Raw genomic sequence first — 57,671 nt, forward strand, 5'->3', positions numbered from 1 at the left:
CGCGCAGACTCGCGCGTTGCAGCTGTTTACCGACAGCGGCGACCTGTTGGGGCAGGGCAACGCCCTCACCGATCTCGGCCGCGTGTATCGGTTGCGGGGTGATCTGGTGGCCGCGGAGGACACGCAGACCCGCGCGCTGCAGCTGTTTACCGACAGTGGCAGCCTGTTGGGGCAGGGCAACGCCCTCAACAATCTCGGCTACGTGTGTCTGCTGCGGGGTGATCTGGTGGCCGCGGAGGACGCGCACACCCGCGCGCTGCAACTGTCCATCGACAGCGGCGACCTGTTGGGGCAGGGCAACGCCCTCAACGACCTCGGCCGCGTGTATCGGGCACGGGGTGATCTCGTGGCCGCGGAGGACACGCACACCCGCGCGCTGCAACTGTCCATCGACAGTGGCAGCCTGTTGGGGCAGGGCAACGCCCTCAACGACCTCGGCTACGTGTATCGGGCACGGGGTGATCTCGTGGCCGCGGAGGACACGCACACCCGCGCGCTGCAACTGTCCATCGACAACGGCAGCCTGCTAGGGCAGGCCAACGCACATCTGCAGCTAGGCATCGCCTACCACCTGAAACGCGAGTACGACCTCGCCACCACACAACTCAACCACGCGATACGCTTGTTCACCCGAGTCGAAGACATTGATGGTCAAGCCGAAACCCACAACGCACTCGGCGACCTCACCTTCGACCATCCCGACGCGGGCGACCCGCACACCCACTTCACCACCGCACTCGCGCAAGCCCGCGACTGCGGTACCAAACTCCACGAAGCCAACGCCCTCGTCGGGCAAGCTCGATGCCTTCATCGTTCCGGAGACACCCCACACGCGATCACCCTGCTACGACAAGCCCTCGCCATCCACCACGCGATCCACGCTCACGAAGCAACCCACACCGCCGACCTGCTCCAAACCCTCGACCCAAACAAGCAGTTCTGACACCACGTCAATCCAGCGTCACCCCATCGACATCCAACCCCGAGGTCAGATGCGCGTCCTCAGCGAGCTATTCAACGGCCCTCGTGACCAGTCCGAGCGGTCGGCTGACCGCGACGATGGTGACCAGGAATTCGATGGTGTTGAGGTGTTCTGCGGCGAGGGTGACGACCCGATAGGGGACGGCTGTCTCCATGAGGGCATCCAGGATCACGCGGATGGTCACGTGGGGCTACTCGGCGTCTCGGATGAAGCGAAGCTTCCGGTGGAAGATCGACCGGCGAGAAGGTGATCACGTCGAGTGCTTCGGTCTCCAGCTCGCGCCACACGAATGTCGGAAATCCGGGCGGGGTCTAGCCACCTTCGTTCGCGGCAGGTCCATTCGTGTTGCCACCTCGCTGGTGTAGCCGGTGTCGAGCGCAACGAGATGTCGACCTCGCGGTACCAGTCGTGCCGGTCCGGCGCCGGGGTGGTCAAGACTGTTCGCCCTTTGCTCGCCCCGGCAGGCCCGCGGCGGGAATGACAATGAGTGCCGTGGCCGCGAGCAGCCAGCAGAACGCTCCCCGGTAGGCGTCATCGGCCGTCAGGAGCGCGGCCGCGCCCGCCGCGCCCACTGCGCCGCCGAACTGGAGGAGTACGCGGCTGATCGTGCTGGCGTCGGGGACCGACGAGCGCGGGATCCCGTGGTAGGCGGTGGCCATCACCGACACGGTCACCACGCCGATCCCCGCGCCGCGCAGGACCAGGCCCGCCACCTGCCACGGCAATGCGGTGGCGCCGACGAAGAACGGCACCGTGCCGAGGCAGGAGGCGAGCGCGCCGACGAGGACCACGGCGCGCGGACCCCACCGGTCGGTGAACCGGCCCACGGCCTGCCTGGCCACCAGCGCCCCGATGCCCTGGACCGCCAGGACCAGGCCCGCGAAGAGCACTGTGTGGTGCAGCACCCGCTGGTAGTACAGGGGGAACAGCACCAATCCGGCGTAGAAGACCGCGCTCGCCGTGAAGAGCGCACAGGCGGTGGCCACGAACGGCGGTGCGCGGAACAGCCCGAGGTCCAGCAGCGCGCCGCGACCGGCCTGCCTGCTGTGCGCGACGAACGCGGCCAGCAGCGACAGCCCGACGACCGCGGACAAGACGACGACCAGGTCCGCGCCATGGGTGCCGACCCGCGCCAGGGCGTGCACCAGCGCGACCGAGCCGAGACCGCTGAGCGCGAAGCCTCGCGGGTCGAACGGGCCGCCGGGCTCACGCGCGTCGTCGGCGATCCCGCGCCGGGCGAGCAGCAGGCCCGCGGCGCACAGCGGCACGTTGACCAGGAAGATCCACCGCCAGTCGGCCGCAGCCAGCACGAGGCCCCCGACGACGGGCCCGAGCACCGGGGCGATCACCGCGGGCACGCCGATCGCGGTGAGTGCCCGCCTGGCCTGCTCCGGCCCAGCGGAGCGCACCAGCAGGGTCTGCAGCACGGGCATGGACAATCCCGCGGACAGACCTTGGACGACCCGGAAGACCACCAGGCTGGGCAGGTCCCAGGCCGCGCCGCAGAGGGCGGAGCCGACCAGGAACCCCGACAGCGCGACGAGCCAGACCCGCTTGCCGCCAAGGCGTCGGATCGCCCAGGCGCTCACCGGGATGGCGACGGCCGTCGCCATGGCGTAGCCGGTCACCACCCACTGCACCGCGGGGATGGGCACGGCGAACGCCCCGGCGAGGCCGTCCAGCGCGACGTTGACGATGGTGCTGTCCAGCAGCGGCAGGACCGCGCCGAGCAGGAGCACGCCGACGAGTCTGCGGGTGTCCGGCCGCAGTCCGGTGTCGGCCGGTGAGTGTCCAGTGGTCACGATGCCTCCCCAAAACGCGTGCGAATCACACGCGTTCAGCATAACCCGACATGCGTGCGAAGCGCACGCGTTACGCTGAGTAGGCTCGGCGCATGGCCGATGAACTGGGCAGTCGCCTGGAATCCGCGCTCGGTGAGCTGCTGCAGCGCCGGACGCGGGTGGACCTGTACGCCGATCTTGTGGCGGGCATCGGCCGCGGCCTGGACATCACCTCCTACCCCATCCTCAGCGGCCTCGCCCGCACCGGACCGAGCACCGCCAACGCGCTGGGCGGCCGCATCGGCCTGGACCGTTCCGGGGTCAGCAGGCACGCGACCCGCCTGGAGGAAGGCGGTCTGCTCGCCCGCACCCCCGACCCGGACGACGCCCGCGGCACCCTGCTGACCCTCACCGAGGAGGGCGAGCGAGTCGTGGCCCTGCTCCGCACCCGACTGGCCCGCCTGTTCGACGACTGGCTCGCCGACTGGCCACCCGACGAGGCGGCAGCCTTCGTCACCGGCCTGGAGCGTTTCGTCGGCGAGGGCCTGAACCGCGTCGCGCGGAAGGACTGATCCCCTCAGGATGCCCGGTTGTCGGCACGGCATCATTTCGGTGATCGCCCGCGAGGTCGCGCCAGAGTGTCCAGTAGGCCCATTCCTCGGTGGTGACGCCGCAGACGTGGCCGCCGGTCAGGGACATGGCGACGGACTTGGGTTCGCCGAGGTGCATGACCAGGTTTCCGTGATTCGTAGTGGGCGGGGTCCCAGACGGATGTGAGCCCAGGGGAGTGGATCCCGTTGCCTGCGGGACCGCGTCGCGCGGGCCAGCTGCAACGCCGCTGCTTGGGCACCTCAAGCTGACACAACAGGCGCAGGCGGGACGGCCATCAGCCGGGCAGGGCGGCGGGCACGGTGCGGGCGGGAGTCGCGTCGGCGAAGGCGTTCCACAGCAGGTTGAGCGGGTGGTCGGCGGCGTAGCGGTCGCGTTCGCCCTTGCGGGCGAAGATGCCGGTGACGATCTCCAGGCGGGGCCGGTAGTCCTCGGCGAGGTCGATCTTGCGCAGGCCCTGGCCGGGCAGCCTGCCCTCGCGGGCGGCGTCGGCGACGCGTTCGGTGGTCAGCAGGCAGCCGTGCAGCAGGTCGCTGGTGAGCAGGTTGAGGCCGTAGGTAAGGGAGTCGATGTCGGCGATGACGTGCAGCACGCCGCGGTAGTCGGGGCCGTACCAGCGGCTGAGGAACTGGGCGAGCAGCCCGGCGGTCGGCGCGAGCAGCGGCAGGCCGGGCAGACGACCGGCGCCCACCAGGGTGTCGGGCAGCTCGCGGGCGCTCAGGTTGGTGAGCAGCGCGACGCGTTCGCGGTGCCACTCCAGGAAGTCGTAGTCCAGCGTGGGCGGGCGGCCGGGTTCGGCGGCGAAGCTGCCGCACACCAGGTCGACCTTCTTGCCGTCGAGCTTGCGCCACAGGTCGCGGGTGCGGACGTGCTCGATGTTGAGCTGTACGCCGCGCCGCTCGAAGTCCTCGCGCAGCGCGGGCCACACCGCGCCGAGGAACTGCACGGTGAACTCGGTGGTGCCGAAGGTGACAGTGGATCCGACCCGTCGCCTGCTGCGGTGCAGGCTGTCGGTCCACGACAGCAGCGTCTGCCGCGCCAGTGCGACGACCTCCTCCCCGGAGGGGGTGAACAGGAAGTCCTTGCCCCGGCCCTGTTTGACCACCAGCGCCTCGCCCACCAGCCGGGTCGCGGCTTTGTTGAGGTTGTCGAGCTGCTTCTGCACGCTGGACTGCTCCCGCCCCAGCGCACGAGCGGCCCGCTGCGCGGTGCCGGTGGCGTGCACGACGGCCAGGGTGCGCAGTTGGTCCAGGCTGACGTCGAGCATCTCCGGCGGGCAGCCCAGCAGCGCCGCCAAGACCTCCGCCGCCTCGCCGACCTCCGCCGTCTCGGCCTTGTCCGCGGTGTCCGGCACCACGCCTCCCTGGTTCCTGCCACATGGCTCGATGGGCACCCACCCTGACATGGGAGTTGTCCGATCGGACAGTTGGACTGTCGTTGATCGCACTTCCCGTCGAACTGTCCCACAGATGTTCGCGCGAACATCTCCAGTAACGATACTGTTTGACCGAACATCTTGTGTGGTGTGCCCGACCGGGCCCGCCCGCTGAGGAGCGCCTGGGGAGCGGAGGTTCCGCTGGTGATCGCTCGCAGTATCGCCACCGACGAGGTGGTCTCGTCCTGCTACTTCCGCACCACGGTCGAGCAGCCGTTCCGCAAGGCGCTGGTCCAGATCAACGAGGACTGCAATCTGCGGTGCGCTCACTGCTTCGTGTCCGCCACGCGGGTTGGCAATCAGATGCCGCTGGCCGAGGTGGTCGAGATGGTGATCCCGCGCCTGGCCGAGTGCTGCGTCCGTCGGGTGACCCTGACCGGCGGTGAGCCCACGATCCACCCGGACTTCCTGGACATCGTGCGCGCGTTCCGCGCGGCTGGGATGGATGTCGGGATCTGCACCAACGCCACCACCCTGAACTACGTGCAGATCGCGGCGCTGGTCGAGCTGGGCGTGCACTGCAACGTCTCCCTGGACGGGTTCGCCGCCGACTCGCACGGCAAGTTCCGGGGCGACCGGGACAGCTTCGCCGTCACCGTGGCCACCGTGGAGAAGCTCGGCCGGGCGGGCATCCTGCAGGGCCTGCTGTGCACGCCGAACACCCTGGCGCAGAACGAGGAGTACGCCAGGTTGTGCGCGTTCGCCCGCGCGAACGGGGCGCGCTACGTGCTGCTCAACCCGCTGGGCAGCATGGGCCGTGGCGTCAAGTCGAAGGCCAAGCTCGCGAAGACGACGCTGCACATGCGGGAGATCTTTGAGCTGACCGCGCCGTTCGACGGCCCGGACCTCGATATCGCGCACATCCGCTTCCCCAACACCGAGGGTCGGCCTCTGGCCGGGTGCGAGGCCGGGACGATCATCTACGTGTTCACCCCCGGCGAGGTCACGGTGTGCCCGTACCTGGTGTTCGCCGCCCGCACCCCGGCCTCGCGGCACGCCGACACCGAGTTCATCGTCGGCAACATATTCACCGACCCCGACATCGCCGCCCGGCTGGACGACTACCGCTTCCACGACCGCTACCAGGTCGGCGCGAACGCCACCTGCACGGCGTGCTCGATGAACACGCGGTGCGGCAAGGGCTGCCCGGCCGCAGTGGTCGCCGGTGGCGGCCGGATTGGCGGCGTCGACGCCGAACAATGCCCGGTCGTCGAGGACCACGGCGAGGGGCGTCGGCTGCTGCCGCTGATGCCCGCATGACCGGCCCGCTGCTCGATGAGCCGCGTCGCCTGCCGGGCACGCTGATCACCCTGGACGGCCCCGGCGGGGTCGGCAAGTCCACCACCGCCCGCCTGGTCGCCGCGACGCTGACCGCGGCCGGGTTGCCGGTGCACGCGACGACCCAGCCGTCCCGCGCTCCGCTGGGTGAGCTGGCCCGGCATGGCACCCACACCTACCACGGGATGGCCCTGGCCTGCCTGTGCGCGGCCGACCGGCACCACCAGCTCGCCACCGAGATTGTGCCCGCGCTGCGCGACGGCGCGGTGGTGGTGTGCGACCGTTACGTCGCGTCCTCGCTGGTGCTGCAAGGGCTCGACGGGCTGTCCGCGCAGGTGGTGTGGCAGCTCAACCACGGCGTCTATCAGCCGGACCTGTCGGTCATCCTCACCGGCGACGCGGGCGTGATCGACGCCCGGCTGCGGGCGCGCGGCGGGCACAGCCGGTTCGAGCGCGCCGAGGACAACAGCGAGGTGGAGACCGGCCTGTACGTCCATGCCGTGGTCGACCTGCGGCAGCGGGGCTGGCCGGTCGCCGCGCTGGACGCCACCACCGACCCGCCCGACACGATCGCCGCGGCGATCGTGTCCCTCATCCAGAACGTCCTGAGCGAGAAGAGCGCTGCCTGATGACTTTGAGCCTGATCACCGTCAACGTCGGCGCCCCGTCGCTGGACCGCGCCCACCGGCAGCTCCGCTGGCTGGCGGCCCGGCCGGAGGAGGTGCTGGTGCTGACCGAGACCAAGGCTACGCCCGGTAGCCAGTTCCTCGCCGAGGCGTTCACCACCGCCGGGTACGCGGTGACCTTCCCCGAGCACGCGCCCGGCGAGCTCGGCGTGATGATCGTCAGCAAGCTGCGTACCGCGCCGGACCCGCTTGGCGCGGCACTGGACTATCTGCCCGCCCGCGCGGCCGGGGTCGTGGTCGACACCACCGACGGACCGCTGCGCGTGGTCGGGGCCTATGTGCCGTCCCGCGACGCCACCGCCGAGAAGACCGACCGCAAGAAGACCTGGCTCCAGCGTTTCGGCCGCGCCCTGGACGCCACGGCCAGCGAGGTGCCGCTGCTGCTGCTTGGTGACCTCAACGTGCTCGAACCCAGCCACACCCCGGCGCACCGGGGCCAGTTCGCGCCGTTCGAGTACGCCTTCTACAGCAGCCTGCCCGACCGGCACGGCCTGCTCGACCTGTTCCGGCACCTGCACCCCGACCGGGTCGAGCACAGTTGGGCCCGTCGCGCGGACCTGGGCTACCGCTACGACCATGCCCACGCCTCCCGCACCCTGACCGAGCGGCTCACCGCGTGCGAGTACGTCCACGAGACCAGGGAACCCACGGCGGACGGCAACCGGCTCACCGACCATTCGGGACTCACCGTGCGCTTGGCGCTGACCGCCACCAGCACGCTGCTAACGTCGGACCCCACCACGGCGGCCACGCCTGCCGAGCCGGAGCCCACCCTGTTCTGATCCCCACCGGCCGGTTCGCTTCTCGGCTGCCGGAGCACACGCCCCGTCAGCCGAGACCGCGAGGACCAGCCGCCCGATGACCGCCTCGACCAGCACCGTCACACCCCGCATCGGCGCCCGCGTCCTTCTGCTGGACCCCGCTGACCGTGTGCTGCTGATCCACGCCCTCGACCCCAGCGACCCGGCCCACCACTGGTGGGAACTGCCCGGCGGCGGCGTGGACGTGGGCGAGGACCTTCACGACGCCGCGCGCCGTGAAGTCGCCGAGGAGACCGGGATCATGCTGCCTGGCTTGGGCCGGGAGCTGTGGGTGCGCGAATCCCGGTTCCGGTACAAGGGGCGCGACCACCACCGCGTCGAGCACGTGTTCCTCGGCCGTACCCCCAGCACCGCGCCGCAGGTCGCGCCGCGGCCCACCGAGAACGAGAAGGCCGGGCTGATCGAACGCCGCTGGTGGCAGGCCGACGAGCTGCGGCACTGCACGGACAAGCTCCTGCCCGCCGAACTGCCTAGCCTGCTCGACGACCTCCTCGCGGATCGTTTCAGCCCGACGCCCCTCACCCTCACCGGCTGACGGGTCGTGGTGCCCGATCTGGCGGTGCGGGCGCCTGGCCTACGGTGTGCACCGTGACCGACACTGCGCGGGCACCGAAGGCGCTGTCCGATGTGCAGGGCGCCTGCGCCCAGCCGCCAACGAATGCGCCGCGCCCCATCAGCCCCTCGCCGAGGGCGACCGGTGCTTCGGCATCAGGCCGCGCGTCCAGGGCCACGGCCGAGACTGCCCACCCGCGCTCGCGCGGGCGTCGATGATCTCGGCGGTGATCGTGCTCTTCCCGCTCCCGACGGACCCCGCGACCAACAGCTGACTGGCGCCACCGGCCAGCGCCTCGATCACGGTGGCCGCGTCGGCGCGGGGGATGCGTTCGCCGTCGATGTGGTGCACGGCGACGCGATCCGCGAACGCGGTGTGGGGCGGTTCGATGCTGGGTCGGGGTGCGGGCGCGGAACGTTGTTACGGTGGGAGTTCTCCTTCTTGGGCGCCGGGCCAGGTGGTGGCTGTCGCGGCCGCCCGCACCGCGGCCTGGAGGGCGTCGGGTGCGGGGGTGCCTGCCGCGAGGTGGGCGGCGAGGGTGCCCGCGAAGCTGTCGCCCGCGCCGGTGGTGTCGATCGCCTCCACTCGCGGCGGTCGGCTGATGTCCTCCCCCCATTGAGCCCCGCGTGCGCCGAGGGTGACGCATACCGAGCGCGCCGTTGTCGGGAGGAAGCGGGATTCGTGTTCGTTGACGATGAGGAGATCGGCGGCCTGGATCAGTTCGTCGGGAAGTGTCGTGGCGGGAGAGGCGTTGAGGATGATCCGTACGCCTGCCTCGGCTGCGAGGTGCGCTGCCTGGAGGACCGCTGGAAGGGGGGTTTCCAGCTGCAGGAGCAGCACCGCGGCGGTGCGGATCGCCGCTGCCGCCTGGGTCACGTCGTGCGGGGTGAGTGCGGCGTTGGCGCCGGGGACGACGGTGATCGTGTTCTCGCCGTGGTCGTCGACGGTGATGTGGGCGGTGCCGGTGGGGTGTCCGGGAGTGAGCAGGACCGCGCTGGTGTCGATGTCGTGGTGGCGCAGCGCGTCGCGGTAGCGGCGTCCGGCCGGGTCGTCGCCGACCCGGCCGATCATCCGCACCGGGGCGCCTGCGCGTGCGGCGGCGACGGCCTGGTTCGCGCCCTTGCCGCCGGGTCGCTCGGTGAGACCGCTGCCGAGCACGGTTTCGCCCGGTTTGGGGTGCGTGGCCACCCGGATCGTCCGGTCCAGATTGAGCGATCCCACGACGGTGACGATCCCGTTCATGCCGTGCCGTCCAGCAGGGTGGTCAGGAACAGGTCGCGGTACCGTCGCGCGTCCACCTGCCAGGCGACGTCGACGCGCGGGACCGCGACGGGCGTTCCGTGGATCTCCTGTTCGCCCGGCAGGGCTCGGCGATCGACCACGGTCTGGCCTCGGCTGATCCCCGGCGCGAGTTCGACCTGGACCGGCAGATGTTCGGTCACCAGGCCCCCGGGGTCGGCGACGGCACAGACCGCGCCCGCGTCGCCGAGCAGACCCGACCCGGCGGGGACACGGGGTTCGCCCGTGCCCACGCGGATCTGGTGGCACAGCAGCCGTCCGGCCAGGCACACCCCGGGGTCCTCGTGGGCGGCCAGTTTGCCGCAGGTGACCTGGTCCACACCGACCTGATAGAACACGTCCAGACCGTACATGGTGACCGGTACGCCCGCGCCGAACACGATGGCGGCGGCCTCGGGGTCGTGCCAGGTGTTGAACTCCGCGACCGGGCTGGCGTTGCCCGCCGACGCGCTGCCGCCCATCACCATGATCCGCTCGATGCGCCCCGCGACACCGGGGTAAGTGCGCAGCAGCAGCGCCAGATTGGTCAGCGGTGCCAGCGCGATCACGGTGACCGGGTTCGGTGCGGAGCCGAGCACGTCGCGGAGCAGTTCGACGGCGTGCCGGTCGTCCGCGGTGTGCGTGGGCGGGGGCAGTTCGAGATCGGCCAGGCCGTCGCCGCCGTGCACGTGCCCGGCGTGGCGTGGTGCGGCGATCAGCGGGCGATCGGCGCCCGCGGCGACCGGGATGTCGGTGCGGCCGGTGTGTTCGAGCACGGTCAGGGTGTTGCGCACGACCTGTTCGAGACCGGCGTTTCCGGCCACGCACGTCACCGCCCGGACCCGCAGGCCCGGATGGCGTACCGCGAACAACAGGGCCAGCGCGTCGTCGACGCCGGTGTCGACATCGAGGACCACGTCGACGGGTGCGGCACCGAACGGGCGTTGTGCCAAGGGGTTCATGAGTTGCCGACCAGTTTGCCGTAGCGCGCGACGATCCTGCCCGCCTTCATCACGAGCGAACGTTTCGGGGGCGAGACGACCACTTCGCCGAGTGCCTGGCCGGGCAGCGCGACCAGATCGGCCGGGTCACCGGGACGGAAGTCCGCCCGCGGCCAGCCGAGCGCGTCGCGGCCCAGGGTCGTCGCGATCCGGAGGGCGAACTCCAGGTCCTCGTCGCGACGGAAGTAGCACTTGTAGGCCATGAACATGGCGCGGGAGAGCATGTCGCCGTCGCCCCAGGGGGACCAGAGGCTGCGGGAGGAGTCCGATCCCAGGCACATCTTCACCCCCAGGCCGTGCAGGGTCCGCACGTCCGGCACGGGCAGCAGGCCGTGGACCCCGACGGCGACCGCGATGCCTGCCTCGGCGAGGGTGTCGCCCATCTCGCGCAGGCGTTGCGGCGTCGGATCGGCGAGGCTGAACACGTCGCAGAGGCAGACCTTGCCCTGCAGGCCGAGCGCCTTGGTGCGTTCGGCGATCCGGCGGATCAGCCACCAGCCGAGCTCGCCGTCCTCGTGCATGTGGAAGTCGACCGCGACCCCGTACTTCGCCGCGAGCCCGAAGACGATGTCGAGCTGGGCGATCGCGTCACCGTCGACCCCGGCCGGGTCCAGGCCGCCGATGGCGTGGGCACCGAGCTTCAGCGCTTCCTCCAGCAACACCTCGGTACCGGGCTTGCGGAGGATGCCCAGCTGCGGGAACGCGACGACAGTGAGATCGGTGAGGTGGCGCATGTCCTGGCGGAGCTGGAGCATGGCCTCCACGCCTTCGAGTCCGATCTCCGGGGCCACGTCGGCGAACGTGCGGATGCTGGTCGATCCGGCGGCGACGCACGCGCCGAGGAAGGCGCGTGCCCGGGTGGCGACCGGGGTGGTCGTCGCGGCCCATTGCGCGACGGTGTCCTCGAACATCTGGTCCATGGAGATGACCTCGGAGGTGCGCCGAGCCCAGGGCTCGCCCCAGAGCGACTTGTCGGCGTGGCAGTGTCCGTCGACGAACCCGGGCACCACGATCTGGCCCGCGAGGTCCTCCACGTGGTCACCCGGTTCCGGGGCGGGCGGCTGATCGGTGACCGCGTCGATGACGCCGTCTCGCACGGCGACGGTCCGCGGTTCGCCGCCGTCGAGGCGGGCGTTGGTGAGGAGGATGCGGGTCATCGGTCGAACCTTTCGTTGCTGCGGTCGGAAAGTGAAGGGGGTCAGCGGATGCGTGGCTTCAACAGCAGGGTGGCGATCATGCCCAGGACGACGAATCCGCCCGAGCACCACACGGCCGCCTGCAGCGCCGCGAAGGTCATCTCGCCGTCCGTGGTCATCCCGGTGACGACGTTGGCGGCCACGGCGATGCCCAGCGACGCGCCGAGTCCGAAGCAGGCGCCGTTGATTCCGGGCACGGAGCCGGGTTTGTCCGCGGGCGCGGCCTCCACCGACAGCCCGGTGAGCGCGGTCTGGGTGTATCCGGTGAAGGTGATTCCCAGTGCTGCCAGGCACAATCCGGCGATCCACGGCGTGTGGAGGAAGAACGCGAACGGTACGAAAGCGACGGTCGTGCCGATGACCCCGATCCGCACCGAGCGGAGCCACCCGATGTGCGGGCCGAAGTGACCGGCGATCGGTGCCGCCACGATGCCGAGTATGGAGGCCGGGGTGAGGAACAGGACGGCGGACGCGATGGCCGACAGCCCGTACCCGACGTGCGCCTGCGTCAGCAGCGGAATGGTGAAGTTCAGCATCCCGAACACGCCCGCCAGCGTGCACACGGTGGCCAGCAGGAGCGGCCAGACCTGGCGTGAGGCCAGTGACGCGGTGTCGATGACGGGATCGGCGACCCGCTTCTCCACCAGGGGGAAGGCGACGAGCGCCAGCACCCCGACGATCAGGAGACCGATGACGGCCGGTGATCCCCAGCCCCAGTCCGAGCCCTGGTTCACCGCGAGCAGCAGGCAGCTGAGCCCGACACCCAGCAGGGCCGCGCCCTTCCAGTCCATCTTCCCGCCCGCGGACGGGCGGGAGTCCGGCACCCAGCGGTACAGGGCGACCAGGGCGACCACGGTGACGGCCAGGGTGATGAGGAAGATCCCGCGGAACCCCACGGCGTCGGCGACCCAGCCCGCGATGATCACGTCGAGGCCCGCGATCCCGCCGCTGACCGCGGTGATGATCCCCAGTCCCCGCCCGAACTGCTTCGGCGGAAGCACGTCCCGCATGATCAGGTACGACAGGGTGTAGCTCGCCGCGGAGATGCCCTGCAGCGAGCGCCCGACGAGGAACACGGCGATGTTCGGGGCGAAGATGCAGGCGAGCTCACCGACGATCAGCACGATCATCGACAGCACCAGCAGCGGCCTGCGCCCTAAGTAGTCGCTCAGCCGGGCGAGGGTGACCTGCCCGACCGCGGCGAACAGGAAGAACAGTGTCTGGGAGAGCCCGACCAGACCGCTGCTGGTGTGCAGCTGGCTGATGACGTCGGGCAGGGCGGGCGCCAGCATGGTCGAGTTGATGTCGAACGCCGCGACGGCCAGTACCAGCGCCAGCACGAGTCTGCCGCGTGCCGGTGTCGAGGAACCCGACGGTCCTGATGCGACGGTTTCCTGGGGGGATGTCATCTTGAAGCCTCCGCTACAACGATGCGGCACTTGTCTGACAAGTGGAGTGGTCGGGCATTTATATCTGGACGATCCGGTGTCGTCAAGGTCACAGAAGTCGACATCTGGGCTGGTTCATGGGAGAGGAGGGCCGGTTGGCCGGTACCCTGCTCTAGCCCTAGCTTGTCTGACAGGAACCGTCGGCTGAAAGAGGGAACGTGACCGCTCATCGACCGCGGCCGGTTGTCGAGCTCTACGAACGGATCGTCGACAACATCCGTTCCGGCATCCATCCACCGGGTTCGACCCTGCCGTCCGAACCCCGCCTCGCCGCCGACCTCGGCGTCAGCCGTCCGGCGCTGCGCGAGGCCCTGATCCTGCTCCAGGAAGACGGCGTGATCACCGTACGCCGCGGGGTCGGGCGAACCGTGAGCAAGGAACCGCTCCGGCGCGGATTCGAACGGCTGCAACCATTCGAGCAGCTACTGGGCGGCCACGCGACCAAGGTCCGGCCGCTGCAGCGCGGTGTCGAGGAACCGACCGACTTCGTACTGCGGCACCTGCCCGTCCCGGCCAGCCGAGAGATCCGCTTCTGGGAAAGCGTCATCGTGGTCGACGGCGTCCCGGCCTGCCTCACCGAGGAATGGAGCCTGCACGACGAGGCGCTGGACGAGGTCGCCACCGGGCTCTCTCAAGCACTGGATGACGCCCAGACACTCCCGCACACCATGGTGCACGCGCTCACGACCGGGTTCCCCAGTCTTCCCCTGCGCGGCACCAGCAGCGTGTCCGCGACCATCCTCGGCCAACGACGCGGCGTGACGTTCGGACGACCGTCCGACACCCCGGCCGTCCTCATCACACAGGTCGTCTCCGTCGAGAACGCCCCGCTGATCACCGCCAAGTACCTGCTGCCCAGCGGAGCACCCACCATCGTCATCCGCCAGGCCTGGTGACCCGTGAAGTCGTCGGTGCGGTTCCGACTCGATGCCATCGGGCTCGGCGGTGGACGGGAAATGGGTGGGCGGGGTGGTGGTCGGCGCTGCTACTACGGGAAGATCCGACCCACAACCGCCCGCTTCCGCGTGGATGTCGCGCCCATTCGGGTCCAGCACAACCGGATCCGCCACCGAACTCCCATTCCGCTCCGACGCCACCCGTACTCGACCAGCGTGCCTGCCAAGCACCGGCCCGGCTATGCCCCAGCTGGGCGGGTGGGCCGCGGATCATCCGTTGTGTCCGCTTTCCTCTCTTTCCCGGGCAACCACGAGAACGTGGACACGAGAAGGGGAGTGCGCGTTTCCGGAGGCGCACAATCGGTCACCGAGCTCGCCCGGTAGCGATCATTCGCCGGCAACAGGACAATCGGCGACCCTGCGGCTAACATCTGCCGTCGACGTGGTCGAGCGGCACGTCCGGGTTTCGAGGGGAATGCAGTGGCGAGAACGGAACCGCACGCGGCGGGAATGGGTCACACCCATCATTCGGAGGTTCCACCCTGGCACGAGCAGAACCCGGCCGGGTTCACCACCCCTGCGAGGCAGGCCGACCGGGAGCACGTTGTGGACCGAGCGTTCGACGCGCCCACCAAGTCCTCCCTCAAGGATTTGGCCCGGCTCAACGAGCGGGACCGGAGGACCGATTCCGCCGCCTCCGGTGGTGGCTTCGCGATGGACATCGAGGCGATGCGTCGGCTGCTGCCCAAGTGGCGGGCGATCGCCGACAAACTCCGGTCGGCCAGGTCGAGTCACCATGTGCTCCAGCGGGTGGCGAAACCCGCCGAGGACCACGCTAGTGGCGTCCACCACGAAGGCGCCGAGAGCCACACCAAGGCCTATTTCGAGAGCCTCGACGAACAGGTGCGCTACGCCGACGCGTACGCCGACAGCCTGCAGAAGGCCATCCACGCCTACGAGGAGCAGGACAGCGCCGTGCGGAACTCCCTGCACCGGCACGGGGGCGGTGCCTGATGGCCTACACGCCGCAGCAGATCGTGCACCTGGTGCTCAGCGGCCGGGGTCCGGGCGGGCTCTACTCGGGCAGCGCGCGGTGCGAGCAACTGTCGAAGATGCACAAGCACATCCTCGACGACATGCTCCAGCTCAAGGGCGCCATGGAGGAGTACTGGCAGGGCGACGCGTCAGCGCAGGCCTACAACGGCGCCGGACCACTCGTCGAGGCGTCCTGGGTCAGCGGTACGCACCTCGCGAAGGCCAAGAATCTCTACAGCGAGCAGGGCAGGGCGTTCGCGGCGTTGCAGGACAAGATCACGGAGGTAGCACCGCTGGGGGACAAGCCACCCAACGACCTGGTCAGCAACACGATGGTCTCCTTCCTGTCGGGCCGGGCGGGCGAGATTGCCGACTGGAACCGGCGCGCCCAGCAAGCTGTCGACGGCTACAACGCCTATTACCGCGAATCCGTCGACAACAGTGCGCACTGGGAGGCCAATTCGCGTTACGGCCTCCTGGGTTTGCCGCCGGGCGGGGTCGATATCGAACTGGTCGGTCCGCGGCACGTGTCGAACCGCTCCATAACGGTGACCGATTCCCGATCGACGTCCTTGTCCACGCACACCACTCCCGACAACTCGCAACAGTCGTTGACGTTCCACGATCCCGACCCGATCGGGGACAGGGACCCCGGTGGCGGGCAGGTGTGGCACGGTGATCACCTGAGCCACACCGCCGACTCGCCGAGCCCGGTGAACTCGGATTCGTCGGACCTCGGTGCGCCCCACCAGCCGTGGGAGACCACGACGACCTCGACCTACCTCCCGTCCGCGTCGACGGGAGGGGTGAGCGACCACGGCTCCACCGGGTACGGCCCGACCGGGTACGACACCACCGGCCGCGGATCCGGAAGCACCGGTTTCGGCCCCGGCGGTACGGGATTCAACGCCCTCGGTGTCGATTCAGGCGCTGGGCGCGCTGGATCCGGTCCCCGATCCGGCTCCTTCGGGTCGGGCACCGGTCCGGCGGCGTTGGCAGGTGAGTCGGCGCTGGGCGGTCGCGGCGGCCGGGCAGGCGGCCAGGGCGGGATGCTCGGTGCCGGTATGGGCGGAAGGGGCGAGGGGGACGAGGACACGGAGCACACGACCGCCGCGTACCTCCGGGAGGAAGACCCCGACGAGGCGCTGGTCGGTGAGCTGCCGAACACGGCGCCACCGGTCATCGGCCTGTAGGACGGCGGCGGATGTTCGTCATCGACCGCGCTCTCGTGCTGCCCGTCGACTGCCTCCTCGTCGGCGCCGAGGCCGCCGGGGTGTCGCTGCCCACCCTGCTGACCCCGGAACCGCTCTGGCGGGACCCGACGGAGACCCGGGCCCACCGCGAGGAGGTTCGCGACCTGCTCGCGAACCACGGTGTCTGGCGCTCGGGGCAACCCACCGAGGCATTCCTGAACACGATGACCGTCCTGGGCCGCGCGACCCGGGAGTTCTCCGCCCTCGTGGACGCCGCGCCCGGCCACTACCGCCTGCACGTCGCCGCCCAGGGACACGAGGCCGTCCTGGCCCGCTTCGAGCCCGACACCGGGCTCATGGCGCTGTGCCCTATCCGGGCGGACGCGCTCGCCGAGGCCCTCCTGGCCGAGCTACCACAAGCGCGGCCCGCGGCGGGCCCGTCGCTGTCGGTACCGGAATCCGACCTGCGTCGAGCCGTCGACGGCGCCGCACCCCGCGGCGACGTGCGGCGGGTGCTGGAGATCGCCGGGTTGCCCAGGCTCGGAGCGGGTCAGATCTCCGCCGGTGGCCGGGACGGGGTTCGCGGCCACCGCACCACCGGCGACAGTTGTTGTACCTACTACGACACCAGTCATGGCCGCTACCTGTTCTCGTTCACCGAACACCCCGGACAGGAGCGGTACATCATCGTGTCGCCAGGCAGGCCCGACATCATGACGACCAAGATCCACGACCTGGCGAAGCGACTGAACTCCACGCACTAGCCGTCGCTATCGTCTGGTGTGGAAGAGGGTATCGAGCACGATGAAAACCGCGCCCAGCAGGAATACACCCAAACCCACGCCCGTCGAACGCAGTGTCGAAGCGGCCGTCGCGGCGGGCAACCGCCACCACTGGCGCCATGCAAGCACGTCGAGGTAACTCCAGGCGATCACGGCGCCCCAGGCGAATACGGCTCCTGTGACCACTGTGGACACAGCGAGGGCGAGCGTCGGCGCGGGAAGGAGGATCGCGATCCGCAGTTGCAGATTTCGATAGCGCCAGGAACTGTGGAATGCCACCGGCACGGCAGGCTGCGGTTCCTCGCCAATCTGCTGGCGCGTATGGCTGGTGGCGGGCGTGTCGATTCGCGCGCTATCGGTGTCGGTGACACGTGGCCGGGTCACCGCCGGTTCGGGATGATCTTGTTGATCTCGTCCACGAACTCCACCACCCGCCGGTGGTGTGTGCTGTCGGGCTTGGACACCGCGGATGTCAATCGCACCTCGGTGCCGTCGCGCAGCACCATGACCGGGACCAGCCACCGCGAGCCGGTCGACGGTCGGCCGAACGCGGTCGCGGGCGCCAACCGCAGTTCGGTGATGTCGGCGAACCGGTGGTTTCGTGTGGTCCAGGCCGTTCGTTGTTCGGAAAGACCGTTGCCGACGACCCTCAGAGACGGCAGTACGAAGATGAGTCGCACCACGCTCACGGTCGCGAACAGCGCCGCGAACGCCGCGAAGTAGCTGATGGGGTCCGAGGTCTCCACGGCCCGGTAGCCGGCGAGTGCCCCCGCGGCCAGCACCAGGACGAGAACGGCGCCGAACAACGTCTTCTGCCCAGAATCGCGATACACCCGAAGCGTCGGCATGCCCGGACAGTAGACCGCCGCCGCGCCGTCCGTACGCAGAACGGGCAAATGGTCACCCGGCCTGCGTGTCGCAGCAGGTTCAGCCGAGCGGCGACCTCGACATCGACGAGACCCGCCGCGACCTCGACATCTGACCGACCCGACCGAGCCCCGAGGCGGACATGCCGAAGCCAACCTCTACCGCAAATCCCGCCTCGATGGCATGACCTTCCCCCGCGACGACTGAACCGTGTGCACCGTCGACCCCAGCGCCGCTCGCCGTCAACCGAAGCATCTGAACCTGCCCGACATCGGATGGGCCTGGTGCTAGTGGTGCGACTCAGAACGTCGGCCGTGTATCGGCGGGTCCACGGCGTGGCTGGTGGTGTCGCCGGGACGGCCTCGTACTGGATGTACTTGGTCGTTTCGGCGGTGCCGTCAGGCACGTCGTGGGCGGGTCGAGACATGGTCGACGTTCTGGGTCGCACCACTAGCCGCTGGTTTGGCGGCACTGGGAGAGACAGGATCGCTCACTATGGGTGCAGTTCGATGAACCGCCCTTGCCAGAGTCGCCATACTTCTTCGGCAAGGGCAGCCGCGCGCGATCCGGGAACTTCCGGCCGGTCGGTGCCGCCGCTGGAGATCCATCGGTAGGCGTCGTGGCTCAACTTGCTGGACAGGGAGTGCAGGTCTCGCCTTCGGATGAGGTGTTGCGTCTCCCGCCCGGCGTCCGGGACGTCCTGAACGAACTCGGCCATCTCCACGAGGGTGGGCAGCCTCGGGTGCATGGTCAGTAGCCTGGTCTTGTCCAGCGGTTTGCGTGAGATGACCTTGTCGTCGACGATGAGCCGGTCGAGGCCGGTCGTCAGGAAACTGGCCAGGCAGTCGCCGATGTTCTCGACGATCGGTTCTGCGTAGTTGTTGAACGAGGTGTTGAGGAGAATCGGGGTTCCGGTCTTCTCTCCGAAACGCTCGATGAGCCTCCAGAAGGCCTCGTTGGATTTCTTTCGCACGACCTGCACTCGCGCCGTGCCGTCGATGTGGGTGATCGCGCCGAGTTGGTCGCGGTGAGATTCCTTGACGGGTACCGTGCAGGCCATGAAGTCCAGTGGGCAGTCGACATCCGGGATCTCGAAATAGTCCCGGGCGCGCTCCTCCAGTACGGCAGGCGCGAATGGGCGGTACCCTTCGCGTTTCTTGACGAGCTTGTTGACCCGGTCCTTGTTCTCGGCGGGCCGGGGGTCCGCCAGGATGCTTCGATGTCCCAGGGCTCTGGGGCCGAACTCGGACCGACCGGTCGCCCATCCGATCACCGCACCCTGGGCGAGCAGTTCGGCCGCGTGCTCATGGACATCGTCCGACGTCTCCCAGGTGATGAAGTCGCTCCACGCCGCCAGCTCCGCTGTCCGGGCCTGTGGATCTCCGATATCGAGGCCCCAGAAGACGTGCGAGAGAGACTTCGGTTGCGGGCGTTGTTTCGTTCCGAACTTCCTGTCGGTCAGAATGGCCGCGCCGAGTGCGGCGCCCGCGTCGTGGCTTGCCGGGTGCACGAAGAAGCCGTCGAACAGCTTCGATTTCAGGATCAGCCCGTTCACCGTGCTGTTGTGTGCGACACCCCCTGCGATGCACAGGTTGGGCAGCCCGACTTCTTCCCGCCAGTATTCGAGTACATGGAAGACGATTTGTTCAAGGTGGGCCTGGACCGAGGCTGCCAGGTCCTTGTGCTCGGTCGTGAAGGGCGAGCCGGATCGTCTCGGCGCGAAGCCTGTCGAGAGCAATGCGGTCTGGAGACCGTCCACGTCCAGGTCGTACTCGCCGTCGGGGCCGAGGACCGTGAGCGAGCACAACAGCTCCCGGTATCGGGTGGGGTCGCCGTAAGGTGCCAGGCCCATGACCTTGAACTCGTCGAAGAGACGGTATCCGAGAGCCTCGGTGGCGCGCAGGTAGTAGTACCCGAGTGATTTCGACTCCGGGTAGGTGCGGAGTAAGTCCAGGCCGGATTCGTCGGCTCGGTAGACGGATGTCGAGTGCGACTCTCCATTTCCGTCCATGACGACGACGAGAGCGCTCGGGAAACCGGACTGGTAGAAGGTGGAAGCGGCGTGTGCTTCATGGTGGCTCCAGAAGTCGATACGCTCCGGGTCCACGGTATGCGAGAACGCTTCGGACAGTCTCGTCACGATCATCTCCCGGGCGGAGCGAAGCGGCATTCCCGGGTATCGCATGTGATAGATGCCCAAGCCGTTGTCAAGGTGCTCTTCGTTCCAGAAATATCCGATCCGGTCGATGTCGCCGAGTGACACGCCTGCTTCCTGCAGGCAGTGTCCGGTCGCCGCCAACGGAAACATGTTGGTGTGCTTCACGCGAGTCAGGCGTTCCTCCTCGATGGCGATCACCACTTCGCCATCGTCGAGCAGGCAAGCCGTCCCGTCGTGGAAGAATGTACCGAGTTGTAGACCGGGTAGGAACTCGTCGTGCGGTGTGGAAAAAGAGCCGTTCAGGCCAAGAACCAGCATGTCGACTTCCATTCCTGTGCGGATTTGGAATCCGGGCGCCGAGACCGGTCGTCGAGCTGCTCCCCGTACGGCACGAGGAGTGTCGAGATCCGTTCCCCCAACTTGGCAAGCTCTGCAGCGTCCGCGGACACTTCGTCCTCGGATGACATGCATCTCAAGGTAGCTTTCTAAAGCAACCTTTACAAGCCTTGATCACGCTGCGGACGCCGCAGCTGTGGCCCTGGATCGGCCGAGTAGTACCGGCAAACGATCAGCGCGGGGAAAGCCCGACCATGTCATGCAGGGACAGGAACGCGTACTGGGTCGTGCCGTGTGGTGTGCGGTGGGTGTGGACGAGGTCGGCGAGTTGGTGGACCAGGACCAGGCCGCGTCCGCCGGGTGCCGTCGGGCCGACCGGGCGTCGGCCTGCGAGAGGGTCGGACAGGTGGCCGCTGTCGTGGACCTCGCAGACGAGGTGGGAGTCGTGGTGGTGGAGGCGGAGGAGGCAGTGGCCGCCGCCGTGGGTGAGGCTGTTGGTGGTCAGTTCGGTGACGATGAGGGTGAGGTCGGGGAGGCGGTGCGGGGGCAGGCCGAGGCGGGCGGCCTCGGCGGTCGCCCAGGTTCGGGCGCCGCGGATGTGGGTCGGGGCGGTGAGGCGGTATTCGGCGGCGGGGGTGTCGAGCGGGAGTTCACGGTTGTGGGCCTCGACGACGGCCGTGGGGGCGTAGTGGTGGCTGGGGATGAGGCTGTGCTCGGACCACAGCAGCGGGTGGGTGTGGCGGGCGTCGGCCACGACGTCGGGGGCGAGGCGGGCGACGTCGTAAGGGCAGACGATGGTGACGTCGCGGCCCGCGAAGGCGAGGTTGATCAGGGCCTCGTGTTGGGCGCAGGCGGGGTGTTCGACGGGGGAGCGGCCGGGCCAGACGGGTTCGCCGATGATGCGGACGTGGTGGTCCGGGTGCGGGTCGGCGAAACGGCGCAGGACCGTCAGGATGATGCGGCCGGGGTTGCGGCCCGCCTCGCGCATGTCGATCCAGGTGACCCGCTCGGCGTCCCGGCCGAGTGCCCGGCGCAGTGCCCGCGGGTTCGGCACCGCCGCGGCGACCGGGTCGCCGCGGGCCAGGCCGTCGACCACGAACGGGACGAGGGCGCTGAGGTAGTCCTCGTCGGTTCGGTAGAACAACGCGGTGTGCGCGAAGGGCTCCCGGCTGGGGGTGTCTGGGGCGACGCTCACGTTGGCAGGCTCCACTCGGGCGTTTGCGCGGATCCAGCGCCCGGCGACGGTGCCCCGGGCGACCGCATACCGGCCAGGGTATGCCTTGCGGGCGTGCGAGTCAGCGGCAGGATTGTCCGGGTGGCGGATTCCCGTGTCACGACGGGACGGGCACGTCGACGATCCTTCCGCGCCGACCTGCGAGGCGTGGGTCAGCTGCCCCGGCCGGTGCTCCGCGCGTTCGGTCGGGGTGGGCTCTGTTCGCCTTCCGAGCGCGGCGCCGGGGGCGTGAAGCCGCAGGCGGGGCGGGAGGTGGTGGCCGGAAGGGTGAACGTGAAGCGGGTGCCGCCGCCGGGGTTGTCGCCTGCGCTGATGGTGCCGCCGTGCCGTTCCACGATGCGTTTGCAGATGGCCAGGCCGAGGCCGGTGCCGGGGTAGCGGGCGCCGGTGTGCGCGCGGTGGAAGGTGGTGAAGATCTTCTCGTGTTGGCCCGCCGGGATGCCGATGCCGTTGTCCGTGATCGTCGTGGTGACCACGCCGCCGTGGCGGGTGGTGGTGATGGTGAGGTGCGGGACGGTGCCGGGGGCGGTGTACTTGACGGCGTTGCCGATCAGGTTGTCCAGGAGTTGGCGGAGCAGGACGATGTCGGCGTCCACCGGGTCGAGTTCGCCGTGGGTGAACCGGGGGACAGGCGTGCCCGCGACCACCGCGGTGTCCGCGCGGGCTGCGGCGATCTCGGTGACCAGGGCGGTGAGGTCGACGGCGGTGGGGGCGATGGTCGCGTCGCGGGCGGTGGTGTAGGCGAGCAGGTCGTTGATCAGGATCCGCATCCGTGCGGATGCCCGGGTGACGCGGACCAGCGCCAGCTCGGCGCGGTGCGGGTCGGCGTCGTGCAGGGCCTCGGTGGCCGCGTCGGTCCAGCCTTCCACCGCGGCCAGGGGGTTGAGGAGGTCGTGGGCGACGACGCCCGCGAACGCGGTGAGCTCGTCGCGGTGGCGGCGTTCGGCGGTGACGTCGTGGTAGACCAGTACGGCGCTGCGGCCGCCGCGGGGTTCGGGCAGGGCGGTGGAGCGCACGTGCAGGATGCGGCCGTCCGGCGTGGTTTCGTTGCGCACCAGCACGTCCACCTCTTCCTCGGCCCCGCCCCGGGCGATGTGCGTGTAGGGCATCTCCGCCTCGGTCATCGGGGTGCCGTCGAGGTGGTGCATGCCATGGTGGTCGGCCCGGTCGTCGGGGCCGAGGCCGTCGCCGAGCAGGTGTCCGGCTGCCGGGTTGCGCAGGGTGATGCGGCCGGTGGAGTCGACGACGGAGACGCCGTCGGCCATGGAGTCGATGATGGCGCGCTTGAGCGCGGCCCGTTGCGCCGCGGTGTCCTTCTCCAGGGCCAGTTCACGCAGCAGCTCGGCGCGCTCGTCGCGGCCCAGGGCCAGGGTCAGGCCGACGATCGCGACGATGACCACGAACAGCTGCACGACCAGTGCGCGGCCCGCGAGCGAGGAGACCACGGCGAACGGGCCCTGGCCGTGCAGGGTGAACACCACGGCGATCGTGGCGACCGCGGCTGTGTGCACGGCGACGAACGCCGTCGACAGGCGCACCGCCGCCCACACGGTCAGCGCGATCAGCGTGGCGGCTACCGGCATGCCCCCGGTGGCGACGAACGCGACGGTATAGCCGAGCACCGAGCACGCGGCCACGGCGGCGTACTCGACCAGTCGCCACCCGTCGACCGGCGCGGACGGGCGAGCCCGCAGGACGGCACGGGCCGCGGACAGGCCCGCCGTGCCCAGGACCAGCACGCCCGCGATGTTGCGCGCCAACCACACCTGCGTGGTCAGCCACGAGGGGATGTCGTCGACCAGCCACATCCCGACCGCGCCCACGACCGCCCCCGCCGCGGTCGCGACGAACGCCGCCGCCAGCAGCGCCCACAGGTCGCGCAACCCGCGCAGGCCGCCGCCGTCCGCGAGGGACCACAGCCGCGGCCGCCACCGAGTGATCAGCAGCGCGAACGACCCTGCCTGCAGGACGTTGGCCACGACGAACACCGCGGCCTGACCCGCGGTCGCGCCGGTGGCCACGTTCGCCACAACGGTGATCACCGCCAGCACGGCCACGTCGAGCCACCGCAGTGGCGAGCGGCGTTGCACGCACAGCCACAGCGCGGCCACGCCCGCGGCGGGCCACACCAGGCTGAGGTTCGTCGCGTCCAGCGCCGTCAGCCGCCCGGCCACGGTCGCGGCGGCGAACAGCACGGCGAACGCCGCCGTGCGCGTCAAGGGGCTCGCTGTGGTCGTCAACGGTCGCGTGACCCCGTCGGCTCGGCGTCGGTCACCAGCTCCCGCACCACCAACCGCAGCTGCGCACCGCTGGACGGTTTCGGCAGGTAGGTCGCGCCCGCCGCGCGGATGCGCGCCACGTCCGGCCCGGACCACAGCACCGTCAACGCGACCGCGGGCAGCCCGCCGTCGCGTTGTCGCAGGCGGGCGAGCAGGTCGAGCCCGTCCATGTCGGGCATCAGCACGTCCACCACCGCCACCTGCGGCCACCCGTCGTCGACCGAGTCCAGCGCCAGCGCGGCACTGCCCACGTCGATGACCTGGTGGCCGTCGACGCGCAGCCACCCGGCGACCAGCTCGCGCACATCGGCGTCGTCGTCGACCACCAACACCCGAACCACCCTGTCCTCCCGCCCTGGCCGCGCCCCGGGGTGGGCGGCCACCGATCGGTCCTGGCCGCGGTGGTCGGGATGCGGCCGGACCTCCCCCCCTCGGTTGTAGGCCCGTGCGCCCGACGGCGCAGCGAAGTACCCACGATCAGGTGTCACCCGCCCGAACCCGCCGTCGTGGCGGAGTAGGCCGTACTGCCCGTACTGGGCGGGCCGCGGACGGCGTACCGTCGCGGGCGGCTCCCACCGCGCCGCACCCGTTCGCACTCGAAGATCGGAGTGATGCCCAGTGACCCCGCCCGATTTCTCGATCACCACGACGGTCCGCGTCGAGGGCACCCCGATCACCGTCACCGACCACCGGGACGTGCGCGTGCTGCGCTGCTCGGGAACCATCGACGTGGTCACCGCCCATCCATGGCAGGCGGCGCTGACGGCGTTGATCGCCGATCCGCCGCGCGGTACCAAGACGATGGTCGTCGACCTCTCGGAGGTGGCGTTGCTGAGCGCGGCCGGGATGCGCGCGCTGTTCACCGCGGCCGCGGTCGCACCCGACAGCGTGCGCCTGGCCGTCGTCGCCCGGGAGACGATCCGGCGACTGCTCGGCATCGTCGGCCTCGCCGACGAACTCCCGGTGGCGGCCGACCTCGCCGCCGCGTTGGCTGTGATCGACTAGTGGTGCGACTCAGGACGTCGGCCGTGTATGGGCGGGTCGAGACGCGGTCGACGTTCTGGGTCGCACCACTAGGCCTGACCTCCGGTGCGCGAGGGCAGTCGATGCGGGCTGTCGAACGGTCCGTAGTCCCATTGGCGGACGCAGGTCTGGACAAGGGGAGCCGGTCCGTCTCGTTCAGGCGGGGTGGCTGTCCGCGTGGGACGAGTGGGGGGTGGGTCGGAGATGGCGGGATCGGGTGTGCAGCTTGTCCAAGAGCCGGGTGACGTGGGACTGCACGGTGCGCCGGGGCAGTCCCAGTGCGGCCGCGATGTCTGGATTGGACAGTCCATCCGCGACCATCCCGGCGATCTTCTCCTCCAGAGCGGACAGTGTGGTGCCCGGTGTCTCGGCGGCGTCGCCGGTGGCCAGCCAGGGCATGCGGAGGCGGGTCCGGGCGAGGTCCCACGACGCCGAGAGGGAGCGGTAGACGGTCCTGGCCGCGGTGGCGGACGAGGTCGCGGCGTCCAGCCTGCCCCTGGCGGCCAACAGGACGGCGGCGTTCTCGGCGGCGGTGGCGGATTCCAGCGGCCGTCCGACGGCGCGGTAGTGCTTCGCCGCGTTCAGCGCGCCGGTGGGGTCGCCGGTGACCAGGGCTCGACAGTGTTCCGCCGCGGCGAACGCGCGGGCGGGCAGGACCTCGGCGGCCGCTTCCGCCTCGCAGACGGTGAGGGCGAGCCGGGCGCGGGCGCGGTCGCCCGCGTCCAGGGCGAGGCGGGTGAGGTAGGGGAGCCACTGGTGGCGGAGCATGATCCGGGCGTATTCGGGGCGCAGGATCGGGTCCAGCAGACACAGGGCCGCGCCGAGGGCACCGCGCCGCTCCTCGGCCATGGCGGCGGCGACCAGGTGGAAGTCGCAGCTCTCCCGCTCGGACATGTTGCTGGGCGCGTAGCACTCGGCCGCGTCCAGGTGGGCGGCAGCCTCGGCCGGGTCGCCGCGGTGCACGGCCAGGAGGGCGGCGACGCCGTGCGAGAGGAGGGCGGCGGCGCCGGGTTCACGCAGGCCGTAGAAGGTGATCGCCGGGCCGTCCTCGGTGACGCCGTCGAGCTCGACCAGCGCCTCGTCCCACCGGCCGGTCCAGTAGTGGTGCACGGCGGCGGTGACGTGCATCCCGGCGGGCAGGTTGTGCCGCGCGGCGAGCTCCCTGGCCTGGCGCAACGTGGTCTCGGCCTCGACGAGCCGGTCCAGGTTCTGCAGCGTGAAGATCCGGTTGTCCATCATGTCGATCCGCTTCCCGGCCAGCTCGGCGTGTGCGTCGAGGGCCGCCACCGCGCCGTCCACATGGGACAGCGCGGCCGGGTGGTCGCGCAGCCCGGTGCTGATCAGCCACAGCGTCTGCTTGCTGTGCGCGATCGTGTAGGCATCGCCCGAGCGGATCGCCTCGGTATGCACCGCGACGGCGGTGCGCTTTGCCACGTCGAGATCGTCCAGGGAGGTGCGGTGGAAGTTCGCCATCAGCCACCGGTGCCGGGTCCGCCAGATCTCCGGGGTGCTCGGATCATCCAGCGCGGCCTGGGCGACGGTGATCGCGCCCGCGGTGTCCCCGCTCGCCTGCCGCACCGAGGCCAACAGGTGCCGCGTCTCGGCGACGTCGGTCGCGAGCGACAGCGCCAGCCCGGCCTCGGGCGGTGCCAGCTGGTTCAACCGGAACAGGGTGCGGACCAATGTCGCGTGCAATGCCGACCGTTGCACCGCGGTGGTCTCGTCGCCGTCGAGCACGGTCCGGAGCACGTCGACCGCGACCAGCGGTGCCCGGGTGGCGAGCGTCCGGTGGTGACCGACCAGCCAGTCCACGACCCAGGCGTCCGGTCGGGCACCGGCGACGTGCTCGGCCACCACCGCCACCGGCGCCTCGCGTCGGTCCAGCAGCTCCGCGGCCCGGCGGTGCAGCACGGGCCGCAGCCCGTCCGGGATGCCGTCGTAGAGCACCTGTCGGAGGAACGGGTGCCGGAAGGCGAGCCGGTCCCCGGACTCCACCACGACATTCCCCGCGATCGCCTCGGCCACCGCGTCGGCGAGGTCCATCGGTCCGTCCCCGGTCAACGCGGCCAGCTCGTCGATGCCGAACTCCTGCCCGAGCAATGCGCCCGACCGCAGCAGCTCCCGGGTCCGCGGCGTGAGGAACTCCAGGGTCCGGCGGACGGCGGCGGCCAGCGAGCGGGGCGCGTCGTCCGGCCGGTCCGGGTCGACCTCGGCGATCCCGTCCCGCACCCGGACCGCGGCCCGACGCAGCAGCGACTCGGTCAGCTCCCGCACGTAGAGCGGGTTCCCGGCGGCGTGGTCGGTCACCTCGGTGAGCCCGGGGCCCGGCCGGGCGCCGACGAGCCGACCGACCAGCAGCGTGGTCTCCGGCGGTGTCAACGGGTCCAGCCGGATCAGCCTGCCGCCGTGCCGGTCGAGACCGCGCCGCAACATCACCAGGTCCCGTCGGCCCTGGTCCGGCCGGGTCGCGGCGACCAGCAGCAGCGGCAGCTGCCGGGTCGCGCCCGCCAGCCGGTGCCAGAGCAGCACACTGGCCTCGTCGGCCCATTGCAGGTCGTCGATCACCAGGACCAGCGGGCCGGTCGTGCACGCGTCGTCCACCAGCGCCAGCAGCTCGTCGACCGGGGCGGCCAGCGGGTCCGCGCCGGGTGCGTCCGCGGGGCCCGCCGCGGCGGCCCGGCGCGGGTCGGCGGAATCCGGTTCCACGGCAAGGCATTCCATGATCGTGCGCAGCGGATGCCGCCGGTAGGACTCCTGCGCCGCGGTCCAGGCCAGCTGGCAGCCCGACCTGGCGGCGTCGCCCAGACCGACGGCCAGCAGCTCCGACTTGCCGATGCCCGGCTCGCCCTCGATCCACACCGACCGGCCACGGCCGCCGACCACATCGGACACCAGGTCGCGCAGCAGCCCCACCTCGGCCTGCCTGCCGACATACCGGTCGAGCCGCTCGGCCCGCTGGGCGTCGTCGATCGCCCACGACGGTGCCACGCGCAGCCGCCGCGGCCGGGGAGCGCGTACCGCGCCGGACGCCACGAGCGCGCGCTGCCGCAGTTCGGACAGCACCGGACCCGGCTCCACGCCGTGCTCCTCGACCAGCGCGCGGCGCGCCTGCCGGTAGGTCTCCAGAGCGTCGTCCGGGCACCCGTCGGCCAGTTGCGCGCGCATGCGCAACTCGCGCAGCAACTCCCGGGCCGGGTGCCGGGCGATCAGGTCCGCCAGTTCGGCGGCGGGCTCGGCGTGTCGGCCGAGGGCGAGCGCGGCGCGGACGCGCAGCTCGGTGGCGATCAGTCGGGACTCGGCGAGATGCCGCCGCCGCGCCAGGGCGAACGGCGCGGGCACGTCGGCGTACGCCTCACCGTGCCAGAGCCGGGCCGCCTGTTCGAGCAGCGCCAGCGCGCCGTCCGGGTCCCCCGCGGACAGGAGGTTCCCGGCCCGCTCCACGGCCCGGGTGAAGACCGAGCTGTCCAGGGCGTCGTCGGCCAGCCGCAGCACGTACCCGCCCGGCGCGGACGCCAGCGACTCCCTGGCCGGGCCGAGGACCTTGCGCAGGCCGCTGACGTAGGTGTTCAGGTTGCCATCGGCACTGCCGGGCCGGGGGCCCGGCCACACCTCGTCGATCAGGTCGACCCGGGGCACGACCCGGCCCGCCCTGGCCACCAGCAGCGCGAACACCGCGCGCTGCCGGGCCGGGCCGAGTGCCAGTTCGACGTCGTCGAGCCAGGCCCGCAGCGGTCCGAGCACCTGTATCCGCAGGTTCGGGTGCGGACTCGGGGACACGGCCGCTCCACAGTGGATCGTCGGCCTGGGCGGCCGGAGGGGTGCGGTCGGCGGGTCCGGGGCCCGGTGCGACGGTCAGCAGCATCCGGGTCAGTGCCGACACCAGGGGGACGGGGGCGTCGTCGGCCGCGGTAGCCCGCCGCAGCAGCGCCACCGCTGTCTCGGTGGGCAGCCCCGGGAGCTGTCGGGTGAGCCAGTCCAGCTCCCAGGAGTCCAGTGGCAGCGGACCGGCCAGGATCTGCGCCGCTACCCGCTCCGGCGGGCTGATCGGCGCCAGCACCCGGGCGAGGTGCCGGTGCGTGGCCAGCCTGATCGACGTGGGCAGGCCCGCGCACACCGACCGGCCGAGTTCCTCGTCGCGCACCGAGAGCCGGTCACCGTCGCGGACCAGCGCGCCTGCCGCGAGCGCGGCGTCGGGGCGGTCCGCGGTGATCGCGGCGAGTTCTGTGACGGTGCAACCACCGAGCAATGCCACTGTGCGCAGCACCCGCGCGCTCGCCGGGTCGGGTGTGTCGACCGCCGACTCGGTCGATTGCCCCGAGACCAGCCACGATCGCGCCTCGACGCGGGGCAGCGCCCGCACCGAGGACAGTCCCGGATCGTCGGCGAGCACGCGCTGGTGCAGCTCGCGCAGCTCCGTGCCCGGTTCGACCCCGAGCCGCGCCGACAGCAGTGACCTGGCCCGGCGGTACAGCTCCAGCGCCTCGACCCGTTGCCCGCGGCGCATCAGCGCCGTCATGAGCAAGGCATAGAGGTCCTCGCGCAGCGGGTGGTCGTGCACCAGGTCGGTCAGCTCGGCCACGACCTCGTCCGGCCTGCCCAGGTCCAGCAGCAGCCTGCCGCGCCGGGCCCTGGCCAGCAGCCAGGCGTCGGTGAGCCGGTGGCGTTCGGTGTCGGCGAACGGCCCCGGTACTCCGGTGAGCGGGTCACCCCGCCACAGCAGCAGGGCCGCGTCCAGGGCGGACAGTTCGGCGGTCCGGTCGCCACGGGTGCGGTGACCGTCCGCCGCACGCAGGTGGTCGTCGAATCGGTGCACGTCCACGGCATCGGCGGGCAACCGCAGGCGGTAGCCGGTGGGAGTGGTGACCAGGACCCGTCCGGGCGCCCAGGGCTTGCGGTCCGGCTCCAGCACGGCACGGAGATCACTGATGTGGGTGTGCACGATCCGCGCGGCCGACGCGGGCGGCGTGGTGCCCCACACCGCGCGCACCAGGACGTCGCGACCGACCTCCCGACCGGCACGCAATGCGAGTACACCGAGCAACGCCTGCCGCCTACCCGGACCGGGTCCGAACTCGCCGTCCGCGCGCCGCACCCGCGGTTCACCGAGCAACGCGACGCTCACCACCGGTTCATCACGGATCGTCATCGCCCCCTCGGTGGGTGTCACCGCGCGTCGCGCGAACCGGTCGTCACAACCACTGGACCCGTGCAGCCTACCGGCGCCGCCGCCTGCTTGATCACGGAAATGAAGATCCGCTGGAGTCGGTCCGTTCACGCTATGGCTCGAAACCCGGGAGCCGCGGGTCGGACGAGCCGCAGGGGAGCGCCGTGGGCAGAGGGGAGCGGGCATGGGACAGATCAAGATCGCGGTCCATTCGCCGGATCCGTTGACCCGGACGGGGGTGGCGGGCAGTCTGGGCGGCCGCGCGGAGATCGTGGTGCAGTCGGCGCAGGCGGCCGACACCGATGTGCTGGTCGTCGCGGAAGACCGGTTCACCGCCGGGGTGGCGGCGGTGCTGCGCCGGTCGGCGGCGCTGTTCGGCACACCGGTGGTGCTCGTGGCCGACGGGATCACCGAGGCGGAGCTGCTCACCGCGGTGGAGTGCCGGGTGGTCGGGGTGGTGCCGCGGTCGGCCGCGGTGGGCGACCACCTGACGCGGACAGTGCTGGCCGCGGTCCGGGGTGGCGGGGTGCTGCCTGCGAACCTGGTCCGGCAGCTGCTCACGCACGTCGAGCAGATGCAGCGCGAGGTGCTGGCCCCGCTCGGGCTCGGCTCCACCGGCCTGACCTCGCGCGAGATCGCCGTGCTGCGGCTGATGGCCGACGGCTGCGACACCGCCGAGATCGCCGACCGGCTCAGCTACTCCGAGCGGATGATCAAGAACGTCATCCACGGCCTGACCACCCGGCTCAACCTGCGCAACCGGCCGCACGCGGTGGCCTACGCGCTGCGCTCCGGAATCATCTGAACACCCACGTCACACCCACGTTCGAGGAGGAGATTGCCGTGCGGCAACGAAGAACCACCGGATTGATCACTGCACTGTGGACGGTCCTGGCGATCGTCCTGGCAGGCTGCGCCGACACCGGCGGCGGCCGGGTCGAGATCGTCGTGGCGACCTTCGGCGAGTTCGGCTACGAGCCGCTGTTCACCGAGTACGAGCGCCTGCACCCCGACATCCACCTGGTCGGCCGGGTCAGCGACTTCGACAGCCACCACCGCGACCTGATCACCGCGCTGGCGGTGGGTCGGGGAGCCGCGGACGTGGTGGCCGTCGAGGAGCAGTACCTGCCGAGGATGCGGCAGGTGAAGGACAAGTTCGTCGACCTGGCCACGTACGGCGCGGGGGACCTGCGGCCGCAGTGGGCGCCGTGGAAGTGGGAACAGGGACTCGCAGGCCCCACGGTGCTCGGGCTGGGCACGGACATGGGTGGCCTGGCGATGTGCTACCGGCGTGACCTCTTCGCTGCCGCGGGCCTGCCGACCGATCGCGACGAGGTGGCCAAGCTGTGGCCCACCTGGGACGGCTACGCCGCCACCGCCGACCGGTTCGCCGAGCGCTCGCCCGGCGCGAAGTTCGTCGACTCCGCGGGCACCATCTACACCGCGATCGTCAACCAGGGCGAACAGAACTACTTCGCCAAGGCCGACGACTCCTTCATCGGCGACACCAACCCGCGCATCCGGCGCGCCTTCGACGTCGCCGCCGGGCTGGCGACCCGGAAGCGGACCGCCGGGGTCACCACGTTCACCCAGCCCTGGAACGTGGCCATCAACCAGGGCGCCTTCGCCACGATCACCTGCCCGGCCTGGATGCTCGCCCAGATCAAGCAGTCGGGCGGCGCGGCCGGTACCGGCAACTGGGACGTCACCTCGATCCCCGAGGGCGGCGGCAACTGGGGCGGCTCGTTCCTGACCGTGCCCGCGCAGGGCGCGCACCCGCGTGAAGCCTACGAGGTGGCGCGCTGGCTGACCGCGCCCGAACAGCAGAAGGCGCTGTTCCTGCACGACGCGATCCTGCCCAGCGAACCCGCCGTCTACCACGATCCGGCGGTGCTCGGGCACACCGACCCGTACTTCGCCGACGCCCCCGTCGGCCGGATCTTCGCCGCGTCCTCCGACCAGGTGCGGCCCAACTACCGCGGCCTGCGCGACGCCGACGTGCGGCCCAAGTTCGGGCTGGCGCTCGGCCGGGTCGAGGACGGCACGCAGAGCGTGGACGCGGCCTGGGAGCAGGCGGTGCGCGAGGCCCGGGAGACCCTGCGGTGGCCGGGGTGACCTCTCGCCGCCTGAACGGGGCGGTCCTGCTGGTCGCCCCGTTCGTGCTGGTGTTCGCGGTGTTCGGGGTGTTCCCGCTGCTGTACACGGCCTGGATGTCGGTGCGGCGGTGGCACCTGATCGACGGCGACCATGGCTTCGTCGGCCTGGCGAACTACGCCAGGCTGTTCGCCGACCCGGACTTCTACCACGCGCTGGGCAACACGGTCTGCATCCTGGTCGTGGCCACGGCCGTGCAGATGGTGCTTTCGTTGTGGTTGGCGGTGTTGCTCGACCGCGCGACCCGCGGCCGGGCGCTGTGGTGCTCGGTGGCGTTGCTGCCCAACGTGGTCCCGGCGGTGGCCGTCGCGCTGATCTTCGCGCAGCTGTTCGGCCGGGACTACGGCGTGGTCAACTGGCTGCTCAAGCTCGTCGGCGCCGGGCCGGTCAACTGGCAGGCGCATTCCTGGTCGGCCTACCTTGGCGTGGCCGCGATGGTCGTCTGGCGGTGGACCGGGTACAACGCGCTGCTCTGCCTGGCGGCCATGCAGACCGTGCCGCGGGAGCTGGTCGAGGCGGCCCAGCTGGACGGGGCGTCGCGGTGGCGGGTGTTCCGGTCGGTCACGTTGCCGCTGATCCGGCCGACGGTGTCGTTCACGCTGCTGATGTCGGTCGTCGGCGGCCTGCAGGTGTTCACCGAGCCGCAGCTGTTCGACGTCGCCGGGCTGTCCGGCACCGGGGGCAACGACCGGCAGTTCCAGACCGTGGTGATGTACCTGTACGAGCAGGGCTTCGGCCGGTGGGACGCGGGCTACGCGGCGACCGTGTCGTGGTCGCTGTTCCTGCTGTGCGCGGCGTTCGGCGTGGTCAACGCGTTCGTGTTCCGACGACCGCGGTCGGGGGCCGGACCATGATCACAGGGCGGGTGGGAGGGGGACATACAGCGCGGGTGGGAGGCAGGCACACAGCGCGGGTGGGAGGCAGGCACACAGCGCGGGTGGGAGGCAGGCACACAGGGCGTCGGGCGGCCCTGTCGGTGATGGTCCTGCTGTCGCTGTTCCCGCTCTACTGGTCGTTCGTGATGGCCACGCACGACAACTCGGCCATCGCCTCACCGGTGCCGCCCCTGCTGCCGGGTGGGCACCTGATGGCGAACCTGACCCGGATGTTCGACACCGTCGACTTCTGGGCGGCGCTGCGCAACTCGTTCCTGGTGGCGGGCATCGTGTCGGTGGCCAACGTCCTTCTGTCCACTATGGCCGGTTTTGCGTTCGCGCTGCTGCGGTTCCCCGGTCGGGACAAGCTGTTCGTCGCGGTGGTCGGCTCGATGCTGATCCCGAACCAGCTGGGCATCATCCCGATGTACCTGCTGGTGGGGGCGCTCGGCTGGCAGGACACGCTGGTCGCGGTGATCGTGCCGGGCATGGTCAGCGCGTACAGCGTGTTCTGGATGCGGCAGGTGGTCCGGGAGGCGATCTCGGCCGACCTGGTCGACGCGGCGCGGGTCGACGGTTGCTCGCCGCTGCGGATCTACCGGCACGTCGTGTTCCCCTGCCTGCGCCCGCACGCGGTGGTGCTGGCGATGCTCACGTTCATCGCCTCCTGGAACGACTTCTTCTGGCCGCTGGTCGTGCTGGACTCCAACGACACGCCGACCGTGCAGGTGGCGCTGTCGCGGTTGGCGGGCGGCTACTTCACCGACTTCTCCCTGTTGTTGACCGGGGTGACCATGGGGACGCTCCCGGTCGTCGCGTTGTTCCTGTTGTTGGCCGGACGCATAGTCGACGGCGTGTCGAGAGGTGCTATCAACCGATGAACTCATTTCCCGCCGATTTCCTGTGGGGCAGTGCCACGTCCTCGTACCAGATCGAGGGCGCGACCGAAGTGGACGGTCGCGGTCCATCCATCTGGGACACGTTCGCGCGTGGCGAGGGCAACGTGATCGGCGGACACACCGGTGACCCCGCGTGCGACCACTACCACCGGTACCGCGAGGACGTCGCCCTGCTCGCCGAGCTCGGCCTGCCCGCCTACCGGTTCTCCATCGCCTGGCCCCGCGTGATGCCGGACGGACGCCGGGTCGAGCCCCGCGGCCTGGACTTCTACGACCGGCTGGTCGACGAGCTGGTCGCGCACGGCATCACCCCGATCCCGACCCTCTACCACTGGGACCTGCCCCAGGCCCTGCAGGACGCGGGCGGCTGGGTCAACCGGGATGTCCCGTCCTGGTTCGCCGACTACGCCCTGGTGGTCGGCGACCGGCTCGGCGACCGCGTCCGCGACTGGATCACCATCAACGAGCCGCTGTGCTCCGCCTTCCTCGGCTACGGCACCGGTGTGCACGCCCCGGGCTTACGCGATGCCAGGCAGGCGGTGATCGCCGGACACCACCACCTTCTCGGCCACGGCCTGGCCGCCACCGCCCTGCGCGCGCACGCGCGCCCGGACACCAAGGTGGCGGTCGCGCTGAACTTCGCACCCCCGCTGACCGACTCGGACGACGCCGAACACCGCGAGGCCGCCCGCCGCTTCGACGCGGTGCACAACCGGTTCTTCCTCGACCCGGTCCTGGGCCGGGGCTACCCGCCGGACCTGCGCGCCGACCTGGCCCACCTGGGAGCCCTGGAATCCGCGATCCGGGACGGGGACGAGGAGATGATCGGCAGGCCGTTGGACTGGATCGGGGTCAACTACTACGCCCCGTCGAGAGTGATCCCGACTCCGGATCCCTTACAGGAGAGCAACTGTGGGCTCCCTGGCCTGAGGGGTGTCGACGTGCTCCCCGCGCGCGGCCCGCTCACCACCATGGACTGGGAACAGGACCCGGTCGCTTTCGCCGACCTGTTGCTATGGTTGGGTGAACACTGCGCGCCGGTGCCGCTGATCGTCACCGAGAACGGGTCGTCGTTCGAGGACACGGTAGACGCCGACGGCCGCGTCCGTGACACCGACCGCACCCACTACCTCGCCGAACACCTCCACGCGGTGCACGCGGCCATCGCGGGCGGCGCCGACGTCCGCGGCTATCTGGCCTGGTCCCTGCTGGACAACTTCGAATGGTCCTTCGGCTACACCCGCCGCTTCGGCCTGGTGCACGTCGACTTCGACACCCAGCGGCGCCGCATCAAGGACAGCGGCCGGTTCTACGCGGAGGTGGTGGCCGCCAACGCGGTGCCCGACCGGCGGTGATGTGGTGAAGCCGCCGGGCCGTTAGTGTCTGCGGACAACCACTTCGAAGGGGTCCGTCATGGTCGTGCGGCACATCAATCCCGAGGGGCTGCACCGTAGCCCGGCCTTCAGCCAGGCCGTCGTCGTCGAGCAACCGGCGAAGACGATCTACATCGGCGGGCAGAACGGTGTGGACGCCGAGGGGAAGGTCGTCGGGCCGACGGTGGGGGAGCAGGCGCTGCAGGTGTTCCGGAACCTGGCACTGATCCTGGAGAGCGAGGGCGCGAGCCTGGCGAACATCGTGCACTGGCGGATCGCGGTGGTGGAAGGCCACTCCTTCGACGAGGGAGTGGCCGCCTTCCAGCAGGTGTGGAACCGGGCCGACCCGCCACCCGCCATCACGGTGCACGTGGTGTCGGCCCTCGGGCCCGGCTTCCTCGTCGAGATCGACGCGGTCGCGGTCGTGTGACATCGGCGGTCAGGGCAGGGGGAACCGGCCCTGGGCGGTCATGCCGTCCATTTCCCACAGCGTCAGTGGGATCCGGTGGACCGCGTCCTGACCGCCCGCGAATGGCGAGTGCTCGGTCGCGACTCGCGGTTGGGTCGGTCGTCGGCCGTGGCTGAATTCAATGGACCTGTCCACTCGGCTGGAATTCGGTCCCGATGTGGTCATTGTGTCGTCTGCACTCGCTATCGTTGTCACCTGTTCGGGGAATCAAGTGGGAACGGTGCAACGTTCGGTGTAGGCCGAACAGGTGAAGTGATCTAACAATAACCCTTTGAGGGTTTGTCGGGACTCTTATCGGCCTGCTTGACGAATGGTCGGAACGGAGCCACTATCTGATGTCATGAACCGCTGAGCCACGACACCGCCCATGGCGCGTGTGGTCTTTTCGTATGCAGCTGGGGGGATCATGGGGGGATGGGTGGCACCGCTTCACGCTCCCATGGGGGCGCGGGAGTTCCTGCGGGAGTGTGCGGGGAGTCGGATCCCGACGGAGTGTGTCCCGATTTCCCTGCTGTCGGTCGAGGGGCATCCGCGCACCGGTGCGGAGAATCTGCCGTATGCGCGAATGTTGGCCGAGCGGATAGCGGAACTTCCGCCCATTGTCGTGTATCGGCCCACCTATCAGGTCTTGGACGGTGTGCACCGGTTGCGGGCCGCGGCGCTGGCGGGGCAGGAGTCGATCGGGGTGCGGTTCTTCGACGGGAGCGAGGCGGACGCGTTCGTGCTGGCCGTGCAGGCGAACATCCGGCACGGGTTGCCGTTGCGGCACGCGGACCGCGCGGCGGCGGCCGCGCGGATCGTCACGTCGCACCCGCAGTGGTCGGATCGGGCGATCGCGGCCGTGGCCGGTCTGGCGCCGAGTACGGTCGGTGCGATTCGGCGGCGTGCAGCTGAACAACCCGAACAGTTGCACACCCGGCGCGGCCTCGATGGTCGGAGCAGACCCTGCGATCTGGTCGCGGGCAGGCAGATGGCCAGTGACCTGATCTGTGACAACCCGACGGCCTCACTGCGCGAGATCGCCCGGGAGGCGGGAATCTCCCCGGGCACGGTCCGCGACGTGCGGGAGCGGTTGCGGCGAGGTGAGGACATCCTGCCGCCGCGGCTGCGGGCCCGGCGGCCGGACGGCGACGCGAGAGCGGAGGATGCCAACCACTTGCTCCGAGATCCGGTGCTGGCGTTGCAACAGCTGCGCCGAGACCCGTCGCTGAGGTTCACCGAGGAAGGCCGTCAGCTGCTGCGCCTGCTGCACCTGAACGCCGTCGGCCCGGAGCAATGGGACCGGCTGGTGGATAGTATTCCCCCACATTGCGCCGACATGGCGGTGGAGCTCGCGCGCACCTGCGCGGAGAACTGGCGCGAGTTCGCCGAATCGCTCGAACGTCGGTGCACGCAGTCCTCGATCGGGGACGTTGCCGGGCGGGGATGAGGGGCGAGGCGGCAGCGATGGAACCTGACGTGCCGGTCGATACGCGGGTGAGCGGTGGGCGGGTGCTGCCCGCGCTGGTGGTCACGCAGTTCCTGTCCGCCACCGGCGGTCAGATGACCTGGTTCGCCATCTCCTGGTTCGTGCTGGCCACCACCGGTTCCCCCGCCCGCGCCTCGGTGGTGATCGTCGCCCCGATGGTGGCGATCCTGCTGGTCGGTGTGCACAGCGGTCGCTGGGTCATGCGCTGGGGTCCCCGTCGCACCCTGTTGACCTGCGACGCCGCCCGCGTCCCGCTGCTTGCCTCGGTGCCAGTGCTACACCATCTCGACCTGCTCACCTTCCCCCTGCTGGTCGCCCTGATGTTCCTCGTCGGCATCTTCTTCGCCCCCTACTACACGGCGCAACGGGAGCTCATCGCCCAGGTGGCAGGCGCGGATGAGACCCGGCTCGGATCCTCGAACTCCCTGTTGCAGGCGGCCGTGCAGATCCCGAGCCTGCTCGGACCCGGCGTCGCGGGCGTGCTCGTCGCTCTGGCAGGCCCGGTGGACGTGCTCTTCGTCGAGTCCGTGGCGCTCCTGCTGACCCTCACCGCGGTCGCCGTGCTGACCAGGGGCTACGGCGCGAACTCGGTCGTCGAGCAGACCACGGGCACGCTCGCCGGGGTGTCGGGCATCGTCCGCGACCGCCTGCTGCGCGCGTTGAGCGTGGGCGGGGCCGCCGCGGAGATCACCTTCCAGGTGCTCGTCGTCGCCCTCCAGGTCATGGTGCTGACCCGGTACGGCGGCAACCCGCGCGTCGCGGGTGTGTTGACCGGGACCTGGGGCGGCGGCGTCCTGGCCGGGACGATCATCGCCGCGGTGCTCGCCCGGCGCGTTCCGGCGGCGCGGATGACCCTGTGGGGAGCGCTGTTCGGCCTCCCGTTGTGGCTGCTGCCGGTGGAGCTGCCGATCGTCGCGGTCGCGGTCGCGTTGGCGGCGTCGGGTCTGTTCCATGGCCTGGCTCTCGGCCCGCGCACGGTTGTCCGCAGCACCAGGGCAGGCGATCACCTGCGCGCGCAGGTGATCGCGGCCGACATCACCGCGACCATGGGCGCCGGGATGCTCGGCCTGCTGGTCGGGGGCATCGTGCTCGACCACGCGGGCCTGGCGCCGGTCCTGGTCGGCGTCGCCGTGATCGCCACCCTGGGCGGCATCCCGGTGCTGATCGAGAGCAGGCGATGACGTTAGAGGCGGTCGACGGCCCCGCGGATCCGGTGCAGTATCTCGGTGAGGACGCCCCGGTCGGTCGCGAAGTTCAGCCGGACGAAGCCGTCCCCGCCGGGGCCGAAGGCGGGACCGGAGAACAGCATCACCTTCGCCTCCCGCTCGAAGAACCCGGCCGGGTCCGCGCCGACACCCAACCCACGACAGTCCAACCAGGACAGGAACGTCGCCTCGGGCGGGTGGTGGCCGATCTCGGCGGGCAGCCCCTCCAGCAGGATTCGCCGATTGACCGCCAAGGTCGCGCGCACCCCGTCCAGCCAAGCGTCCCCACTGGTCCAGGCCGCACGTACCGCCTCGACGGCCAGTACACCGACCTGGCCATAGGGCAGGCCGCGCTGGGCGTCCAACGCCGCGCGCACCTCAGGTACGCCGATGTGCGCGACCGCGCACCGCACTCCGGCCAGGTTGAACGCTTTGCTCGCCGAGGTGACGGTCATGGTGCGGCGGCGGATCTCGGCGCCGAGCGCGGCGAACGGCAGGTGTCGGTGCGGTGCATAGGCGAGGTCGGCGTGTACCTCGTCGGACAGGACCAGCAGGTCGTGTCGTAGCACCAGTTCCGCCAGGCCCTCCAGTTCGGTGCGGCTGAACACGCGCCCGGTCGGATTGTGCGGGTTCACCAGGATCACCAGCCGACAGCGTGCCGGATCGCCCCGGGTCAGGTCACGGTCGAGCCGTTCCAGGTCGAAACCCCAGCCATCCCGGCCGGAGACCATCGGCACGTGCCGGGCGGGCCGGTCCGCCGCGTGCAGCACGTCCAGCAGTGGCGGGCAGGCGGGAGTGTGCACGGCGACCGCGTCCCCCGCCTCGGTGGCCAGGTGCAGCAGGACCCAGATCGCCTGGTTGACGTCGGTGAACAGCCGCACGTGCGTCGGCTCGACAGGAAAGCCGTGCCTGCGGTGCATCCGGGCGGCGTATACCTCGCCCAGTGGCGCGCCGTCCGGCTCGTTGAACCACGCGGGGTAGCCGAGATCGGTGTCGATCCGCTCGATCAGGGCCCGCCGGATCGCCGGTGCCACCGGGAAGTCCATGTCGGCCACCCACGCGGGCAGCACGCCGTCGGCCGCTTTCGCCCATTTCTCGCCGTCCCGGTGCGTCGGTGTCGCCAGCTCGGGGTCGTGCACGGTCATCGGGCCGCTCCTCGTTTCCGCGCAAGGGAAAGACGATCCCAGGATACCGGCTGTCGGGCGCCCGGTCCGGTATCCGGACACCCGCTCAACCACGCGGTGGCGGTCGTTGAACATTCCTTGACGGTGCCGGGGACGGCTGACACTCTCGCCGGTGGCGGGTTCTGGGGTGGGCCGACCCACTGTCCATCATGGATTGCGCAGGCAGCGTTTCGTCGAATGATCCGAGTCCGCGACCAGTCCGAGGATGTCCATGATCGTAGATCTCCAGTTGACGGAATCGGGAACCTCCGAGCGATTGGCCGCCCGGGTGCATCGCGTCCCGCGCGGGCCTGCGCGTCCGGAGTTCCGTGAGCGGTTGTCCCGGCGGCGCGGTCGGCTCGCCGACGACCTGGCGGCCGGGCGAGCCGGTACCCGCTACTTCCCGCTGCTGTCGGTGCTCGCGCCGGTCATGACCCAGGCGGAGGGCGAGATCACCTATCCCGGCGACCCCATGTGCCTGTACGCCGCGCTGAGCGTCGCGGTGCACCGGGCCGTGCGCGACGCGGGCCCGATCGCGGGCGCGAAGCACTACAACGACTTCGCTCCGGAGTGGACACACCGGCCGAGCCGGGACTACCGGCTCGCGGTCGACGACGACGGCTACCGTCCATACGGGACACAGCCCAACACCGACCAGACCGTGTTCGACCCGCGCGTTTGGGACGAGAAGGCGCGGACCCGCTGGATCCGGCTGCTGCGCGAGGTCCGGCCCCGGGTCGTGCTCATCAGTGCCGTCTCGCCTGCGCACCGCTACGCGCTGGAGATCGCGGGTCTGGTCAAGGTCGAGGTGCCGGACAGCTTCGTCGTGCTGGGCGGACGCCATGTGGACGAGACGATCCGCCTCGACCCGGACGGGACCGTGCGCGGGGATCCGAGCAGCCCGGTGGCGGTGATCGCCGAGGGCAAGGTGCCCCGGGTGATCGACGCGCTGGTCAGCGGCGAGGCGTACCACTCGCTTGACCTGCTGCTGCGCGCCCTGGCGCTGGCGGTGGACCTGGACACCGGCTGGGTGCGCCGTGCGCAGGTGGCCGACTGCCTGGCCGGATTGCTCCGCGAGGAGGGCGAGGCCCCGGGGCGCTCGTTGATCGCGCTCCTCGATCGCTCCGAGGTGCACGCCTATCCGCAGGAAGGTCCGGCGCTCGACCTGGAGTCCCTGCCCTCGCCCTATGCGGCGTTCGCGATCCGCTCCCGGTTCCCGATCTTCGACGACCCGGTCACCGGCGAGACCCGCCGGACCGCGCACATCATGGTGTCCAACGCGTGTCCCTACCACTGCAACTTCTGTTCCGAGTCCGCGAAACTGGCGAACGGGCTGAAGAAGTTCCGCAACGTGGCCGTCGGCGTCGCGCTGGTCTGCGAGTACGTCGGCTACGGCGCCGAGGCGCTGTTCTTCGACGATTCGGTGTTCTGGAGCGGGAACTACCGCGACATCGAGGCATTCTGCACCGTGCTCGCCGACCTGCGCGAGGGCACGGACCACGACGGGCTGCTCGGTCGCCTGCTTCCCGACGAGCAGGACCATGCCCGGCTGCGCGATCTCACCTGGGGAGCCCAGTTCACGGTCGACGGCCTGGTCGCGTTGCACAAGACCGAGGAGTCCGCGCGGATCCTGCGGCTGATGCGCGCGGCGGGCTGCACCTACGTCTACATCGGCATCGAGAGCCTTTCCGCGCAGGTGATGGACGGAATCCACAAGAACCTGCGCCGCACCGGGAACCAGAGCTGGGACGACAAGGCCCGGCGCGCCACCGCGCTGGTGAAGTCCTGCGGCCTGCGCGTCGGCACATCCGTCCTCTTCGGACTGAACGGGGAGACGAGGGCGAGCATCGACGAGACGATCGAGGGTGTCGGCAGGCTCATCGACGACAACCTGGTCGACCTGGCCAGCCCGAACATCCTGACCTACCACCCGGCCACGCCGATCACCCGGCTGCACGGCATGCGCGGCAAGCTCGACTACCACTCGCCCCGGGTGGACAACCGCAAGCCATACATCTACTTCGAGGAGGCCTTCCCCGGCGTGGTGTCCCGCGTCCTGGACGAGGACGACCTGTGGCACATCCACCGGGAGACCGAGCGCCGCTGGGGCGGCGCCCGCAACGACAGCGCCGTGCCACCGGCCGACGCCTAGTCCAGGGAGGTGCGCCGATGTCCGTTCCCCACGACGTCCTCGCCCGGTTCCGACACCGGGCCGCCCACCACCCGGACGCGTGCGCGATCCGGTGCGCGGGCACCGGGCTCAGCTACGCCGAACTCGACCGTCGGGCCGGGGTGATCGGGGGGTGGCTGCGCGCGCGTGGCTGTGCACCGGAGCAACCGGTGGCCGTGCTGATGGACCGGGGGATCGCGGCCGTGGCCGCGGTCGTCGGCGTGGTCGCGGGCGGATGCGCCTATGTGCCGCTTGATCCCAGGTCTCCGCTGTCTCGGATCGCTTTGATCCTCGGTGCGTGTCGCATCTCGCTCGTCCTGGTGGACACCACCGAGCGGGCCGATCTGGTCCGGCGCGAGTGCGGTCCGGCGGTCGAGGTCGTCGTGGTCGGCGAGCTGTCGGGTCCGGCGCACCATGCGAGCGTGCTGCCGGAGCAGCTCGTCTACGTGATCCACACGTCCGGGTCGACCGGCGTGCCCAAGGGCGTCGCGGTCAGCCACGGCGACCTGGTGGCCTTCACCGAGGACCCGTGCTGGGACGGCCTGGCCGACCGGGTCCTGCACTACTCGCCGCTGGCCTTCGACGCCTCGGCCTTCGAGATCTGGGTGCCGCTGTCGCGCGGCGGTTGCGTCGTGGTCGCGCCGCCGGGGGAGCTGGACGCGGGTCTGATCGGGCGGGTGCTCGTCGAGGAGTCGGTCACCTGCGCGTTCATCACGACCTCGCTGTTCAACGTCATGGTCGAGGAGTACCCGGAGAGCTTCTCCCGGATCCGCCAGGTGTGGATGGGCGGCGAGGCCGCCTCCCCGGCCGCCGTCGGCCGGGCGCTGCGGCACTGCGCCCCTGGCACGGTCGTCAACGTCTACGGCCCGACCGAGGCCACCATCTTCGCCAGCTTCTACGTGGTCCCCGCCGAGGTGCCCACCCCGGTGCCGATCGGCTCGGCCATGGACCGGGTGCGGACCTACGTGCTCGACGACGAGTTCCACCCGGTCCCGGAAGGCGAGCTGTGCCTTGGTGGAACCGGTGTGGCGCGCGGTTACGTGGGCCGACCCGGGTTGACCGCCGACCGGTTCGCGCCCGATCCGTTCGCGGGCGGCGGTGCCCGGATGTACCGGACCGGCGACGTCGTGCGGTCCCGGCCGGACGGCCTGCTGGAGTTCGTCGGGCGCCGGGACGACCAGGTGAAGTTGCGCGGGTTCCGGATCGAGCCGGGCGAGATCGAGGCCCGGTTGCGCGACCGGCCCGATGTCGCCGACGCCCGGGTGCTCGCCCGCCCCGACGCGCACGGCGACCGGAGTCTCGTCGCCTACGTCGTCGCCCGCCGGGGCACCCGGGTCGAGCCGGTGTCCTGGCCCGGTGAGCTGCTCGACCACCTCCGCGACCGGGTGCCCGCCTACATGGTCCCGTCGGCGTGCGTGGTCCTGGACGAGCTCCCGCTCAACGCCAACGGCAAGCTCGACCCGCGGGCGCTTCCCGACCCGGACCGGGTGATCGGTGGCCGGGGTCCCCGGTCCGCGGGCGAGGAGCTGCTCTGCGGGCTGTTCGCCGAGGTGCTCGGCCTGCCCGAGGTCGGCGCCGACGACGACTTCTTCGCGCTCGGCGGGCACTCGCTGCTGGCCACGCGGGTGGTCGCCCGGGTCGAGCCGATGTTCGGCGTGCGGCCCGAGGTCCGCGCCCTGTTCGAGGCGCCGACCCCGGCCCGGCTCGCCCAGCGGCTGTCAGCCGAACAGGCCGCGCCGGTCCGTCCGCCGCTGACGGCTCGTCCACGCACCGGCCCGCAGCCGCTGGCCGCGGCCCAACGCCGGTTGTGGCTGGTCAACAGGATGGACGGGGCCGACACGCCCGACTACCACATGCCGTTGCTGTTCCAGGTGCCCGCCGATGTCGACGTCGAGGCGCTGGCGCTGGCCCTGCGCGACACCGTGACCAGGCACGAGAGCCTGCGTACGGTGTTCCCGGTCGACCTGGGGGAACCGCGCCAGGTGGTGCTCACCGAATGGGAGCTGCCGCTGCCGGACCGCACCTGCGGCCCGGCGGGGTTCGACGCGGAGGTGACCCGTTTCGCGCGTGTCCCGTTCGATCTGGAACGGGAGCTGCCGTTGCGTGCCATTCTGTTGCGGAACGGCGAGCAGACCGCACTGCTCATCGTGGTGCACCACATCGCGGCCGACGGCTGGTCGCTCACCCCGCTCACCCGGGACATCGGCCATGCCTATCAGGCCCGGACGACCGGGACATGTCCCACATTCCCGCCGCTGCCCGTCAGCTATCTCGATTACTCGGCCTGGCAGCACGACCTGCTCGCCGCCCCGGGAGTCACCGCGTCCCAGCTGGAGTACTGGGCGGACCGGCTCGACGGCGCGCCGGTCGAGTCGACCTTGCCCGTCGACCGGCCGCGCCCCGAGGTCGCGAGCCATGCGGGTGCCCTGGTCGAGTTCACCGTGCCGACGGAGCTGCAGGCCCGGCTGGTGAGCCTCGCGCGGGAGACCGGCACGACGCTGTTCATGGTGTTGCAGGCGGGCCTGGCGGCGATACTGACCAGGCTCGGCGGGGGTTCGGACATCGTCATCGGCAGTCCGGTGGCAGGCCGGTCCGAGGAGGCGCTGGACGATCTGGTCGGGTTCTTCGTCAACACGATCGCGCTGCGCACCGACACCTCGGGCGACCCCGCGTTCCGCGTCCTGCTCGACCGGGTCCGGGCGAGCTGCCTCGCCGCCTACGCCAACCAGGACGTCCCGTTCGACCTGGTGGTGGAACGGGTGAACCCGGCGCGCGGCCTGTCCCGGCACCCGCTGTTCCAGGTGGTGCTCGGCCTGCTCAACACCCCGGACGCCGTGCTGACCCTCGACGGCCGTCCCGGTGAGTGGCGGCTCGCCGACGCCGGGGCGGCCAAGTTCGACCTCGCCGCGACCCTGGTCACCCGCGAGGACGGAACGCTCGACGGGACCGTCGAGTACGCGACCGACCTGTTCCACCGCGACACCGTGCTGCGCTACGTGGACGCCTGGCTGGCCCTGCTCGACGACGCGTGCACCGATCCGGAACAGCACATCGGGGACCTGGTCGTCCCGGCTGTCCCGGTCATTCCCGTGCAGCCGACCGTCGACCACGGCGTCCCGGCGCCGAAGGGGACCGGCCGAACGGCGGGATCGGCCGCGGAACGGGTGCTGTGCGGGGTGTTCGCCGAGGTGCTCGACACCGACCGGGTCGGGGTGGACGAGGACTTCTTCGAGCTGGGCGGGCATTCGTTGCTCGCCATCCGGCTGGTGGGCAGGCTCAAGGCCGAGCACGGGGTCGACCTCGGGTTGCGGGACGTGTTCCGTACTCCGACCGTGGCCGGGCTGCTGGCGGGCCTGTCCCGGGACGCGGTGTCCCGGCTGACCGGGATGGACGTGGTCGCCGCGGTCGGCATCCCGGTCACCACCGACCCGGCCCGGCAGGCTTCGCTGTCCTACGCCCAGCGTCGACTGTGGTTCCTCGACCAGCTGTGGCCGGGCCGGTGCGACTACAACGTCCCGCTCGCGCGGCGCCTGACCGGGCCACTGGACGTCGACGCGCTCACCGCCGCCGTCACGGGCCTCGTCCACCGGCACGACATCCTGCGCACCCGGTACGAGCCGGGACACGACGAGCCGTCCCAGGTGGTCGACCCGCCGGTCCCGCCGCCGACACTGCTGATCGACTACTCGGCCCTGCCCGCGGACCAGGCGTTGCGCAGGGCGGACCGGATGCTGGCCGACGAGGCCACCCGCCCGTTCGACCTCGCCTGTTCCGCCCCGTTCCGGATCGTCCTGATCAGGATCGGCGTCCAGGACCACCTGCTCGCCCTGCTGCTGCACCACATCGCGACCGACGGCTGGTCCAACGACCTGCTCTGGCGCGAACTGTCGGTGCTCTACAACGAACATCGCTTCGAGGTCACCGAGTCCGCCCTGCCGCCGATCCCGTTGAGGTATGGCGACTACGCCGCGTGGCAACACACGCAACAACACCGGGACGATCTGGTCTACTGGCGGAACCGGCTGGTCGACCTCCCGCCCGTGGAGCTCCCGACGGATCACCGACGGCCGCAACAGTGGACCGGCCGAGGTGCCCAGATCGACTTCGAGATCCCGGGACCGTTGCGGGACAAGGCACTGGCACTGGCCAAACGGTGCGGCGCCACACAGTTCACCACGCTGCTCACCGGGTTCCAGCTACTGGTCGCCAAGTACACCGGACAACGCGATGTCGCGGTGGGCACCTCGATGGCGGGCCGGGACCGCCCCGAGCTCGAACCGCTCGCAGGCCTGTTCGTGAACACCCTGGTGCTGCGCGCCGACCTGGACCCGCGGCGGGGCTTCGCGGAGCTCCTGGCGGGCGTCACGGCCGATGCCGCCGCCGCGTACAGCCACGCCGGGCTGCCCTTCGAGCAACTCGTCGGAGAACTCCGACACCATCGCGATCTCGGCCGCAACCCGCTGTTCCAGCTGATGTTCGATCTGTCCTATCCGGATGACTCGACCGCGGCCGCGAGGTGGGACGGCCTGGTGGTCGGCGCGCACCCGGTGCCGTTCATGGGGGCGAAGGTCGACCTGGAGCTGGTGTTGGTCGACCGGGGCGACGTCGTGGCGGGCAGTGCCTTCTACGCCACCGACCTCTTCGATCAATCCACTGTAGACCGCCTGCTGCGCCGCTACCTCGCCCTCCTGGAGACCGTGCTCGACCACCCGGACACCCCGGTCGGCCGACTCGGTTTCGACGATGAGGAAGGGCTCGGCGCCTGGAACGACACCGCCGTCGAGTTCGACCTGGACCACGGCCTGCACGAACTGGTCGCCTGCCAGACCGACCACGCACCGGACGAGATCGCCGTGGTGCACGGGCACCGGCAGCTGACCTACCAGGAGCTCGACGAGCTGGCCAACCGGATGGCGCACCACCTCATCGCGCGCGGCCTGAGACCGCGGGAGCCGGTCGGGTTCATGCTCGACCGCTCGATCGAGCTGCCGGTGGCCCTGCTGGGCATCCTCAAGGCAGGCGGGATGTTCATGCCGCTGGACCCCGACCTGCCACCCGCCCGGGTGGACAGGCTCATGGACCGGTCCGGGGCCCGGCTGTGCCTGACCGACCTGGACCTGGACGACCTGGCCGGGTTCCCCGGGACGGCGCCCGACGTGCGGGTCCACCCGGACGACCTGGTGTCGCTCTACTACACCTCCGGCTCCACCGGCGAGCCCAAGGCGGTGGCCAACACGCATCGGGGCTGGGCCAACCGGATGTGGTGGATGCAGCACGAGCACCACCTGATCGCAGGCGAGGGCGTGCTGCACAAGACCGTGCTCAGCTTCGACGACTCGGCGGTGGAGCTGTTCTGGCCGTGGCTGGTGGGCGGGACCGTGGTCATGCTCGACCCGGACGTCCACCGTGATCCGAGGGCCATCCTGCGGGCGCTTGTGGCACACCGAGTGGCGGTGGTGCAGTTCGTGCCGTCCGTGCTCGCATTGTTCCTGGAGGAACTCGACGGGGAATCCGTGGCGGCGCTCGCCGCGCTCCGGCACGTGATCTCCAGTGGCGAGGCACTCCCGCCCGCGCTGGTGGGCCGGTTCCACGAACTGTTGGGGCGGCACGGCTGCCTGCTGCACAACCAGTGGGGACCGACCGAGGTGTCCATCGACGCCACCCTGCACACCTGCCGGGCCGAGGACGCCGCGCGCGACACGGTGCCCATCGGCCTGCCGATCGCCAACTCCCAGGTGCACGTGCTCGACGACGAACAACGACCCCTGCCGCAGGGCGTGGAGGGCGAGCTGCACATCGGCGGTGTCGGGCTGGCCCGGGGCTATTGGAACGATCCGCGCAGGACGGCCGAGGCATTCGTGCCCGATCCGTTCGGGCGTGGTCGGCGGTTGTACCGGACCGGTGACCGCGGGGTGCGCACCGCTGATGGCTCATTGTCGTTCCGCGGGCGCACCGACTTCCAGCTGAAGATCAGGGGCGTGCGGATCGAGCCCGCCGAGATCGAGTGCGCGCTCACCGAGCACGACACCGTGCGGGACGCGGTGGTGCGCAAGTGGGAACCGGCGACCGGCGCGCAGGTCCTCGCGGGCTACGTGGTGCCCGCCGCGGACCGTCGGCCCGATCCGGACGAGCTGCGCAAGCACCTCGCCGAGCGGTTGGCGCCGTACCTTGTGCCCAGCGAGATCATGGTCATCGACGAGCTGCCACGCACCGCGAGCGGGAAGCTCGACCGCAATCGACTGCCCGCACCGAGGCGCCGGGCGGTGGCGGCGGCGGGACGTGCGCCGCGCACCGACAGCGAGCTGCTGGTCGCGGACGTGTGGTCGGAGTTCCTGCCGGTCGACGGGATCGACGCGGACTTCTTCGCGTCCGGCGGGCACTCGTTGCTGGCGAGTCGGATCATCTCCCGATTGCGTCGGGTGCTTGGCATCGACCTGTCGCTGCTGCTGGTGTTCGAGAACCCGACGATCGCGGCGCTGGCGACGGCCGTGGAGCGGGCCGTGGCCGACGAGGCGGGTGAGCGGCGGTGAACCAGTCGCTGGCCGAACGGCTGCGGGCCGCGCGGGCCCGGTTGGCCTCGGTCGAGTCCACCGGGATCCCGCGACGGCCGCCGGGACCGTTCCCCGCCTCCCACGAGCAGGAGCGGATCTGGCTCATCGACCGGATCCTGGGCGGTTCCACCGAGTACAACGTGCCGGACTGCGTCTCGGTGCACGGCACGCTCGACCTCGGTGCATTGGAGACCGCGCTGACCGGGCTCGTGGCCGCGCACGAGGTGTTGCGCACGGTGTTCGTCGAGCAGGACGGGACACCGCGGCCGATCGTGCTGGAGCCGGACCGGGTGCCGGTCACCCGGTTGACCGCGGATGGTCGGCTCGCCGCGCTCGACCTGGCCGCGTCGGCGGCCGAGCGCCCGTTCGACCTCGGTGGCGACCTGCCGGTCCGGTGCACTGTCATCCGCTACGACGCCCAGGCGTGGTTGATCCTGCTCACGGTGCATCACATAGCGACGGACGGGCCGTCGCTCGACCTCATGTGGCGTGAGCTGTCCGCTCGATACGTGGGCTCGGCACCCAGTGTCCCCTCAGTGCAATACGGCGACTTCGCGCACTGGCAGCGGTCGACGAGCGCGAACGACCTGGAGTATTGGCTGCACCGGCTCGCGGACTGCGCAGAGCTGTCACTCGGGCCGCGTCCGGCGACCATCGGGAACGCGGGCGCGGAGCTGCGGTTCACGATTCCCGTCGAGGTCTCGCTGCGGATGCGGAGCCTCGGCACACGACACGGGGTCACGCCGTTCATGGTGTTGCTCGCCGTGTTCAAGGTGCTGCTGTCGCGGCTCAGCGGCCAGGCGGACGTCATCGTCGGGACGCCGGTGTCCGGTCGTGACCGTCCGGAACTGGAGACGGTGCTCGGGCCGTTCGGGAACACCCTGGTCCTGCGCACCGACCTCGCGGGCGCGACCACCTTCTCGGCCGTCCTCGACCGGGTGCGGGAGACCGCGCTCGGCGCGTACGCGCACCAGGCCGCGCCGTTCGCGATGCTGGTCGAGCGGCTGCGACCGGAACGTGAGCTGGGTCGGAACCCGCTGTTCGACGTGCTGTTCGCCTTCGAGGGCACCGGGCCCGTCGCCCTGGAGCTCCCGGGTGCCGAGGTGACCAGGACGCACGTGCCGGGCAGGCGTTCGAAGTTCGACCTGAGCCTGACCCTGGACGACGACGGACGGGGAGTCCTGGCCTGGGCGACGGACCTGTTCGACCACGACTTCGCGCGGCGGTTCGTCGACCGGTACCTGTGGTTGCTCGACGTGCTGACCGCCCGGCCGGACGGCGACCTGTTCGCGCTGATCGAGGACCCGACCGAGGCCCGCGTCCTGGCGGCCTGGGGACAGGGCGTCGAACGGGATCCCGGTGGCCGCGCGCTGCCGGAGATGATCATCGACCAGGCCGGGCGCACGCCGGACGCCGTGGCGGTCGGGTGCTCGGGCGAGGAGCTGACCTACTCCGACCTGGTCGACCGCAGTGGCCGGTTGGCGGCGCGGTTGGTCGACCTGGGTCTGCCCCGTGAGGGCGTGGTGGGCGTCTGCCTGGAGCGTTCGGTGGATCTCGTGGTCGCCCTGCTGGCGATCTGGCGCGCGGGCGGGGCGTACCTGCCGTTGGATGTCCGGCGGGCGGACTACCTGCTGGCCGACAGCGGCGCCCGATTCGTGATCACGGACACCGAGGTGTCGGGGGATGTCCGCGTGATCGGCGTGACCGATCGGATCGCCCCGACCTCTCCGCCCGAGAAGCCGGTCCTCGACCTCGCCCAGGCCGCGTACCTGATCTACACCTCCGGTTCGACAGGTCGGCCCAAAGGCGTGGTCGTCCCGCACCGAGCCGTGCTGAACCTGACCACCGACATGATCGAGCGCATCGGTCTGACCGCGTCGGAAGTGGTCGGTGCGATCACCACGCCCACGTTCGACATCGCCGTGCTCGAACTGCTCGTCCCGCTGGCCGCGGGTGCCCGGGTCGAGTTGGTCGGTCGCGCGGACGCCGTCGACGGGCATCTGCTCGGTGCGGCGCTCACCCGGGTCGGGGCGACGGTGGTGCAGGCCACCCCGGCGAGCTGGGCGATGCTCGTCGCGGCGGGCTGGCCGGGCGGCCGGGTGCGGGCACTGTGCGGGGGAGAGGCGCTACCGGCCGGGTTGGCGGCGGAGATCCGGTCACGCGTCGAAAACCTGTGGAACGTGTACGGGCCGACCGAGACCACGGTCTGGTCCACCGCGCAGGAGATCACGCCGGGCCACGCCGTCGGACTGGGCCTGCCACTGGCCAACACCACGCTGTCGGTGCTCGACGACGGGCTGCGGCCGGTGCCGATCGGCGCCGTCGGCGAGCTGTGCATCGGCGGCCTGGGCGTGGCGCGCGGATACGCGAACCGCGCTGCCCTGACCGCGCAGCGGTTCCTGCCGGACCCGGCGCGACCGGGTGCCCGGATGTACCGCACCGGCGACCTCGTCCGATTCCACCACGACGGCACCCTGGAGTTCATCGGGCGCCGGGACCACCAGGTCAAGATCAGGGGACACCGGATCGAGCTGGGCGAGGTGGAGTCCCGCCTCGGCGAGCATCCCGCGGTCGCCCAGGCCGTGGTGATGGCCCACGGTGTGGACCTCGACCGGGCGCTCGTCGGCTACCTGGTGTGGCGGGACCGGCCGCGGGGCGGGTGGCCGGAGGTCCGGGAGTCCCTGCGCGCGAGTCTGCCCGACCACATGCTGCCCGACATCGTGGTAGAACTGGACCGGCTGCCCACCACGCCCAACGGCAAGATCGACCGACGCGCGCTGCCGCGGCCGACCCGTGCGGGCGGCGGTGTGGCACCGGCGAACGACCGGGAGCGGGAGATCACGGCCATCTGGGCGGACGTGCTGGGGCGCGACGACATCGGGGTGGAGGACGACTTCTTCGCGCTGGGCGGGCATTCGTTGCGGGCCACCCGGGTGGTGGCGGCCGTGCGGAACCGGCTCGGCGTGGACGTGCCGGTGCGCGCGATCTTCGAGAACCGCACGGTGCGGGCCTTGGCCACGGCGATCGATACGGCCCCCACGGCTACCCCGTTGCGGATCGAACGGGACGGCGGTGCCGTTCCGCTGTCGTATGCGCAACGCAGGCTCTGGTTCCTGGACCGGTTGCGGCCCGGTCGGAGCGACTACCTGGTGCCCTCGGTGGTCCGGCTGACCGGGGCGCTCGATCTCGACGCCCTGCACGCGGCGATATCGGGCGTGGTGCGGCGGCACGAGATCCTGCGCACGCGGTTCGTGTTCGACGTCGAACCGGCTCAGGTGGTCGGCGCGGTCGGACCACTGTGGACATCCGTTGTGGACGCCGGGTCGGAGTCCGATGCCCTGGACATCGTGCGGGAGCTGTGTGCTCGGCCGTTCGACCTGGAGAACGGTCCGTTGCTGCGGGCACAGGTGGTCCGGATCTCCGAGCGTGAGCACCTGCTCGCGGTGGTGTTCCACCACGCGGTGATCGACGGCTGGTCGCTTTCGGTGTTCTGGCGCGAGGTCGGCGCCGCACCGGAACACCCGAACCCCGTCCAGTACCGCGACTTCACGCGCTGGGAGTCGACCCGCCGAGGCGAGCACGAGGCCGACCTGGAGTACTGGCGGCGGCGACTGGCGGGCAGCACGCCGACCGAGGTGCCGACCGACCACCCGCGCCCGGTCGAGTTCGACGAGTCGGCGGGACTGGTCGACTTCGTGGTGCCCGAGGACCTGGCCGGGAAGGTGAGCGGCGGACTGCTCGGCGCGACGCCGTTCGTCGTGCTGCTTGCCGGGTTCCTGGCCACGGTGGCGACGGTGTCCGGGCAGCGGGACGTCGTGGTCGGCGCGCCGGTCGCCGGTCGTGGCCGCGAGCGTCCCGAGTTCGCCGACCTGATCGGCCCACTGATCAACACGGTCGCCCTGCGCGTCGAGGTCGGTGCGGACCTGGCGGCGACGGTCGAGCGGGTGCGGGCGGCCGTGCTGGCGGCCGCCGCGCACCAGGACCTGCCGTTCGAGCACCTGGTCGACCGGCTGCGGCCGGAGCGGGACCTCGGCCGCCATCCGCTGTTCCAGATCATGTTCGCGCTGGACGAGGACGAGGTGGCCGGGCTGCGGCTGCCCGGGGTCCGGGTGGAGGCCGTCCTGCCGGGGGTCGCGGCGGCGAAGTTCGACCTGTCGATGACGCTGCGCCGGACCGGCGACCGGCTGACCGGGACCTTGGTGTTCGCGCGCGGCCTGTACGAGGCCGACACGGCGAACGGGCTCATCGACACCTACCTGCGGCTGTTGGCGGCCGCCGTCGAAGCGCCACACAGCCCGCTGAACTCGCTGGACCTGATGGATCCGATCACGGCCGCCGCGCTGGAACCTCGCCCGGCCCGGCTGCCCGTGGCCCGGTGTCTGCACGAACTCGTCGCGTTGAGCGCGGCGACCTGGCCCGACGCGATCGCGGTGCAGGTCGGTGCCGAGTCGATCACCTACCGGGAGCTGGTGGCTCGGTCGCGCCGACTGGCCGCGGGCCTGCGGGCCAGGGGCGCCGGGCCGGGCCGGGTCGTCGGAGTGGTGCTGCCGAGGTCGATCGACCTGGTGGTCGGACTGCTCGGTGTGTTCGAGTCGGGGTCCACCTGCCTGCCGCTGCCGCCGGGACAGCCGTCGGATCGACTCGACCTGCTGCTCGCCGACGCGGGCGCCTGCCTGGTCCTGACCGAGGTCGCCGAGTTCACCGGCACCGACACCGCCGACGTCGGCGCGGCGTTGCCCGCCGTGGCACCGGGTTCGGTTGCGTACCTGACCTACACCTCGGGTTCCACCGGGCGCCCGAAGGCGGTGCCGACGACGCACGCCGCCGCCGTGGACTATCTCGACCACCTGGTCGGCGAGTACGGCGTCGGGGCGGACGACGTCGTGTTGCAGCTGGCGGCGGTGTCGTTCGACGCGGCGATCCGGGACATCGTGGGACCGCTGGCCGCCGGGGCCCGGTTGGTGTTGCTGCCCGAGGACGCCGCCAAGGACCCGTACGCGATCCGACGGGAGATCGTCGCCCGGGGAGTGACGGCGTTGCTTTCGGTGGTGCCGTCCCTGTTGACCGCCCTGACCGCGGTGGAGGGCGAGCCATCCCGGTTGCGGCTCGTGTTGACCAGCGGGGAGAAGCTGACCGGGGCGCTGGCCCGGCGGGCGCGGTGCCTGGGGCCGGATGTCGTCCTGGTCAACCAGTACGGGCCGACCGAGTGCACCCTGACCACGACCTACCACCGCGTCGGCGCCGAGGACCCGGTGCCGATCGGGACGCCCCGGCCGGGTGCCGTGGTGCTGGTGCTCGGCCCGGACGGGCAGGTGCTGCCCCTGGGCGCGCTCGGCGAGCTGTACATCGGCGGACCCGGTCTGACCATGGGCTATCCCGGGCTGCCGCGGTTGACCGCGCAACGGTTCGTGCCCGATCCGTACGGGTCGCCCGGGAGCCGGTTGTACCGGACGGGCGACCTGGGCAGGCGACGGCCGGACGGGCGGCTGGAGTTCCGCGGCCGCGCCGATGACCAGGTCAAGATCCGGGGAGTCCGGGTGGAACCGGCCGAGGTCGAGGCCGTCCTGCTGGACGTGCCCGGGGTGTCCGCGGCCGCCGTGGTCGCCCACGACGTCGGCGAGACCGAACTGGTCGCGTTCCTGGTCTCCGCGGCCGACCCGGCCGCGGTGCGCGCCGAGGTCGCGCGGCGGCTGCCGGACCAACTGCGCCCCGCTCGATACGTCGACCTCGACCGGCTTCCGCTGACCGCGCACGGAAAGTTGGACCGAGCGCTGCTACGGCGCTCGCTGCCTGCTCCGACCCCGGCCGCCGTGGTGGTGCGACCACGGGATCGATCCGAGCTGGAGATCCAGGCAATCTGGCAGCGCGTGCTCGGCCGAGCACCGATCGGGGTGAACGAGAACTTCTTCGAGGTCGGTGGGCATTCCCTGCGCGCGGTCGAGCTCGTCGAGGCGATCCGGCGGGACCTGGGTGTGCGGGTGCCGCTGAACCTGGTGTTCCTGAACCCGACGGTCCAGGCGATGGCGGCGGCGGTCCGGGCCCGCCAGGACGGGCGACCGCGCGGTCTGGTGGTGCGGCTGGCCGCGGCGGACTCCGTCGACCCGCCGCTGTTCCTGGTGCACCCGCAGTCCGGGGAAGTGTGCTGCTACGTCGAGCTCGCGCGCCTGCTCGGTGCCTGGCGGTCGGTGTACGGGATCGAGGCGGCGGGATACAACTCGGACGAGGAACCCTCGACCGACCTGGTGGCCATGGCGCACCGGTACGTGCGTGAGCTGCGGGACGTACGGCCCGCGGGGCCATACCTGCTGGCCGGGTGGTCGTTCGGGGGCAATGTGGCCGTGGAGATGGCGGCCCTGCTGGAGTCCCAGGGCGAGCGGGTGGACTTCGTCGGGGTGTTGGACGCGCGGGACTTCGCCAAGGACGCGACTGAGCGGTGGTACGCCGACACCGACGAGCTCAGCCGGTTCGCGCTGGTCCAGGGAGTCGGGAAGGGACGGTTGGCGGACGCCGACGCGGACACCGTGCGCACCCTGCTGACCGCGCACCTGACCGACCAGAACCGACTGCCGGACAGCGCCGACAGCCACACGGTCCGCCGCATGATCGACGTCTTCACCGCCGACGGCCGCGCGGCCGACGGCTACCGGGCCACCACCGCCGCCACCGCCGACCTGTGGTTGTTCCGAACCCGCGAACGACACCCGACCCTGACCAACCCCGTGGTGGACCCGTCGAGCTGGCGTCGACGCACGCGGGGCGCGCTGCACGTGGTCGACATCCCGGGCAACCACCACGACCTTGCCGGTCCGCCCCATGTGGACGAACTGGCCCGGCTGATGCGGCGGGCGATCGAGGGGGGATCGACATGACCAGGATCGGCATCGTCGGCGGTGTCGGCCCGATCGCCGCAGCCCATTTCTACGAGCGTCTGCTCCGATTGAGCGGGGCCAGCACCGACGAGACCTACCCGGCCGTCGTCCTGGTGGCCGAGCGGGTGCCCAGCCGCGTCGCGCACCTGGTCGGCACCGGCCCCAGCCCGCTGCCGACCCTGATCGACGCGGCCCGACGTCTCGAACGCGCGGGCGCCGGGGTCGTGGCCATCCCCTCGGTGACCACCCACGCCTACCGCGACGACATCGCCGCGGCCGTGCGCGTCCCCGTCTGCGACCTGCTGTCCGACACCGGCGCCGCGCTGGATCGACTGGGCTTCCGCCGCCCGCTGATCCTCGCCACCGAGGCGACGGCCTGCCTGCGCCTGCTCGAACCCCACCTCACAAACGGCACCGAGCCCGAGTACCCGGACCCGGCCGGGCAACGCGTGATCGACGGTCTCATCGACGCCGTCAAACGCCACTCGCCCGCCGAGTCGCTCCGCGCGGATCTGACCGAGTGGCTGGTGCGACGGCTCGGTGCGGAACCGGACTGCGTCCTGCTGGGCTGCACCGAGCTCTCGGTCATCGCCCCGGGGGTCGATCTGCCGGTGCCGGTACTGGACGTCGCGGATGTGTTGGCCAGGTCGGTGTTGGACGTGTTGTAGGAGAGGAGAAGCAGCGATGGAGGACGAGGACGGCCGGGTGTGGACGGTCGTGGTGAACGACGAGGAGCAGTACTCGATCTGGCCCGCCGGGCGCGAGGTGCCGGATGGGTGGCACGCCGTCGGGGTGGAGGGGACGAAGAGCGAATGCCTGGACCACATCGAGCGGGTGTGGGTCGACATGCGGCCCAAGAGCCTGCGCGAGGCCCTGCGCGCACAGGCATGAGGTCCGTCGGGCGCGAGCCCTTGACCCGGTTCGTCGCCGAGGTGTGCATACGGATGGGGGCCGACACCGAGGTGGCGGACGAGGTCGCCACCCATCTCGTGCGGGCGGATCTGTCCGGGCACGGCTCGCACGGGGTGCAGCGGCTGCGGCAGTACGTGGACGAGGCGGACCGGGGTGATCTCGTGCCGTCGGCCCGGCCCGAGGTCGTGCGCGGCCGGGGCGCGGCCACGCTGGTCGACGCGGGCCGTGGCTTCGGGCACTACTCGACCCGGTTCGCGTGCGAGGCGGCGTCGCGGGCGGCGGAGCGGTACGGGGTGGCGACCGTGGTGGTCCGGCGGTCCGGGCACACCGGCAGGCTGGGGCACTACTGCGAGCGGATCGCCGAGGCGGGCCTGGTGGGCTTGCTGACCGTCGGGGCGGCGGGCCCGTCCGTGGGGGCGATGGTGCTGGGCGGCACGGCGCAGCGGTTCCTCGCGGCCAACCCGTGGGCCATCGGCGTCCCCGCGACCCCGGAGGCCGTGGTGGTCGACGTGTCGTCGGCGATGCTGGCCGAGGGGAAGGTCGTCGCGGCGGCGATGCGCTCGACGCCACTCCCGGAGGGGTGCGTGGTCGACGCGGCGCGGCGGCCGAGTCGGGATCCGGTGGACTACTTCGACGGCGGCGGCCTGTTGCCGCTGGGCGGGTTGGTCGCCGGGCACAAGGGCTTCGGCCTCGGGCTGGCGGCCGCGCTGCTCGGCGGCCTGGCCATGATCGACGACGACCGGCCGACGCTCGCCGGGTCGCAGCGGCCGCCGGGGTCGACGGGCGAGGGCGAGATCGCAGGCGTGTGCCTGGTGGTGATCGACCCGGATGTGTTCGGCGGCCGGGAACCCTACGCGGCGGCGGTGTCCCGCACGACGGACCACATCGTCCGCGCGGAAGCCGACGGCGCGACGGTCACCGTCCCCGGTGTACCGGAAAGCAGGCACCGGGCGGCCAACCGCGCCCGGGTACCGGTGGTCGACCGGGTGCTGGCGGACCTGGTGGAGATCGGCGAGCGGTACGGGGTCGGGACGGACCTGGACGGGGAACCGGAGTAGGCGATCGACCTCGCGGTCGTCGGCAGGCGGTACGGGGTCGGATGGAACGGGACGAAGGGAACGGGGTAGGCGATGCCGGCTTGGGTGGCGGAGAGCAGGGCGTACCTGGAGCGGTGGATCGACGAACAGGGGGTCGATCGCGGCGCGTTGGCACGTGTTCTGGACGGAATGGACCTCAGCGCGACCCGGGAGCCGAGCACGGAGCGATCGGTGCAACGACCCGAGGTGCTGGTCCCGGGACTGACCGCGAGTCCCTGGTGGGACAGCGCGAGCTTCCCCTGGTTGTCCGATCTTGAGGAGGCGTTCCCCCGGATCCTGGCGGAGTTCACCGAGGTCGGCGGCCTCTCCGCCGACAACGCGGTGAGTCATCCGAACACCGGCAACCTCGCCCGGTCGGGCACCTGGAGCGCGTACTACTTCTACCTGCTCGGCCAGGAGTACTCCGACCACCTGGCCGCCTGCCCGGACAC

General features: G+C 71.0%; 42 protein-coding genes and 1 pseudogene (1 of these 43 cut by a window edge). 26 read left to right on the plus strand and 17 right to left on the minus strand.

Annotated elements, in window-relative coordinates; genetic code table 11:
* The coding region (locus C503_RS0100075) for a tetratricopeptide repeat protein (RefSeq protein WP_211222288.1) at positions 1-943 on the plus strand (943 nt) is incomplete at its 5' end.
* 67 nt (positions 944-1,010) lie between these two features.
* Here the strand turns inward: C503_RS0100075 and C503_RS45540 are convergent.
* Entirely contained in the window at positions 1,011-1,166 is a 156-nt protein-coding gene (locus C503_RS45540; RefSeq protein ID WP_018680149.1) for a hypothetical protein, read from the minus strand.
* A gap of 247 nt (positions 1,167-1,413) precedes the next feature.
* Complete coding sequence (locus tag C503_RS37090; RefSeq protein ID WP_018680150.1) at positions 1,414-2,784, minus strand: DHA2 family efflux MFS transporter permease subunit; 1,371 nt, start codon at positions 2,782-2,784, stop codon at positions 1,414-1,416.
* A 92-nt stretch (positions 2,785-2,876) separates the two neighbouring features.
* Between C503_RS37090 and C503_RS0100090 the strand changes: the two genes are divergently transcribed.
* The gene (locus C503_RS0100090) at positions 2,877-3,335 is read left to right on the plus strand and encodes a MarR family winged helix-turn-helix transcriptional regulator (RefSeq protein ID WP_018680151.1); all 459 of its coding nucleotides are present in this window, start codon (positions 2,877-2,879) and stop codon (positions 3,333-3,335) included.
* A gap of 314 nt (positions 3,336-3,649) precedes the next feature.
* Here C503_RS0100090 and C503_RS0100095 read toward each other — a convergent pair whose 3' ends face one another.
* On the minus strand, positions 3,650-4,726 hold the full coding sequence (locus C503_RS0100095; RefSeq protein WP_245572371.1) for a LysR family transcriptional regulator: 1,077 nt from the start codon (positions 4,724-4,726) through the stop codon (positions 3,650-3,652).
* Positions 4,727-4,951: 225 nt separating this feature from the next.
* Here C503_RS0100095 and C503_RS44175 point away from each other — a divergent pair, with 225 nt between their 5' ends.
* From C503_RS44175 to C503_RS0100120, 4 genes are all read left to right on the plus strand, one after another.
* On the plus strand, positions 4,952-6,067 hold the full coding sequence (locus C503_RS44175) for a radical SAM protein (protein WP_018680153.1): 1,116 nt from the start codon (positions 4,952-4,954) through the stop codon (positions 6,065-6,067).
* Complete coding sequence (gene tmk / locus C503_RS0100110; RefSeq protein ID WP_018680154.1) at positions 6,064-6,714, plus strand: dTMP kinase; 651 nt, start codon at positions 6,064-6,066, stop codon at positions 6,712-6,714. Before C503_RS44175 ends, tmk begins: the two co-directional genes overlap by 4 nt.
* Positions 6,714-7,553, plus strand: a complete 840-nt coding sequence (locus C503_RS0100115; RefSeq protein WP_018680155.1) for an endonuclease/exonuclease/phosphatase family protein — start codon at positions 6,714-6,716, stop codon at positions 7,551-7,553. Before tmk ends, C503_RS0100115 begins: the two co-directional genes overlap by 1 nt.
* A gap of 76 nt (positions 7,554-7,629) precedes the next feature.
* Entirely contained in the window at positions 7,630-8,127 is a 498-nt protein-coding gene (locus tag C503_RS0100120) for an NUDIX hydrolase (protein ID WP_018680156.1), read from the plus strand.
* 138 nt (positions 8,128-8,265) lie between these two features.
* On the opposite strand, the gene C503_RS0100125 is transcribed toward C503_RS0100120, so the two are convergent.
* The 5 genes from C503_RS0100125 to C503_RS0100145 all read right to left on the minus strand — a co-directional run bounded on the left by C503_RS0100125 (position 8,266) and on the right by C503_RS0100145 (position 13,029).
* The gene (locus C503_RS0100125; protein WP_018680157.1) at positions 8,266-8,496 is read right to left on the minus strand and encodes a P-loop NTPase family protein; all 231 of its coding nucleotides are present in this window, start codon (positions 8,494-8,496) and stop codon (positions 8,266-8,268) included.
* Between the two features lie 69 nt (positions 8,497-8,565).
* Positions 8,566-9,387: a ribokinase gene (locus tag C503_RS0100130; protein ID WP_018680158.1), complete on the minus strand. Its 822-nt coding sequence runs from the start codon at positions 9,385-9,387 to the stop codon at positions 8,566-8,568.
* Positions 9,384-10,385: a nucleoside hydrolase gene (locus tag C503_RS0100135; protein ID WP_018680159.1), complete on the minus strand. Its 1,002-nt coding sequence runs from the start codon at positions 10,383-10,385 to the stop codon at positions 9,384-9,386. The genes C503_RS0100130 and C503_RS0100135 overlap by 4 nt, the downstream gene beginning before the upstream one ends.
* Positions 10,382-11,581: an amidohydrolase gene (locus C503_RS0100140; RefSeq protein WP_018680160.1), complete on the minus strand. Its 1,200-nt coding sequence runs from the start codon at positions 11,579-11,581 to the stop codon at positions 10,382-10,384. The genes C503_RS0100135 and C503_RS0100140 overlap by 4 nt, the downstream gene beginning before the upstream one ends.
* 41 nt (positions 11,582-11,622) lie before the next feature.
* Positions 11,623-13,029, minus strand: coding sequence for an MFS transporter (locus C503_RS0100145; protein ID WP_033400021.1), 1,407 nt, complete (start codon positions 13,027-13,029; stop codon positions 11,623-11,625).
* 197 nt (positions 13,030-13,226) lie between these two features.
* Between C503_RS0100145 and C503_RS0100150 the strand changes: the two genes are divergently transcribed.
* The 4 genes from C503_RS0100150 to C503_RS0100165 all read left to right on the plus strand — a co-directional run bounded on the left by C503_RS0100150 (position 13,227) and on the right by C503_RS0100165 (position 16,956).
* Positions 13,227-13,964, plus strand: coding sequence for a GntR family transcriptional regulator (locus C503_RS0100150; protein WP_018680162.1), 738 nt, complete (start codon positions 13,227-13,229; stop codon positions 13,962-13,964).
* Between the two features lie 606 nt (positions 13,965-14,570).
* Positions 14,571-14,978: a hypothetical protein gene (locus C503_RS37100; protein WP_051114707.1), complete on the plus strand. Its 408-nt coding sequence runs from the start codon at positions 14,571-14,573 to the stop codon at positions 14,976-14,978.
* Positions 14,978-16,192: a hypothetical protein gene (locus C503_RS0100160; protein ID WP_018680164.1), complete on the plus strand. Its 1,215-nt coding sequence runs from the start codon at positions 14,978-14,980 to the stop codon at positions 16,190-16,192. Before C503_RS37100 ends, C503_RS0100160 begins: the two co-directional genes overlap by 1 nt.
* Before the next feature lie 11 nt (positions 16,193-16,203).
* On the plus strand, positions 16,204-16,956 hold the full coding sequence (locus tag C503_RS0100165; protein WP_018680165.1) for an ESX secretion-associated protein EspG: 753 nt from the start codon (positions 16,204-16,206) through the stop codon (positions 16,954-16,956).
* A gap of 6 nt (positions 16,957-16,962) precedes the next feature.
* On the opposite strand, the gene C503_RS0100170 is transcribed toward C503_RS0100165, so the two are convergent.
* The 6 genes from C503_RS0100170 to C503_RS46610 all read right to left on the minus strand — a co-directional run bounded on the left by C503_RS0100170 (position 16,963) and on the right by C503_RS46610 (position 24,189).
* Positions 16,963-17,358, minus strand: a complete 396-nt coding sequence (locus C503_RS0100170; RefSeq protein WP_018680166.1) for a hypothetical protein — start codon at positions 17,356-17,358, stop codon at positions 16,963-16,965.
* Positions 17,355-17,822, minus strand: coding sequence for a hypothetical protein (locus C503_RS0100175; protein WP_018680167.1), 468 nt, complete (start codon positions 17,820-17,822; stop codon positions 17,355-17,357). Before C503_RS0100175 ends, C503_RS0100170 begins: the two co-directional genes overlap by 4 nt.
* 512 nt (positions 17,823-18,334) lie before the next feature.
* Positions 18,335-20,317: a carbamoyltransferase family protein gene (locus C503_RS0100180; protein WP_033400051.1), complete on the minus strand. Its 1,983-nt coding sequence runs from the start codon at positions 20,315-20,317 to the stop codon at positions 18,335-18,337.
* Positions 20,318-20,567: 250 nt separating this feature from the next.
* Positions 20,568-21,530, minus strand: a complete 963-nt coding sequence (locus C503_RS0100185) for a sensor histidine kinase (protein WP_018680169.1) — start codon at positions 21,528-21,530, stop codon at positions 20,568-20,570.
* Positions 21,531-21,721: 191 nt separating this feature from the next.
* Complete coding sequence (locus C503_RS0100190; RefSeq protein WP_018680170.1) at positions 21,722-23,788, minus strand: ATP-binding protein; 2,067 nt, start codon at positions 23,786-23,788, stop codon at positions 21,722-21,724.
* A 17-nt stretch (positions 23,789-23,805) separates the two neighbouring features.
* Entirely contained in the window at positions 23,806-24,189 is a 384-nt protein-coding gene (locus tag C503_RS46610; protein ID WP_018680171.1) for a response regulator, read from the minus strand.
* Positions 24,190-24,466: 277 nt separating this feature from the next.
* Here C503_RS46610 and C503_RS45545 point away from each other — a divergent pair, with 277 nt between their 5' ends.
* On the plus strand, positions 24,467-24,853 hold the full coding sequence (locus tag C503_RS45545; protein ID WP_018680172.1) for an STAS domain-containing protein: 387 nt from the start codon (positions 24,467-24,469) through the stop codon (positions 24,851-24,853).
* Positions 24,854-25,027: 174 nt separating this feature from the next.
* Here the strand turns inward: C503_RS45545 and C503_RS47545 are convergent, their stop codons facing one another.
* Positions 25,028-28,612 (minus strand): ATP-binding protein, encoded by a 3,585-nt coding sequence (locus C503_RS47545; protein ID WP_342663355.1) that lies wholly within the window; start codon positions 28,610-28,612, stop codon positions 25,028-25,030.
* A 655-nt stretch (positions 28,613-29,267) separates the two neighbouring features.
* Positions 29,268-30,221: pseudogene (locus tag C503_RS47550) on the minus strand (AfsR/SARP family transcriptional regulator); the annotation flags it as partial.
* On the opposite strand from C503_RS47550, the gene C503_RS0100215 reads away from it, so the two are divergent.
* From C503_RS0100215 to C503_RS0100250, 8 genes are all read left to right on the plus strand, one after another.
* Positions 30,220-30,840, plus strand: coding sequence for a helix-turn-helix transcriptional regulator (locus C503_RS0100215; RefSeq protein ID WP_018680174.1), 621 nt, complete (start codon positions 30,220-30,222; stop codon positions 30,838-30,840). The pseudogene C503_RS47550 and the gene C503_RS0100215 overlap by 2 nt on opposite strands.
* Positions 30,841-30,878: 38 nt before the next feature.
* Positions 30,879-32,150, plus strand: a complete 1,272-nt coding sequence (locus C503_RS0100220) for an ABC transporter substrate-binding protein (protein WP_425393494.1) — start codon at positions 30,879-30,881, stop codon at positions 32,148-32,150.
* Positions 32,138-33,043: a carbohydrate ABC transporter permease gene (locus tag C503_RS0100225; RefSeq protein ID WP_018680176.1), complete on the plus strand. Its 906-nt coding sequence runs from the start codon at positions 32,138-32,140 to the stop codon at positions 33,041-33,043. Before C503_RS0100220 ends, C503_RS0100225 begins: the two co-directional genes overlap by 13 nt.
* Positions 33,044-33,168: 125 nt before the next feature.
* A complete protein-coding gene (locus C503_RS0100230) occupies positions 33,169-33,945 on the plus strand; it encodes a carbohydrate ABC transporter permease (RefSeq protein WP_051114718.1) in 777 nt (258 codons plus the stop codon).
* On the plus strand, positions 33,942-35,318 hold the full coding sequence (locus C503_RS0100235; RefSeq protein ID WP_018680178.1) for a GH1 family beta-glucosidase: 1,377 nt from the start codon (positions 33,942-33,944) through the stop codon (positions 35,316-35,318). The genes C503_RS0100230 and C503_RS0100235 overlap by 4 nt, the downstream gene beginning before the upstream one ends.
* Positions 35,319-35,376: 58 nt before the next feature.
* Entirely contained in the window at positions 35,377-35,766 is a 390-nt protein-coding gene (locus C503_RS0100240; protein WP_018680179.1) for a RidA family protein, read from the plus strand.
* Between the two features lie 676 nt (positions 35,767-36,442).
* Entirely contained in the window at positions 36,443-37,234 is a 792-nt protein-coding gene (locus C503_RS37120; RefSeq protein ID WP_483756918.1) for a winged helix-turn-helix transcriptional regulator, read from the plus strand.
* Between the two features lie 17 nt (positions 37,235-37,251).
* Complete coding sequence (locus C503_RS0100250) at positions 37,252-38,454, plus strand: MFS transporter (RefSeq protein ID WP_018680181.1); 1,203 nt, start codon at positions 37,252-37,254, stop codon at positions 38,452-38,454.
* Between the two features lie 2 nt (positions 38,455-38,456).
* Here the strand turns inward: C503_RS0100250 and C503_RS0100255 are convergent, their stop codons facing one another.
* Positions 38,457-39,623 carry a MalY/PatB family protein gene (locus C503_RS0100255; protein WP_018680182.1) on the minus strand — a complete coding sequence of 389 codons (1,167 nt, stop codon included), beginning with the start codon at positions 39,621-39,623 and terminating at the stop codon, positions 38,457-38,459.
* A 250-nt stretch (positions 39,624-39,873) separates the two neighbouring features.
* Here C503_RS0100255 and C503_RS0100260 point away from each other — a divergent pair, with 250 nt between their 5' ends.
* The 7 genes from C503_RS0100260 to C503_RS37135 all read left to right on the plus strand — a co-directional run.
* A complete protein-coding gene (locus C503_RS0100260; RefSeq protein WP_156892875.1) occupies positions 39,874-41,793 on the plus strand; it encodes a B12-binding domain-containing radical SAM protein in 1,920 nt (639 codons plus the stop codon).
* A 17-nt stretch (positions 41,794-41,810) separates the two neighbouring features.
* Entirely contained in the window at positions 41,811-48,341 is a 6,531-nt protein-coding gene (locus C503_RS37125) for a non-ribosomal peptide synthetase (RefSeq protein ID WP_018680184.1), read from the plus strand.
* A complete protein-coding gene (locus C503_RS0100270) occupies positions 48,338-55,231 on the plus strand; it encodes an amino acid adenylation domain-containing protein (protein WP_018680185.1) in 6,894 nt (2,297 codons plus the stop codon). The genes C503_RS37125 and C503_RS0100270 overlap by 4 nt, the downstream gene beginning before the upstream one ends.
* Complete coding sequence (locus C503_RS0100275; protein WP_018680186.1) at positions 55,228-55,899, plus strand: aspartate/glutamate racemase family protein; 672 nt, start codon at positions 55,228-55,230, stop codon at positions 55,897-55,899. The genes C503_RS0100270 and C503_RS0100275 overlap by 4 nt, the downstream gene beginning before the upstream one ends.
* Before the next feature lie 16 nt (positions 55,900-55,915).
* The gene (locus C503_RS0100280; protein WP_018680187.1) at positions 55,916-56,122 is read left to right on the plus strand and encodes an MbtH family protein; all 207 of its coding nucleotides are present in this window, start codon (positions 55,916-55,918) and stop codon (positions 56,120-56,122) included.
* A complete protein-coding gene (locus C503_RS42845; protein WP_281170479.1) occupies positions 56,119-57,201 on the plus strand; it encodes an Ldh family oxidoreductase in 1,083 nt (360 codons plus the stop codon). Before C503_RS0100280 ends, C503_RS42845 begins: the two co-directional genes overlap by 4 nt.
* An 84-nt stretch (positions 57,202-57,285) precedes the next feature.
* Positions 57,286-57,671, plus strand: partial view of an aspartyl/asparaginyl beta-hydroxylase domain-containing protein gene (locus C503_RS37135; protein ID WP_169514470.1) — the 5' portion only. The gene runs 367 nt beyond the window's last position; the window shows 386 of its 753 coding nt (coding positions 1-386); it begins with the start codon at positions 57,286-57,288; the stop codon falls past the right edge of the window.

The organism is Actinokineospora enzanensis DSM 44649 (assembly GCF_000374445.1).
GTDB classification, from domain to species: domain Bacteria; phylum Actinomycetota; class Actinomycetes; order Mycobacteriales; family Pseudonocardiaceae; genus Actinokineospora; species Actinokineospora enzanensis.

Bases quoted from the DNA above. Each gene is read 5' to 3' on its own strand.
- C503_RS0100090 (WP_018680151.1), top strand. From the start codon at position 2,877: ATGGCCGATGAACTGGGCAGTCGCCTGGAATCCGCGCTCGGTGAGCTG.
- tmk (WP_018680154.1), top strand. From the start codon at position 6,064: ATGACCGGCCCGCTGCTCGATGAGCCGCGTCGCCTGCCGGGCACGCTG.
- C503_RS0100115 (WP_018680155.1), top strand. From the start codon at position 6,714: ATGACTTTGAGCCTGATCACCGTCAACGTCGGCGCCCCGTCGCTGGAC.
- C503_RS0100120 (WP_018680156.1), top strand. From the start codon at position 7,630: ATGACCGCCTCGACCAGCACCGTCACACCCCGCATCGGCGCCCGCGTC.
- C503_RS0100130 (WP_018680158.1), bottom strand. From the start codon at position 9,387: ATGAACGGGATCGTCACCGTCGTGGGATCGCTCAATCTGGACCGGACG.
- C503_RS0100135 (WP_018680159.1), bottom strand. From the start codon at position 10,385: ATGAACCCCTTGGCACAACGCCCGTTCGGTGCCGCACCCGTCGACGTG.
- C503_RS0100140 (WP_018680160.1), bottom strand. From the start codon at position 11,581: ATGACCCGCATCCTCCTCACCAACGCCCGCCTCGACGGCGGCGAACCG.
- C503_RS0100145 (WP_033400021.1), bottom strand. From the start codon at position 13,029: ATGACATCCCCCCAGGAAACCGTCGCATCAGGACCGTCGGGTTCCTCG.
- C503_RS0100160 (WP_018680164.1), top strand. From the start codon at position 14,978: ATGGCCTACACGCCGCAGCAGATCGTGCACCTGGTGCTCAGCGGCCGG.
- C503_RS0100165 (WP_018680165.1), top strand. From the start codon at position 16,204: ATGTTCGTCATCGACCGCGCTCTCGTGCTGCCCGTCGACTGCCTCCTC.
- C503_RS0100175 (WP_018680167.1), bottom strand. From the start codon at position 17,822: ATGCCGACGCTTCGGGTGTATCGCGATTCTGGGCAGAAGACGTTGTTC.
- C503_RS0100180 (WP_033400051.1), bottom strand. From the start codon at position 20,317: ATGCTGGTTCTTGGCCTGAACGGCTCTTTTTCCACACCGCACGACGAG.
- C503_RS0100215 (WP_018680174.1), top strand. From the start codon at position 30,220: ATGGGACAGATCAAGATCGCGGTCCATTCGCCGGATCCGTTGACCCGG.
- C503_RS0100230 (WP_051114718.1), top strand. From the start codon at position 33,169: ATGGTCCTGCTGTCGCTGTTCCCGCTCTACTGGTCGTTCGTGATGGCC.
- C503_RS0100235 (WP_018680178.1), top strand. From the start codon at position 33,942: ATGAACTCATTTCCCGCCGATTTCCTGTGGGGCAGTGCCACGTCCTCG.
- C503_RS0100240 (WP_018680179.1), top strand. From the start codon at position 35,377: ATGGTCGTGCGGCACATCAATCCCGAGGGGCTGCACCGTAGCCCGGCC.
- C503_RS0100250 (WP_018680181.1), top strand. From the start codon at position 37,252: ATGGAACCTGACGTGCCGGTCGATACGCGGGTGAGCGGTGGGCGGGTG.
- C503_RS0100255 (WP_018680182.1), bottom strand. From the start codon at position 39,623: ATGACCGTGCACGACCCCGAGCTGGCGACACCGACGCACCGGGACGGC.
- C503_RS0100260 (WP_156892875.1), top strand. From the start codon at position 39,874: ATGATCGTAGATCTCCAGTTGACGGAATCGGGAACCTCCGAGCGATTG.
- C503_RS37125 (WP_018680184.1), top strand. From the start codon at position 41,811: ATGTCCGTTCCCCACGACGTCCTCGCCCGGTTCCGACACCGGGCCGCC.
- C503_RS0100275 (WP_018680186.1), top strand. From the start codon at position 55,228: ATGACCAGGATCGGCATCGTCGGCGGTGTCGGCCCGATCGCCGCAGCC.
- C503_RS0100280 (WP_018680187.1), top strand. From the start codon at position 55,916: ATGGAGGACGAGGACGGCCGGGTGTGGACGGTCGTGGTGAACGACGAG.
- C503_RS42845 (WP_281170479.1), top strand. From the start codon at position 56,119: ATGAGGTCCGTCGGGCGCGAGCCCTTGACCCGGTTCGTCGCCGAGGTG.